48 protein-coding genes (1 of these 48 only partly in view) are annotated in these 57,671 nt (G+C 50.4%); 30 read left to right on the top strand and 18 right to left on the bottom strand.

The genetic code is table 11. The features are described from left to right. From C7B82_RS18715 to C7B82_RS18705, 3 genes are all read left to right on the top strand, one after another. Positions 1-204, top strand: partial view of an acyltransferase family protein gene (locus C7B82_RS18715; protein WP_106257781.1) — the final stretch only. It extends 1,224 nt beyond the left edge of the window; only the last 204 of its 1,428 coding nucleotides appear in the window; its start codon lies beyond the left edge, outside the window; it ends in the stop codon at positions 202-204. Positions 205-257: 53 nt separating this feature from the next. Continuing rightward, positions 258-1,745, top strand: a complete 1,488-nt coding sequence (locus tag C7B82_RS18710) for a glycosyltransferase family 2 protein (protein WP_245939985.1) — start codon at positions 258-260, stop codon at positions 1,743-1,745. A gap of 223 nt (positions 1,746-1,968) precedes the next feature. Continuing rightward, entirely contained in the window at positions 1,969-3,042 is a 1,074-nt protein-coding gene (locus tag C7B82_RS18705) for a beta-galactosidase (RefSeq protein ID WP_245939984.1), read from the top strand. A gap of 194 nt (positions 3,043-3,236) precedes the next feature. On the opposite strand, the gene C7B82_RS33245 is transcribed toward C7B82_RS18705, so the two are convergent. Beyond that, entirely contained in the window at positions 3,237-4,628 is a 1,392-nt protein-coding gene (locus C7B82_RS33245; protein WP_219904577.1) for a FecR domain-containing protein, read from the bottom strand. Between the two features lie 501 nt (positions 4,629-5,129). On the opposite strand from C7B82_RS33245, the gene C7B82_RS18690 reads away from it, so the two are divergent. Together C7B82_RS18690 and C7B82_RS18685 are read left to right on the top strand one after the other, a co-directional pair. Next, entirely contained in the window at positions 5,130-6,449 is a 1,320-nt protein-coding gene (locus C7B82_RS18690) for an outer membrane beta-barrel protein (RefSeq protein WP_146141192.1), read from the top strand. A gap of 431 nt (positions 6,450-6,880) precedes the next feature. Then, complete coding sequence (locus C7B82_RS18685; protein WP_106257779.1) at positions 6,881-7,762, top strand: FecR family protein; 882 nt, start codon at positions 6,881-6,883, stop codon at positions 7,760-7,762. A gap of 58 nt (positions 7,763-7,820) precedes the next feature. Here the strand turns inward: C7B82_RS18685 and C7B82_RS18680 are convergent, their stop codons facing one another. Continuing rightward, a complete protein-coding gene (locus C7B82_RS18680) occupies positions 7,821-8,342 on the bottom strand; it encodes a transposase (RefSeq protein ID WP_245939983.1) in 522 nt (173 codons plus the stop codon). On the opposite strand from C7B82_RS18680, the gene C7B82_RS18675 reads away from it, so the two are divergent. The 7 genes from C7B82_RS18675 (at position 8,342) to C7B82_RS18645 (ending at position 16,549) form a co-directional block, all read left to right on the top strand. Then, positions 8,342-9,073: a Uma2 family endonuclease gene (locus C7B82_RS18675; protein WP_106257778.1), complete on the top strand. Its 732-nt coding sequence runs from the start codon at positions 8,342-8,344 to the stop codon at positions 9,071-9,073. The two genes, C7B82_RS18680 and C7B82_RS18675, sit on opposite strands and share 1 nt — an antisense overlap. Positions 9,074-9,085: 12 nt before the next feature. Beyond that, a complete protein-coding gene (locus C7B82_RS18670; protein WP_106257777.1) occupies positions 9,086-9,913 on the top strand; it encodes a thiazole synthase in 828 nt (275 codons plus the stop codon). A 118-nt stretch (positions 9,914-10,031) separates the two neighbouring features. Further along, positions 10,032-10,202 (top strand): photosystem II assembly protein Psb34, encoded by a 171-nt coding sequence (gene psb34, locus C7B82_RS18665; RefSeq protein WP_106257776.1) that lies wholly within the window; start codon positions 10,032-10,034, stop codon positions 10,200-10,202. Positions 10,203-10,545: 343 nt separating this feature from the next. Beyond that, entirely contained in the window at positions 10,546-13,215 is a 2,670-nt protein-coding gene (locus C7B82_RS18660; RefSeq protein ID WP_146141191.1) for a tetratricopeptide repeat protein, read from the top strand. 120 nt (positions 13,216-13,335) lie between these two features. Then, positions 13,336-13,827 (top strand): DinB family protein, encoded by a 492-nt coding sequence (locus C7B82_RS18655; protein ID WP_106257774.1) that lies wholly within the window; start codon positions 13,336-13,338, stop codon positions 13,825-13,827. A 194-nt stretch (positions 13,828-14,021) separates the two neighbouring features. Beyond that, positions 14,022-14,513 (top strand): hypothetical protein, encoded by a 492-nt coding sequence (locus C7B82_RS18650; RefSeq protein ID WP_106257773.1) that lies wholly within the window; start codon positions 14,022-14,024, stop codon positions 14,511-14,513. Between the two features lie 245 nt (positions 14,514-14,758). Further along, positions 14,759-16,549: an asparagine synthetase B family protein gene (locus tag C7B82_RS18645; protein WP_181357558.1), complete on the top strand. Its 1,791-nt coding sequence runs from the start codon at positions 14,759-14,761 to the stop codon at positions 16,547-16,549. Positions 16,550-16,699: 150 nt separating this feature from the next. Here the strand turns inward: C7B82_RS18645 and C7B82_RS18640 are convergent, their stop codons facing one another. The 3 genes from C7B82_RS18640 to C7B82_RS18630 form a co-directional block, all read right to left on the bottom strand. Beyond that, complete coding sequence (locus tag C7B82_RS18640; protein WP_106257772.1) at positions 16,700-17,161, bottom strand: BON domain-containing protein; 462 nt, start codon at positions 17,159-17,161, stop codon at positions 16,700-16,702. 97 nt (positions 17,162-17,258) lie between these two features. Further along, a complete protein-coding gene (locus C7B82_RS18635; RefSeq protein ID WP_181357557.1) occupies positions 17,259-17,927 on the bottom strand; it encodes a general stress protein in 669 nt (222 codons plus the stop codon). A gap of 295 nt (positions 17,928-18,222) precedes the next feature. After that, the gene (locus C7B82_RS18630) at positions 18,223-18,804 is read right to left on the bottom strand and encodes an LOG family protein (RefSeq protein ID WP_106257811.1); all 582 of its coding nucleotides are present in this window, start codon (positions 18,802-18,804) and stop codon (positions 18,223-18,225) included. A 39-nt stretch (positions 18,805-18,843) separates the two neighbouring features. Between C7B82_RS18630 and C7B82_RS18625 the strand changes: the two genes are divergently transcribed. Beyond that, positions 18,844-19,116, top strand: a complete 273-nt coding sequence (locus C7B82_RS18625; protein WP_106257771.1) for a transporter suffix domain-containing protein — start codon at positions 18,844-18,846, stop codon at positions 19,114-19,116. On the opposite strand, the gene C7B82_RS18620 is transcribed toward C7B82_RS18625, so the two are convergent. Continuing rightward, on the bottom strand, positions 19,113-20,171 hold the full coding sequence (locus C7B82_RS18620) for a hypothetical protein (protein WP_219904576.1): 1,059 nt from the start codon (positions 20,169-20,171) through the stop codon (positions 19,113-19,115). The genes C7B82_RS18625 and C7B82_RS18620 overlap by 4 nt on opposite strands. A 481-nt stretch (positions 20,172-20,652) precedes the next feature. Here C7B82_RS18620 and C7B82_RS18615 point away from each other — a divergent pair, with 481 nt between their 5' ends. From C7B82_RS18615 to C7B82_RS18605, 3 genes are all read left to right on the top strand, one after another. Next, entirely contained in the window at positions 20,653-22,146 is a 1,494-nt protein-coding gene (locus C7B82_RS18615; protein WP_106257770.1) for a hypothetical protein, read from the top strand. A gap of 83 nt (positions 22,147-22,229) precedes the next feature. Beyond that, the gene (locus C7B82_RS18610) at positions 22,230-22,412 is read left to right on the top strand and encodes a hypothetical protein (RefSeq protein ID WP_219904575.1); all 183 of its coding nucleotides are present in this window, start codon (positions 22,230-22,232) and stop codon (positions 22,410-22,412) included. Next, positions 22,409-22,660 carry an ACP S-malonyltransferase gene (locus C7B82_RS18605; protein ID WP_106257769.1) on the top strand — a complete coding sequence of 84 codons (252 nt, stop codon included), beginning with the start codon at positions 22,409-22,411 and terminating at the stop codon, positions 22,658-22,660. The genes C7B82_RS18610 and C7B82_RS18605 overlap by 4 nt, the downstream gene beginning before the upstream one ends. Positions 22,661-22,774: 114 nt before the next feature. On the opposite strand, the gene C7B82_RS18600 is transcribed toward C7B82_RS18605, so the two are convergent. The 7 genes from C7B82_RS18600 to C7B82_RS18560 all read right to left on the bottom strand — a co-directional run bounded on the left by C7B82_RS18600 (position 22,775) and on the right by C7B82_RS18560 (position 33,297). Then, positions 22,775-25,108 (bottom strand): Tex family protein, encoded by a 2,334-nt coding sequence (locus tag C7B82_RS18600; protein WP_106257768.1) that lies wholly within the window; start codon positions 25,106-25,108, stop codon positions 22,775-22,777. A 203-nt stretch (positions 25,109-25,311) separates the two neighbouring features. Then, positions 25,312-25,548: a type II toxin-antitoxin system Phd/YefM family antitoxin gene (locus C7B82_RS18590; protein ID WP_106257767.1), complete on the bottom strand. Its 237-nt coding sequence runs from the start codon at positions 25,546-25,548 to the stop codon at positions 25,312-25,314. 74 nt (positions 25,549-25,622) lie between these two features. After that, positions 25,623-27,395, bottom strand: a complete 1,773-nt coding sequence (locus C7B82_RS18585) for an AIPR family protein (RefSeq protein ID WP_106257766.1) — start codon at positions 27,393-27,395, stop codon at positions 25,623-25,625. 176 nt (positions 27,396-27,571) lie between these two features. After that, the gene (locus C7B82_RS18575; protein ID WP_106257765.1) at positions 27,572-27,778 is read right to left on the bottom strand and encodes a hypothetical protein; all 207 of its coding nucleotides are present in this window, start codon (positions 27,776-27,778) and stop codon (positions 27,572-27,574) included. A 176-nt stretch (positions 27,779-27,954) separates the two neighbouring features. Continuing rightward, entirely contained in the window at positions 27,955-28,206 is a 252-nt protein-coding gene (locus C7B82_RS18570) for a BrnA antitoxin family protein (RefSeq protein ID WP_219904574.1), read from the bottom strand. Then, positions 28,169-28,462, bottom strand: a complete 294-nt coding sequence (locus C7B82_RS18565; protein WP_106257763.1) for a BrnT family toxin — start codon at positions 28,460-28,462, stop codon at positions 28,169-28,171. The genes C7B82_RS18570 and C7B82_RS18565 overlap by 38 nt, the downstream gene beginning before the upstream one ends. Before the next feature lie 173 nt (positions 28,463-28,635). Next, positions 28,636-33,297 (bottom strand): glutamate synthase-related protein, encoded by a 4,662-nt coding sequence (locus C7B82_RS18560; protein WP_106257762.1) that lies wholly within the window; start codon positions 33,295-33,297, stop codon positions 28,636-28,638. A 1,156-nt stretch (positions 33,298-34,453) separates the two neighbouring features. Between C7B82_RS18560 and C7B82_RS18555 the strand changes: the two genes are divergently transcribed. The 13 genes from C7B82_RS18555 to C7B82_RS18495 all read left to right on the top strand — a co-directional run bounded on the left by C7B82_RS18555 (position 34,454) and on the right by C7B82_RS18495 (position 50,701). After that, complete coding sequence (locus C7B82_RS18555) at positions 34,454-36,340, top strand: phosphodiester glycosidase family protein (RefSeq protein ID WP_106257761.1); 1,887 nt, start codon at positions 34,454-34,456, stop codon at positions 36,338-36,340. A 320-nt stretch (positions 36,341-36,660) separates the two neighbouring features. Further along, positions 36,661-37,077: a phosphomannose isomerase type II C-terminal cupin domain gene (locus C7B82_RS18550; protein ID WP_106257760.1), complete on the top strand. Its 417-nt coding sequence runs from the start codon at positions 36,661-36,663 to the stop codon at positions 37,075-37,077. Positions 37,078-37,215: 138 nt separating this feature from the next. Beyond that, positions 37,216-37,569: a HesB/IscA family protein gene (locus tag C7B82_RS18545; protein WP_106257759.1), complete on the top strand. Its 354-nt coding sequence runs from the start codon at positions 37,216-37,218 to the stop codon at positions 37,567-37,569. A 180-nt stretch (positions 37,570-37,749) separates the two neighbouring features. Further along, the gene (gene rpsL, locus C7B82_RS18540) at positions 37,750-38,127 is read left to right on the top strand and encodes a 30S ribosomal protein S12 (RefSeq protein ID WP_106257758.1); all 378 of its coding nucleotides are present in this window, start codon (positions 37,750-37,752) and stop codon (positions 38,125-38,127) included. A gap of 220 nt (positions 38,128-38,347) precedes the next feature. Then, positions 38,348-38,818, top strand: coding sequence for a 30S ribosomal protein S7 (gene rpsG, locus C7B82_RS18535; RefSeq protein WP_106257757.1), 471 nt, complete (start codon positions 38,348-38,350; stop codon positions 38,816-38,818). A 104-nt stretch (positions 38,819-38,922) separates the two neighbouring features. Next, on the top strand, positions 38,923-40,998 hold the full coding sequence (fusA, locus tag C7B82_RS18530) for an elongation factor G (RefSeq protein WP_106257756.1): 2,076 nt from the start codon (positions 38,923-38,925) through the stop codon (positions 40,996-40,998). A 23-nt stretch (positions 40,999-41,021) separates the two neighbouring features. Beyond that, positions 41,022-42,251: an elongation factor Tu gene (gene tuf / locus C7B82_RS18525; protein ID WP_106257755.1), complete on the top strand. Its 1,230-nt coding sequence runs from the start codon at positions 41,022-41,024 to the stop codon at positions 42,249-42,251. A gap of 180 nt (positions 42,252-42,431) precedes the next feature. Then, a complete protein-coding gene (gene rpsJ, locus C7B82_RS18520) occupies positions 42,432-42,749 on the top strand; it encodes a 30S ribosomal protein S10 (RefSeq protein ID WP_008179644.1) in 318 nt (105 codons plus the stop codon). A gap of 277 nt (positions 42,750-43,026) precedes the next feature. Further along, on the top strand, positions 43,027-43,668 hold the full coding sequence (locus tag C7B82_RS18515) for an LON peptidase substrate-binding domain-containing protein (RefSeq protein ID WP_106257754.1): 642 nt from the start codon (positions 43,027-43,029) through the stop codon (positions 43,666-43,668). A gap of 278 nt (positions 43,669-43,946) precedes the next feature. Further along, the gene (locus C7B82_RS18510) at positions 43,947-44,282 is read left to right on the top strand and encodes an STAS domain-containing protein (protein ID WP_106257753.1); all 336 of its coding nucleotides are present in this window, start codon (positions 43,947-43,949) and stop codon (positions 44,280-44,282) included. A gap of 197 nt (positions 44,283-44,479) precedes the next feature. Continuing rightward, positions 44,480-47,173 carry a TIGR03960 family B12-binding radical SAM protein gene (locus tag C7B82_RS18505; protein WP_106257752.1) on the top strand — a complete coding sequence of 898 codons (2,694 nt, stop codon included), beginning with the start codon at positions 44,480-44,482 and terminating at the stop codon, positions 47,171-47,173. A 602-nt stretch (positions 47,174-47,775) separates the two neighbouring features. Then, a complete protein-coding gene (gene rne, locus C7B82_RS18500) occupies positions 47,776-50,025 on the top strand; it encodes a ribonuclease E (RefSeq protein WP_106257751.1) in 2,250 nt (749 codons plus the stop codon). Continuing rightward, the gene (locus C7B82_RS18495) at positions 49,970-50,701 is read left to right on the top strand and encodes a ribonuclease HII (protein WP_339375261.1); all 732 of its coding nucleotides are present in this window, start codon (positions 49,970-49,972) and stop codon (positions 50,699-50,701) included. The genes rne and C7B82_RS18495 overlap by 56 nt, the downstream gene beginning before the upstream one ends. A gap of 45 nt (positions 50,702-50,746) precedes the next feature. Here the strand turns inward: C7B82_RS18495 and C7B82_RS18490 are convergent, their stop codons facing one another. Next, entirely contained in the window at positions 50,747-51,331 is a 585-nt protein-coding gene (locus C7B82_RS18490; RefSeq protein ID WP_106257750.1) for a DUF1997 domain-containing protein, read from the bottom strand. A 238-nt stretch (positions 51,332-51,569) separates the two neighbouring features. On the opposite strand from C7B82_RS18490, the gene pheA reads away from it, so the two are divergent. Continuing rightward, positions 51,570-52,418 carry a prephenate dehydratase gene (gene pheA / locus C7B82_RS18485; RefSeq protein ID WP_106257749.1) on the top strand — a complete coding sequence of 283 codons (849 nt, stop codon included), beginning with the start codon at positions 51,570-51,572 and terminating at the stop codon, positions 52,416-52,418. Positions 52,419-52,645: 227 nt separating this feature from the next. On the opposite strand, the gene C7B82_RS18480 is transcribed toward pheA, so the two are convergent. The 4 genes from C7B82_RS18480 to tig form a co-directional block, all read right to left on the bottom strand. After that, positions 52,646-53,554, bottom strand: coding sequence for an alpha/beta fold hydrolase (locus C7B82_RS18480; protein ID WP_106257748.1), 909 nt, complete (start codon positions 53,552-53,554; stop codon positions 52,646-52,648). Between the two features lie 100 nt (positions 53,555-53,654). Continuing rightward, positions 53,655-54,998, bottom strand: a complete 1,344-nt coding sequence (gene clpX, locus C7B82_RS18475; protein WP_106257747.1) for an ATP-dependent protease ATP-binding subunit ClpX — start codon at positions 54,996-54,998, stop codon at positions 53,655-53,657. A 9-nt stretch (positions 54,999-55,007) separates the two neighbouring features. Beyond that, a complete protein-coding gene (gene clpP, locus C7B82_RS18470; RefSeq protein ID WP_219904573.1) occupies positions 55,008-55,637 on the bottom strand; it encodes an ATP-dependent Clp endopeptidase proteolytic subunit ClpP in 630 nt (209 codons plus the stop codon). 271 nt (positions 55,638-55,908) lie between these two features. Continuing rightward, the gene (gene tig, locus C7B82_RS18465) at positions 55,909-57,510 is read right to left on the bottom strand and encodes a trigger factor (RefSeq protein WP_106257745.1); all 1,602 of its coding nucleotides are present in this window, start codon (positions 57,508-57,510) and stop codon (positions 55,909-55,911) included. Positions 57,511-57,671 lie beyond the last annotated feature (161 nt).

Raw genomic sequence — 57,671 nt, 5'->3', positions numbered from 1 at the left:
CCACGCATGGGAGATCCAGTGCTTTACAAAGGTAACGTGGGCTGGACCGTTCTAAAAGTTGAAAAATTACTCGACGAGCGAGCGTTTTTTCTGTGTCAAATCAGCGATGGGCAGCGATCGTTGTGGGTTAATGAAGATGATTTGGAGCCTGCCGTAACGCTGTCCCATGCAGGGGAAGTCAGTAAAAACTCTGCCTTTTTCTGAGTGCGACTACCACTGCTGAAACATTTGACACGTTGAACCCTAATGATTGGAGGATGGCTAAAGTGAGGAACTGGACGGGCGATATACCAAAGCTGATTTATACGCATGTCTTGCTGATCGGTGTGCCAACGATTTTCTACTACTGTTTGCGGGTCGGTGGGATGCCGTTGATCAGAATACATGTGGCGATCGCCGCTTTTTTTCTCTTAAGCTCCCTGATTATCTTTTTAGAAGCCACAAACGCGCTGTTTCGGCGTTTTGCCGTGAAGAACAAACGCACTGCTGGTAGCCAAATCGCACAATTCAAGCAATCAGCGAAGTCGGCGCTGGGCGTTAGCGGCAGCAACCTGCCTCCGGCGACGAATCCATTACCCCGTTGTTCCTTTTTAGTCGCGGCTTACCTGCCCAACGAGCAAGACATTATTCTCGACACGCTCAACCACATTCTTTATACCGTGCAGCGATCGGCAGCAGGCCTGGAGGTCATTCTTGCGTACAATACGCCCATCGATTTGCCCGTTGAAGACGATCTGCGACGGCTGGCACAACTGCATCCAGAGTTGCGCTTGCTGCGGGTCGATGGCAGCCGCTCTAAGGCCGAGAACTTGAATGCTGCCTTGCATATTGTGACGGGTGAAATCACCTGTATTTTGGATGCCGATCATCTCCCCGCAGCAGATTGCTTTGTACGGGCGTGGCGATGGCTAGAGCATGACTACGATGTGGTGCAGGGGCGCAACATTATCCGCAACCACCGTCATAGTTTGCTCACGCTAAATATCGCGATCGAGTTTGAAACACTGTATGGCGTCAGCCATGCGGCGAAGTCGTTCTTGACCGATTCCAGTATCTTTGGCGGTTCCAATGGTTACTGGCGTACAGCCGTCTTGCAGCAGATCCGCTTCAATCCAGCCATGCTGACAGAAGATATTGATGCTTCTATGAGGACTCTGTTAAGCGGCTATCGTATCCTGCACGATCGCAGTATTATTACAACCGAGCTTGCTCCCGCTGACTTCAATTCTTTTTGGTTTCAGCGCAAGCGTTGGGCGCAAGGTTGGCTTGAGGTCAGTTTTAAGTACCAGCGTCGAGTTTGGAAGTCCAACAACTTTACCCTCTGGCAAAAAGTTTACTGGACGTACTTACTTTACTTCTGTGTCCTCTATTCTTTGATTGCACTCCAGATCTTGCCGCTCATTTTAAGCCTGTTACTGTACCAGGGCGATTTGCCTCCATCAGATAATCCCTTCCTTTGGTTCAGCACTGTGATCACGTTTTCTAGCGGTGTTTATCAAACGCTAGTCACGATGAAAGTGGCAGCAGTTCGCTATCCAGTGATCTACTTCTTACAACATGCAGTCATTATTTTCTTGTACACCATTTTGAAGAACATGATCGCGGTTGTAGGGCTGTATGACCACTTGAATGGTCATAACAAATGGGTGGTTACACCTCGTGGGATCAAGCAAAAGCGCCCGATGCAACCACGCAAGCCTCCGATCTTAGCGCCGACCGCTGCGGGGCTTGGGTCTGCGAAATAGGTTTGGGATCTCACCCAAGCTGTATGGTTAGCTGCTACGACTGATGAGTTACATCGATCGCTTAGAGCCATAGGTGGGCTCATTTGATGCTGGTCAACCAGCGATGGTGTCGCACGTTTACACGAGTCGGGCACTCTAGGCTAGAACGAAGAGCGATGCGGCTGAAATGAAGAAACCACAAAGGATTGTTCCATTGACACGCAGACGGTTTACTCACCTTATGATGTCAGCGACTGCTTTCTTGATGGCCTTGAGCGCCGATCGCGCACAAGCCACCCTCCCTCGCTCTGAGAAGACAATGCAGACAACTGGGTTACGGCGGCCATCGAACCTAGGAACGACGTTTAGTCAACTCCAATGCCATTACATGGGCCTGGATTACCAGGAGACGTTCCGCCAGATCTGCTCACTAGGCTTTAACCGTATTCGGTTATGTAGCTACTGGCATGAAATTGAGCCAGCTGAAAACAAGTTCGATTTCACTGCTTTAGACTGGCTGCTAGAGGAAAGCCATCGGCACGGCATTGATGTGGCGCTCACAGTGGGTATGAAAGCACCCCGCTGGCCCGAATTTCACTTTCCTGATTGGCTCCACGCGCGCCAAGATACCGCCACAAACCGAGCAGCGGTGGATCTCAATCCTGAGATTGCCGATCGCGCCTTGAACTTTACCCAAACTGTCGTTCGGCATGTGCGGGAGGCACCCAGTCTCAAATATTGGCAGGTTGAAAACGAGCCCTTTACGCGTCTGGATATCACGGCTGGTCGCTATCTCAGCTATGACTTCGTGCGGCGGGAAACGGAATTAGTCCGTTCTTTAGCCACGTCCAACCAGAAGCTCTTGATGACAACAGCCATTAGTTTACCGGCTGCCGATTTAGCCGAAGACGATCGCGCTTTTCAGGAAAGCCTCAACATGGCTGATGCAATCGGTATCAATGTTTATACCAAAGTCCCTGCTGGTAACTCACTCTTTTACCTACAGCCACTGCCGCCTTACTGGGAAAAACTGAAAGCCTGGCAGGCCAGCCTGGCAGACAGCAACAAAGAAGACTGGATTGCCGAAGCGCAAGCAGAACCGTGGGAGCCGAATCAATTAGTAGCGATGGCGAAAGCAGAATATCCCAGTTGCACACCTAAGCGTACTAGTAACCTGGTCAACTCACTGACTGATTTGGGTTACAGCACCGTGATGCTATGGGGGTGTGAATATTGGTACTGGCAAAAGAAGAACGATCGCAACCTCTGGTGGTGGACAATGCAACAGATCATTCAAGCCTCAACCGTTGAAGCTTGAATCAAGTGAAGCGTTAATAACGCATCGCTAGGAGTTAGCTTTAGCACTACTCAGCAGCTTGGCAACGCCTTGAATGCCGTTCCGTGGTCGTGTTACCATTCATGCCCACGATTAATCCAGTTGTGACTGGATACTCATAGGATTATTCTAGACAGCCCTTAGAGAACAGATGTGTTGCTTGCTGCTAGTTGAGTTTATGGTGTTGCTTGCGCTGATGAGTTAGGGGCTGGCGTAACAATCGTTGGGGCGGGTCGAGGCGCGGCCGACGTAACCGCAGGAACCGCTGAGGTCGGCGTGGGCGTTACAACAGTGGGTGTGGGCGTTACAACAGTGGGTGTGGGCGTCACGACAGTGGGTGTGGGCGTCACGACAGTGGGTGTGGGCGTCACGACAGTCGGCGTGGGTGCTGGTACCGTCACAGGTAGCGTTGGGGTAGGCGTTGTGATAGTGGGCGTGGGTGCTGGTACCGTCACAGGTACCGTTGGGGTAGGCGTTGTGACAGTGGACGTGGGTGCTGGTACCGTCACAGGTACCGTTGGGGTAGGCGTTGTGACACTGGGCGCAGGACGAGGAGGTGCTGGTGTCGCAGTCCCTGGCTGACCTGGGATACCAGGTCTAGAGGTTGAATTCCCGGTTGGAGCCGCCGCAGGGTCGGGAAGCGTTAGACCGCCCGGTGCAACTGGACTTGAGGCAGGCGGTGACGCCGAGGGCGGTGACGCGGTCTGTGAAGCTGAAGGCAGAGTGGTCTGCGGAGCAGTACTCAACTCCAAGCCAGACGGAATCGGTGTTGTGCCGAAGAGACTCGGCGTCACTGTGGTTTGGACGTTGGGTAGTGGAGTGAGGCTAACAAAAGCAGGGTTTTCAGAAACCCGCCCGCTGAGGGGTGTTTGCTCCCTTGCTGCCTGAGAGGTTTCTGCCTGCACCGCAGCAATGCCCGGATCAGCGCTTGGGGTAGCGTTGCTGAGCGGCAAGTCTAAATCTTTGACCAATTCACTGGTCTGGTAAAACGTATTTAGATCAAAGTTGTAGACTTGGACAATTTGATTCTGGATGATGACCGCCATCTGGCCCGCTTCCAGCGTTTGAGCCTGTGAAGTTTCGCCATTCGACACTTCAATACGGCTGTTGGTCAGTGCTCCCACGATCGTGGTGTTAGTGTCTTCGTTGTAGCGGACGAAAAGAGCTGAACCACGTATCCCAGCAGCAGCATTGGGCGTGCGTACGTTTGTTCGTCCCTGCCCGGGCGGAATCAGCAGCAGAGCTGTACCGTTACCGAGGTAGAAGTTGCGAGTATTGGGAACAAATTGAAACAGTGTCCGCTCACCAATCCGGGCTAGCGATCGGTCGTTGAAGCGGAGCTCCGCAAACGATTTACGGGCTGTTGCTAGAGAGTCTCCGGGCGTTATAGTGTCTGCATTTTTGGCAGCACGGGTGACCCGATTCTTGAAGATGAGCTGGACTTGATTGCGAAGTGCCTGCACCGTGGCTCTAGTGAGCGGAGTGTCCGCCTTGACTGCTTGTGGCAAGCCTAGAGTGCCAACGCTAAACAGACTTAATGTGACGATCAGGAATAATTTGCGAGACATAATGGCTCCAAGCGTTTAGGACCACTCAGCGATCGCACCCTTGCTACGCTATGACGCTGCTTTAAGCACCCGCTTTGCCGTTTTCAGATTTGCTGTGCAAGCAGTGCCACAACCCACGTCATAGTGCCTTTTGGGTGCCGGGTTAAGCTGAAACGCTTGCGCTAAGCGTTTCAGTTTTTGGGGGTAGACTCAAAGCAACTATTTTCAGCATTTAATCGGCATTTAAATAAAGTTACGTGTTTCCTCTTAAGTATATGAGCACAGCTTTAATTAAAGCAGATATAAAGCCTTACAGTCATAAGCTTACTTTCATCAAATCTAAATGTCACTGATGATCCTTAACAATCCCTACTTCGGGCGATGGCAATGAGTTTGTTTCGACTGCCTAATGGCATAGGCTAGTAAGCGGAATATCATAGCCTCAGTAAGGTTCTCGTATTAACCGAAGGATTCCCTGTTGTTAACAGTATCAAATGATTCAGTAGTTCCACGGTTCCTGATTTGCAGATACGTCACTCACCTCCCAATCTCAGGCTTTATCTACCCCTCCGATTAGAGATCTGGCAGCAGATTGTGATTTGGAGCAGTTTATTGTTTAGTAGTCCCGCCTGGTCTACGCCCAAGACAACCACATTGACTCGTGCTGCTCTGCTGCCCCGACCGATCGCTGCACATGCTTCGATCGCCGATACGCCTTCTACCTCTCGCCAACAAGGACTACCATCGACAACCGGACGATCGCGACGCTACCGTGCCGCCTCACTCCTTCCCCTGCGATCGCTGCAGGCAACGAGTGGGGTAGACAGTGGCGCGCTTTCATCACCCCCATTCTCTGATTCAACCACTCCAACCATTGCTCAGGAGAATATCCCTGTCCTGGCAGACAGTGACAATAGTGCACCGCCTCCTGCCGAAAGAGATCCAGAGTTGGGCGTGCTGCGGCTACAGGCTCCGCGATCGCCCTCTACAACACCCACAGGTGACCCGCCTGGGCAAATCCGGCCTGGGCTAAAACCTTGTGCGTCTGGCGCTCAGCCAGATCCAGAGCTGGGTTGCCTCCCATTGCAAGCGTTACCGCCACCGCCACCGCCACGTCAGCCGGTTGTCTATCTCATCGCTCGTGTAGATTACTTCCGCAGTAGCAACGTCTTCTCGGCAACCGATCCCGTTAATGATGGTCTTGTCAGACCTGGTCTAACTCTGTTTACAGCACCCGCCTTAGGCCCTAACACCTACTTCGTTGCCTCCGTTGATAGCAACCTGATTCGGTACAACACTCAGTCTCAAATTGACTATAACGAGCTGCGGTTTAGAGCTGGTATTTTTCAACGCCTGTCACCAACGATGTTTGGCGAGATTGGCTGGAGCAATCAGCAACTTTTTATTGCCGGAAGTAAAATTCCAGGGCTGCCAGTGGGGACTCGATTCTTAAATGATCATGGTATCCGCTTCGAATTGAGTCGTCGTGACCAGCTAAGTAAACGCCTGTCTTTGAATACGTTCTATCAACTACGGCTGAGCTTTGCTGACCCTGACATTCGATCGCGGGTGCTCAATTCATTTATCGCCTCGTTCAACTATGACTATCAGACAAATCTCCAGCTTGGGCTTGACTATCAGTTTGCGCTAGCCAATTTTACGGCGATCCAACGCGATGACCGATACCACCAGGTGGCGGCACGCCTCACTTACACAGCGTTTCGCAATACTCAGATGAACGTGTTTGTCGGCTACAGCTTTGGTGGCTCCTCTGATCCTACAGTCGGGTTCAACGGTCTGATTTTGGGAGTGAGCCTAACAGTCAATTTAGGTCTCTTTTGAGAGATCGGTTTTGAAGACAGTCGATCGCGCTACGCCATCGATCGGGCGCTAGTTCAGTTTCGATCGGTGCCATGAGCGGTCGTTGTGGTCTGGCAGACAAACGGTCTGTCATGCGGTCTTGTGCTGAGCTTCTGATTGAAACCCATCCCGAACCGAGCAAGACAATGAATCATGGTCAATCGTTGAGATCGTTATAAGTTCTCTTAAAACTCTCTGGAATTGCTGCACATGACTGAGTAGAGAGAGGCAGAAGCAAGGTTAGTTTAAACATCTACTGAAACATCTACATGTGCAGCGGCGATCGACACTTGCCTTTCATGCATGCATGCTGGCGGTTCAGGCTGCACGTTGCCTGTGTCACAGGTTCAGCCAACAGGGTCATCTACCGTTGTCTATGCATTCATTACAGGTAGTGCTCTGGAGTCGCTTCTATGTTAATCCGGTCTAAATGGCTATCCGCCAACAGCACGTTGAGTCGTCTGCTGTTGATCTTCGTGTGCGCACTCTGTGTTGTGCTGCTGTCACGATCGCCGATCTCAGCCCAAGTCCCGACGATCAATCAAGCCAAAATCACGCAGGTTCTCGATAGCTCTCAAATATTCATTCAAAACAGGCAAGCAAAGTTGAACGACTCTGCTAGCAAAGGTCAGCGCGTCCGCACTGGCAAAGCAAGGGCACAGCTAACGTTTAATACGGGCGCGATCGGACGTCTAGCGCACAACTCAGTACTCACAGTGGGTCAATGTGCCCGCTTGCAACAGGGCACGCTACTGGTGAATGGCGCGATGAATGGCTGCACGGCTTCGGTTGTAGCAGGTGTCCGTGGGACGACCTACGTCATTGAAGCCACTGAAACGGGTGAAACAGGCATCAAAGTTTTGGAAGGAGAGGTCACCGTGACTCGCCAACAGGAGGAGGAATGCGAGACTGAACCAGCCTCTGGCAGCAAGCAATTCTCTCTACCCTCCATTATTCCGAGCCTGCCGACACCAGAACCAGAGCCAGCACAGAGTCCCACGCCAGAACCACCGGCGGCGACTGAGAGGCCCCCTGCAAACGTTGACGAGGTTGTGCTCAAAGCCGGTGAGAAAGTCAGCATTAGCCCGACAGAGGGCGTCGGGCTAGTTGAGAAGCTGACCCAGAGTGACTTCACCAACCTTCTTCAGGGCAATCTCTTTAATGGGTTTACGCTCTCGCTGCCAGGGATGGCAAAAATTCAGGCAAGCTTCCAGCAGCTGTTTCCAGGCGTTACCTTCCCAATTCGGTTACCGAGTGTGTCGATTCCTGGGCTTCCAATTCGGTTGCCTTTTTAACCCTCTTTGGTCACTTTAACGAGAAGAATTTAGGATAGAATAAAATCCGTTTGAGATCTCAGGAAGGGGCAGCAGGCCGCTTCAGCATGGGCCTGACAAAGCAGACCTTGAGCTTGGTCATGGCAGGAGCGTGCGTGCGCTCGAAGTTCTTCACGCGACTTTTACAGCGCTCCCTCCGCGCATGCGAGCGTTCAATCACACAGCGCACCGCCGCCGGGACCAAAACCGCTTGGCCTGGCGCTGCCTTCTCTTGTTTCGAGGGTTTGGTCGAAAGTTGTAGCAGGATGGTCGTTTTGGGCAGAGCAACGGGTTTGGCTTGGCAATAAGCGATGTTGAGTGTCAACGGCTCAATTAAACCGACATCATCGGCAACATTTGCTGATGTCCAGTGAGTGAAGCAGGGAAACCCCAGTGGGTACACGGCGAGATGCCGTTTAATCCCGTTGGTGGCTTTGTAAAAACAGAAACCCTTGATGTTAAGTCGTTGGCAGGTGCGGGGAAGAGGGACGATTGCTACAAAAGCCGTAACAGTCGTAACACTGTGATCTACGCTGGAGGAAGCAGCAGAAAGGAACGCCAATGGTAACGACCTCATCGCCCATCATCTACCCGGAATCAGACGGCCTGCCAATGGCAGAGAATACAGTCCAGTTTGAGTGGATTGTTTACATTAAAAAAGGGCTGGATTGGCTGTTTGTTGACGATCCAGACGTTTTCGTAGCGGGCGATTTGCTCTGGTATCCCGTCGAAGGCGACAACAAGCTGCGACAGGCACCCGATGCGATGGTTGTGTTTGACCGTCCCAAGGGCGATCGCGCCAGCTACCAGCAATGGCTCGAAGCAGATACCCCACCCCATGTGGTTTTCGAGGTCATTGCGCCCGGTCACACCATTCCCGAAATGACCCGCAAATTTCAGTTTTACGAGCGCTATGGCGTCGAGGAATACTATATCTATGACCCCGATCGCGCCAGCCTCGGTGGTTTTTTGCGTCAAGACGGGAGCTTAGAAGCCATTGAATCGATGGAAGCCTGGGTGAGCCCCCGGTTGAACGTCTGCTTTGGCTTAACGCCAGAAGGCGATCTTGTGTTGATTCGCCCCAACGGGCAACCCTTTGAAACCTACGAACAAATTGCTGAACGAGCCGAACAAGAGCGATCGCGGGCAGACCACGAGCGCCAACGGGCAGACCACGAGCGCCAACGAGCGGATGCTGCCGAACGTCGCGCTCAACAGGCAGAAGAGGAAATCAAGCAGCTCAAAGCGCAGCTACACGCGCTTGGACACACCCCTGATGATGCGAAAAGTTGAGGACTTATCACCATGCAAATGTTAGATCGACCGTTAGACCGCGCTGCTGACGACCAGTTGACGATCGCCGGACGCACCTTCAAATCACGCCTGATGACGGGCACCGGCAAGTATCGCAACTTTGATGAGATGCGCCAAAGCATTGCCGCCAGCGAATGTGAGATCGTCACCGTTGCCGTGCGGCGCGTCCAAACCAATGCACCGGGACATGAAGGACTGGCAGACGCGCTGGATTGGACAAAAATCTGGATGCTGCCCAACACCGCTGGCTGCCAGACCGCAGATGAAGCCGTCCGCGTGGCTCGACTGGGTCGCGAAATGGCAAAGCTGCTAGGGCAAGAAGACAATAACTTCGTCAAGCTCGAAGTTATTCCCGACTCCAAGTATCTGTTGCCTGACCCGATCGGCACGCTTGAGGCAGCCGAAAAACTGGTTAAAGAAGGCTTTGCTGTGTTGCCTTACATCAACGCCGATCCCATGCTGGCAAAGCGGCTAGAAGAGGTGGGCTGCGTGACAGTCATGCCACTTGGTTCGCCGATCGGCTCTGGGCAAGGGCTCAACAATGCTTCCAATATCCGCATCATCATTGAAAACGCCACCGTTCCAGTCGTGGTGGATGCTGGCATTGGCGTACCCAGTGAAGCAGCACAGGCAATGGAATTGGGAGCCGATGCGTTACTGATTAACACCGCGATCGCGCAGGCACAAAATCCAGCGGCGATGGCACGCGCTATGCATCTAGCAGCAGTAGCAGGACGGCTCGCGTATCAAGCGGGGCGCATTCCCATCAAAACCTATGCTAGCCCAAGCTCCCCTACCAGCGGAATGATCACATGTTAAGTATCGTTACCAAACTCTGCCTTACGACACTGTCTGGGGTAACGTAAAGCCTTCTTTAGGTTGGAGCGTGTTTTACTCCGAGGTTTTGTTATAATACTCAAAATTTAGAGGATAATATATGCGCTACACCGTAGAAGAAGGCGGTCGTTTGAACAATTACGCGATCGAACCCAAAATGTATGAGGCTGAGCCTCCCAGCCAGAATCAGAAGCGCAACTACATTATCTTGGGCGTTGGTGCGGCAGCTTTAATCGGCGGACTTCTGGTTGTAGCAGTTTCTGTGTCATAGTGCCTGCTTTGATTTAGATCAATCATCGATCCCACCTCCCTAGACACCGTTTGCTTTCAAACGCTTTCAACTGACCGGGTTACTTATGCTAAGTAAGAGCCCGGTTTTGTAGTTAAAGCCTCATCAGTCGTTACAGGCCAAGTAGGCCAACGTTCAATAAAATCCTCTAGTCAAACGACCGTTCATTCAGGTGCGTCTACCAATCGCTTAATCGTTGCCAGGGTTAATCGGTTTGTCCAAGCAATGTCAGCCTTTCGTCCTGAAGTGAGTGCCACTCCTCTGAAAAGAGTTGTATCAGCTTCAATCACAAAGCTGCTTCGCGCGACATGGCGCACTACTTGCAATGCAACTCGCTGACCGTACTTCCACGACTACTCCGACTCACGATCGCGCTCAGGTCTTTTCAGGGCAGAATCAAAAAGCGTATTTGCGCCTGAAGCTAGCGTTCAGCCTGAACCTGCGCCGACAAATCTTTTTGGCAGTCTGCGACGATCTGGCCTTGCGTAACCGTCTTGCTGCTCGCTTATATGCAGAACTGGCCTATTCGTCACCCAAGCCGTTGGCTGGTGAGGCAACAGCGCCCGCCGTTCTGCTCAACGTCTCTAATGCGCCTTCTACACACAACGAGCGGTTTTCTGTGCTAGCTGACGATCGCGATTCACAATCGCCGCTCTCAAGTAGCTTACTGCCCTCGCGTCTTCTCTATCCCCGGTTGGTGAGTCTCAATTTGAACCTGAGTGATCCCAATCCGATGGTGCAAATTGCTGAGTGGCTGGCGCAGTATCCACCACCGAAAGACACCAATCAACGCGTGCGATCGCCCGGCTTCCAGATTTTGGGTACCGAGCGTTTGACTCGCCAACCGGCTCAGATGCAAAAGCGCTTTTTAAGTTCGCTACAGCAGGTTGAGCATTATCTATCCTGTTTAGAAGCCCCGCTGTTGCTCTGGTTGCCTCGTCCGTGGCTGAATGCAGTCCAACAATCGGCTCCCAATTTTTGGAATTGGCATACGGCTCTGTTTGAATTTGAGGGCGACCCCACACCAGTACGCTCTGCTATCGTTCGTCTCGATGCCAAGTCTATCGTCTCTGCCCCGCTGCCGAAGCAGAGCGCTGTCAGTGGGGCAAAGCAGCTTCAGGGCCTGATCGACGCACCAGATTCATTCCAGTCCTTTCAGTCGCTAACGCCTGCAAGTCAGGATGCGGGTGCGACAGAGGCTAGTGTCGTGGCGCTCCCAGTGCATCACGCGATCGCCCAGGCAATCAATGCGTCTAGCCTTAGCATTGCACCAGCGTCACAAGGCACTGCGCCTCAGAAGGAGAATCTCTGGGATATTCTGAGCCATGATTTGGCGCTGCTAGATGACTCTCAGCAAGCCCCATCGCTCCCTCCACAGCCAGAGCCTGATCAGTCAGGCAGCGCCACCGAAGTGACGCCACCGCCGATCTCGCCTGCTCCCAATGTCGCCGCAGTCACTCTTTTCTCAAGTGACCACTCACAGGCTCAGCAGGATAGTCCAAACGGCAAAGCGACGAACCTTGTGTCAGAGAGTCCAGTGCTGGACAGCCCAGAGGTCTCCGCGATCGTCGAGCCGATTGACGTGCCGACACAGACCCCAACCGCAGATGCCGCCGCTTCCAATCAAAGTCAGGCGGCACTGGAATTGGCAGATTTAATCCTCGCAGTAGTCGCAGAAGAAGGAGAAGACGCTTCCAGCCAAAATTCCAGGATCATTCAGGCGTTGCAGCAGATTGAGCCATTGCATCTGCAACAGGCTCCCAAAGCAACGCTTCTGGCAGCCTATCAAAATCTGGGTAACCTCTGTCGCGATCGCGTTGAGCAGGGCAATGCATCCTCGCAGCACTTGCTGTTAGCCATCTGCGTGTATGAGCAAACGCTGCAATGGCTGGAGGACGACTCGCTACAGTGGTCTGATGTCTTGAATGATATTGGCAATTTGTACTGGATGCTGTCACGGCAAGAGCCTGATATGGAAGCCAGCTTGACCTATCTGGATCAGGCGATCGCAGCGTATCAGCAAGCATTGGTCAAAACCAATCCCGAAACGCGCCCGCACAACTACGCCATGATTCAGAACAACCTCGGTTCTGCGTATGGTGACATGGCACGGTTTCGCACGCCGACAGAAAGCTTGGAACAGTCGGTTGCAGCGTATGAGGCGGCTCTGCGCTATCGTCAACTGCACGATGATCCAGCGCGTTATGCGGCAACGCAGAATAATCTGGGTACGGCCTACTGGAACCTGGCGCAGCACCAACAGACCGTGCGGCGACTGAAGCAGTCGATCGCGGCTTATTTTGAGGCGTTGCGCTACTACAGTCCCGACTGTGAGCCCATGCACTACGCCATGATTCAAAACAATCTGGGTACGGCGTATTGGAATCTAGCACAGCAACCCCAGGCAAACCTTGGTGTGGGAACCGCCAAGGGTAAGGATCTATCGGCGGCAGATCTCTTGCAGCGAGCGATCGGTGCCTACCGAGCGGCGCTACGCTATCGCACACTCGATGTCGCACCTGCTGCCTATGCTGCCACGCAGAACAACCTCGGCACCGCTTACTGGCAATTGGCTAACTTGCTAGACAACAATCATGAGCAGCGTTGCGAGCGCTTCCAACAGGCAATTGTGGCCTACAAAGCGGCGATCGCTGCTGTAGAGTATCTGTCAGACAGCACCGCTCACACGCCTGCCCTCTCCTTCGATCCCGCTGCAACTCACAATAATCTGGGGCTTGCTTACTATCAGCTCGCCACAGACAAACACAGTCGAGAAAGCAGCTCCCAGCGCTCTGCAAACCTGGAAGCAGCCCTACATCATCACCTTCAGGCACTCCACGCTTGGCAGCCTCAAACAGAGCTTTACCAAACGGTGTTTAGCTATGTCATTCAGACTATGCGTGCCTTCCATACCGAATTCGGGTCAAAAGGCCAAACCCTGGCACTGTCTAAAATTCCAGCCAACCTCCTACCCGAAGTGCTGAAGCAGCTTTAGGAGTGGAGAGTGGGGGTAGGGAGAGGTAGGACGGGAGGAGCAGAGGCAGTAATTTAAAACTCAAAACTCAAAACTCTTACCCCTCACTCCTCTCCTAAAACTCAAACATTCTCTACCAACATGCTCGTCCAACATTTCCAAACGCTGGCGCGTTACAACACGTTGGCAAATCGCAAACTCTATGATGCCTGCGCTCAGCTCTCAGATGCAGAACGCACTCGCATTCGTCCGGCATTCTTCAAAAGCATTCATGGCACGCTCAATCACATTATGGTTGGCGATCGCATTTGGCTGACCCGCTTTGAAGGTGGCACTATCCCCTCAACGGAGCTCAACGCCATTCTCTACGAAGACTTTGAGGCTTTAAAAGCTGCTCGCGTTGCAGAAGATGATCACATTGAAGCCTTTGCGGCTGGCTTAACCCATGAGTTTCTTGCACAATCCATCCAGTACGTCAACAATCAGGGGCGACATCTGGACGATCCTGCCGATCTACTCGTGGCTCATTTTTTCAATCATCAAACGCACCATCGCGGTCAAATCCACGACATGCTGACGCAGACCGATGTTGCACCGCCATCGCTAGATATGCATCGTGTGATTCGACCCTAAGATTAGCCGTCAGTAGCCAGTAGCCAGTAGCCAGTAGCCAGACAGTAGTAAAAGCCTTTCCCCTTTTCCCAATATCCTCGCCGACCGCTGATCGCTACTGATCCCTCCAAATCCTTTTCCCAAAAGCATTGCGGGGATCGATTATAAATACTTATAATACTTTACATAACGTTACAGTACTAGGAAGCGCCATCATGGTTGGATTCATTAAAGGCATCTTTGGAGCCAAGCAAACGGCGAAAACAGAATCGACTCAACCGCCGGAAGCCGCGCCCAAGCCTCAAGCCCCAAAACCTCAGACCCCAAAACCTCAAGCCTTTTATCTCGATTCTAGTGATGCTAAGACTTTAGGCGACATCGACTACATGCAGGCTGCGCGAGAAATTAAACGATCGTTTCCTAAAACATTAGGCGGGGAGGTACTGCGGACAACCTCGATCGTTTCCTCAGTGCAGCGATCACAGGCACAAAAAGAGCAGCAAGCGATCGCGCTACAGCGATCGCAGGCAACTGTCAAACCAACCGCCACCTTTGCAGCGCAGCCGGTCAGCGGTTGGACAACCCCCAAGGCTGATAACGCACCTAAGATCAAAGATCCCAAAGAGCGTCGCAGCCAGGATTCTAGCCTGGATCCATTCCGAGCAATGGCGCGTGACATTCAGAAAGCCAACATTCGCAAGTATTAACGCTTGAAAGTGCTAGCAGTAAAGCCTACTGGTGACCGTGCTGTCTTAAACATGGCTAAAAGCGATCCACTCTCAGCGGTCAGCTTTTAGTCATATGCAATCTAAAGCAACCTGTTTTGCTCAATTGCTGATTAACCAATAACGACCAACTGAAAGCTGACCGCTGAAAGCTGATGGCTGACCGCTAATAGCTGTTTTTGCTCCAAACTCCCTTAAGATCGCTCTATGGCACATGATGAAAAGCGGTGAAGCGTTTAGAGCATTGGTGGCGCGGTTTTCCTAAAGTCCGATCGACATCGGAATCAGCTATTGCCACATGGCGTTTGGCGTTTGGCGCGGTTGATGGGATAACAGAGTCGGTCATTTGGCGGGATGATCAGCTTGCAATCATCTACAACGATCGCAAAGCAGATTGCAACCAGTCTCCCTTCACGATCAGCCCCAGTCAGCGCTTTGTGCTGATTGGCGATGTGTGGTTGCCCGATCGCTCATCACTGATGCAGCAGATGGATATCGACTGGTCTGCTTCGGAGACTCAGGAGACAGCGCTATTTGATCGCTATCTGGTCGCGCAACTGTGGGAGCGAGACGGTATCGCTACCTGCGCAAAACTGTCAGGCGCCTTTGCGCTTGCAGTATGGGATCGGGAGCAGCGGCGACTCTGGTTAGGACGCGATCGCTCTGGCATCCGTACTCTTTACTACACGACAGACGGTATCACGCGTTGGGTAGCTCCACAACTAAGGGCGATTGAACCCTACAGTGCAACAGAGTTGGATCTGGTCGCCCTGCGTGACTATCTCTGCTGTGCGTTTGTGCCTGGAGAGCGCACGCTTTGGCAACAAGTGCGAGAAGTGCGTCCTGGCAACTCTGTAGAACTGCCAGACGGGATACCGCAACCGTATTGGCACTTGCAAGAACACATTACTCACCCTGATCAGCCGTTGGAGTGGCATGGCGATCGTCTCCGCTCGTTGCTTGAACAGGTTGTGCAGGAGTACTTACCGTCAGGAGCACCCGTCGGGGCTTTTCTATCGGGTGGTTTGGATTCAAGCTGCATTACGGCATTGGCAGCAAAACACCACGATGCGCCGCTACATACCTATTCCATCCACTTTGGTGCCGACTGTCCCAACGAACTGGAGTTTTCCAGTCTGGTAGCTCAGCACTGCCAAACGGAACATCACATTCTAGAAATCACTTTCAAGGAAATGTGGGAGCATCTGCCGGAAACGATGGCAGCACTAGATGATCCGATCGGCGATCCTTTGACGGTGCCGAATCTGCTGCTGGGGCGCTTGGCAGCAGATTCTGTACAGACAGTGCTCAATGGAGAAGGCGGAGACCCCTGCTTTGGTGGCCCCAAAAATCAGCCGATGCTGATTAATGCCCTTTATGGCAATGCCCTTGATCGAGATCGGAACAGCAGTGTCGCTCAACAGCATTCGCTACAGGCCTACCTAACGTCATTTCAAAAATGTGCGGCGGATTTACCCCAACTACTAAAACCCGAAATCTGGGCAGCGTTACAGTCTAAACCATCGGTCTTTGCGCCTGTTCTACAGTCGAACGATCGCTACTTGAATCGGCTGATGGCACTCAACATCACTTTTAAGGGTGCAGATCAGATTTTAACGAAGGTGCATAATCTGACTCGTGCAGCGGGTATTGACGGACGATCGCCGCTGTTCGATCCACGGGTCGTTGAGCTGAGCATGACAATCCCACCGGACTACAAACTTTCAGGCGTGCAGGAAAAAGCAGTACTGAAGCAAGCGGTTGCCGACCTCTTGCCAGAAACCATCATTCACCGTCCCAAAAGCGGCATGATGGTGCCAGTGCAGCTTGGGTTTCGGGAGCATTGGAATCGGCAAGCGCGATCATTGTTACTGAGTCGTGATGCCGCGATCGCCCCTTACTTGAATCAAACGCTCATTCGCAACTGGCTAAATTACAACGGCGATACCTGGGGACGTTACGGTGTCAAGCTTTGGTTGCTGGTCAGTCTGGAGTACTGGCTACAAGCGCGGCAGTAGGAAAGGTCGCGAGAAAGCGCCTGTATGAAACACGGCTGTCAGTCAAAAGCCTTCTCTCAAGATTGAAAGAAGGCTTTTAAAGTTCTTACCGCTGCTCACAAGTTTGGAGCAGCGGTGAAAGATCAGTGGAAGCGAACTAAATCGCTCCAGTTACTTTTTCTCTGCTGGGGCAGCAACCGTTGCTTTGACAGCAACATTTTTGACACCCTTAATTTGCTTCGAAAGCGGTTCAATTTTAGCAAGCTGTGCTTGAACGGGCACCGTTCCTGCCACAGTCACGTCGCCATTTTTAGCATTGACTGTAAGCTTGCCGTTAGGGATATTCGCTTCTAGCTTGGTACGCACTTCGCTTTCCAAATCACCGTCGGCTCGTTTCATTTGGTCGCCACCCGCATCATTGCGCTGTTCACGCGCACGGATGTCGGATTCCATTTGCTTCTTGCGAACGTCACTTGTCGCATCATTTTGAGCCGTTTTAGCGTCTTGAGCTTTGGGAACCTGACCGTTAGTGTCGGTGGAATTCGGAGCGTCTGACGTCGTTTTAGCGTTATTACAAGCGGCTGTACTCACCAACAAAAAGCCGCCTAAGAGTAGGGGGATAATCTTTTTCATCGTTTTTATCCTTCAACTGAGAATTTATTGATCAAAGCAGCCTTGTAGAGATGGACTGAAACCCATCTCTACAAAGCATTCAAAGCGCCGTTAGTGACTACAGCAAGGGGTCACGTCGCGTTGTCGTTTCGCCCGTCGTATAAGCTGTGCCAGATCCTGTAGGATACGCGGCTCGATCGGCATCCGTTGTGGTTGCGTCGTAAACACCCCATTCCTGAATACCGCGATGGCTGAGGATTGATTCTGCGCGTTGAATTTCCTCTTGGGAACCATCCACAATTACCAGATAATCGCCTCTAGAGACGCGATCGTTATAAACTCTCGCACGGTCTTCAGGGATACCCAAACCAACCAGACCGCCCACTAAACCGCCTGCTGCCGCACCGATCGCACCACCAGAGATCGTGGTTGCAAGGGCGGTTGCAAGCGCGCCACCGAGCATGACTGGGCCAATGCCAGGAATAGCGAGCGCACCTAGACCAACCAAGAGACCTGTCAGTCCACCTAACGCGCCACCTGCGGCTGCACCTTTCTTCGCACCTTCGTCTACTTGCGTATCGTGGGCTACTTGCTTACCCTTTTCACCCAAATTATCGGCACCCAAATTGCCTGCGTCTGCAATATCAGCCGCACGCTCACTATCGCGACCCACAACCGACACACGAGACATGCCGAAGCCACTGTCTTTTAACTCACGTACTGCAGTCTCTGCATCTTGATAGCTAGAAAAGGTACCAACCGCACGTTTATGATGTCCTAAAGCCATTTTTCCTCCTTCCAGCTTGCAGGCATTAGACTTGACAAGCGTGGAATTAAATTTGTAATCTACGCTACTAATTTTGCGTGATGTGATCGAGATTCTCCTCAGTCTGAAGAGATGACTTAGACTCAGCCGGAAGATGGGGAAGAGGAAAAGGGGGAAAGGGGAGTAAGGCGTTGTGAGTTGATTGTTATCTACCGAGGCAAACTGACCGCCATAGCTTGCTTCCATTGTGATGTGCTGACTGCTCGATCAACTCAAAACTCGAAACTTAAAACTCTTATCCTTTATCCTTCAACCACTAGAGTTCCTTGCGATCAATCCACTTTTGAACGGTAATCGGTTCATAAGACGCCAGTTTGTCCAGGAGTTGATCGGGGTCTTGTGCTTCCAAAACGAGCGATCGATGGGGAGGGAGCACAAACTGTTCTGCGGTCGCGTGATCGAACATGGCGATCAAAGGACTGTAATACTCATCAATATTGAGCAAGCCACAGGGCTTTTGGTGAAACCCTAGCTGTGCCCAAGTGAGCACTTCACAAAATTCTTCAAAAGTGCCAAAGCCACCCGGAAGGGCAATAAAACCATCGGATAGGTCTGCCATTAAAGCTTTGCGTTCATGCATGGAGCTGACGATGTGTAGTTGAGTAAGACTTTTATGAGCAAGCTCTTTATCCACCAACGCTTGGGGAATGACACCGATCGCAGTGCCTCCAACGGCTAGAACGGAGTCTGCGATCGTGCCCATCAGACCCACATTGCCCCCGCCATAGACTAAGCCCAACCCACGTTTGACCAGCGCTTGCCCCAGTGCTTGGGCAGCTGCCTTATAACTCAGTTTGGCTCCTTGATTAGAGCCGCAGAAAACGCAGATGTGTTTCATCATAGGAAGGGAACGATTCAGAGTGACGCACTGTTTAGCATGAAGCAGTTTGGTTTCTTTCTTCTTGTCCTTTCTTGCCTGGTTTGGCTGGCGATTGTTGCCGTGCCGGTAACGCCCTTCACCCTCGGTCAGAAAGCTGCGCTTGTACCGGGATTACTCATTCTCGGCGAGATGCTTTTCTGGACTGGGGCGTTGCTGGTAGGCAAAAAAATTGCACAACAGTATCGGCATTGGCTTAATCCGCGCTATCTGTGGGCAAGATGCAAGCAAGCGCTAGGTAGTAGTGTGCTAGACGTGTGGCTGGCTGCTTAGGATATATCCACGTCTGCATTCGATAGCACCTGTAACCGAATGGTGCGATCGCCCCCACCTGTTAGAGAGGTTTCAATGATGTCGCCAGAGAGGGGCGCAAGACAGCTAAGCAGCGTGCGTAAATGGGGAGAACTCGCACCGCTATCAAGATAGAGCCGCTCGGACAGAGCATTGAGACGCTTCCAGGTGAGATAAAGCTTCGTCACCGTTTGTTCAAGCTGGGCAGCATGGTTGACCAGATCGGCAGCGGAACTGAGGCATCCGAGACGGAGCGCTTCTTCCAGCGCCAGTTCTAGATCAAGCGACTCATTATTCAGTGCCTGTACATTCGTAGCGGCTTCCAGATAGCGCCACAGGTAACGGGCTTCAGAGGTGGCTTGCTTCAACGTATCGACATCGGGTGTTTCCGCAACGGCATCCCGAATCGAGACTTGGTGACTCTCTGGCAGCTTCTGCATTTCTTTGACCAGTGGAGCAAGGTATTTTGCCGGAATCGTATGATCAGCGGCTTTTTGCTTCACTTCGGTTGGCAATAAATCTGATGTCATCGCAGTCCAGTCGTCAGAGAGCTGACGAACTTCGCGACGGGTAATGCGATCGCCCCGATGAGCCGCCTCACTCACCATTTGCTGCACTTCTGGAGCGGCGTGTGCCGTTTCGACAAACGCCCGTTTGCTAAACTGGTTGACATCTTCGGGTTCCAGATAGCCGCCATCCAGCAGCGTATCGGCGCTGTTCGCCAGCTCAATCATGGCGTAGGCTTGGCTTTTGCTAATCTCCCGATCTTTTAGCCAGTTGAGGAAGCCTGTACCACGTCCATCGCCGTGTCGCTTTTCGCGATCGCGCACTGCCCGTAAGATCCGTCCCCGCCAGATATCGGTTTGCAGGTCGAAGCGATCGCACACCTGCCACGCCTGCTCCACCTGCTCCTGAAACTCCAGCTCTGGGATCTGCTCATCCTCTGGATTAGGTAACCGAAAGTGCAGATCGACACTCGGCTCAAAAGCTCTTTCAACGCTATGGATAGCGTCTAAACGTGGGGGTGCTTGTACCATTAGCGTGCTCGGACAACAGTCGCATCATTATGGCACGGCTTGAGCGAGCCTGGAAAGAGGGAACAATAGCGAACCTATGATTTAGTGAAGTACATCGATCGCCGTTGCATGGGCTTGCTACCGTGAAAAGTGGAACGCCCAAATGATCTGGAAACTAGATAGATGAAAGCGAATCACTAGTTAGCTACTTTTGGGGGCACTTCATGAAACTGCTTAACGATATCTGACAACGACCCAATTGCTTGCTTTTTTTTCACCAAGCTTCATTTAACAACTACCACCTTTGCGCTGGTGGCAATGGTTTTTTAGAAGTTTGAAAAATAGCTAGCGGTTAAAACCGCGACTACATAAACAAAGTCCGCGGCAGCGGACTACCGAAAAGCGAGGCTTTGCAACCGGTGGAGACAGGCTTTGTCTGTGTAGCAGTGACTTCAGTCGCCAAAGCTACAGGAGTTTGGAATTTTAAAACATCCTCTTAGATATGAAAAACCTTACTGATTTGTTAAGCAACTTTTTGATTGATCGGAATCGGTGGAATAAGCGCATCTGTGTTCTATCTCTTATTCTGCTCGGAATCGCTTTGCCTTTTTTACTTGTGACGTATATCGATTACTATAGCTGGGGAGATGTGGAGACATTTCGTAGCTGGTCAGATTGCTGGGGGCAGCAAATCTATGCAGCATATTGTAGCAAATTGCCTCCTAACTATCCAGTTGTCGGTCTAACAGTAAGTGCAGGCTTAATCAATACTATAAGTTCTATTTTTGGTATTACTGAACGGAATACTTCAATTTTAATTTTTCGCTATTGTCTAGCATTCATTGATGCTTTAAATTTTCTTCTCTTTGTTTTGTTAGCCAGCCTGATGCGGTTTCGGCATCCCATTCACATAGGACTTATCCTACTAATGATGCCATCCACCTGGGTGGGAAGTGCAGTCTGGGGGCAAATTGACGGGATTTTGTTATTCTTTTGCTTACTGTCTGTCATTGGCTTCTTCAAAGCTTGGCTGGCAAGTGGTGTTGAAGCTGGAAGTCAAAAAGCCTGGAAAAGTGGGATTTATTTGCTCTTAGGAATCCTGAGCTTTTGTCTTTACCTTTTAACCAAGCAGCTTGCTCTCTTCTCGCTACCGTTCTTTTTTATCCTTTTTCTAATAACCGTGTGGAAGTTTTGGAAAAGCTTTAGATATAGAAGTCTTTTTTGGCTTTCTTTAGCGTTGATTGTTTTTATTTTATGCTTCCGTTATATAGATAGCTTTTTTGAAGTACCTGAGCAATTCCATCATTCGAGCTATTGGTTTGTTTTGAAAGGGGCAGGTAGCGAATATGGAAACAAAATTTCTGTGAATGGATTTAACCTTTGGATGTTTCTTGGACTTGACATGTCTTCTTCTTCTCACGTTCCTTTTTTCACTCTAGAACTTGGAAGTTGGATGGATCCGATTAGTCCCTACAAAGCGGGAATTATTTCATATTCGATATTCATTGCCTTTCTTTTACTTACCGCTTTTAAAGGTGCTTCAACAATTCTCAAGAAGAATGTTTGGATTGAGCAAAAAGATAAGTTAGAAAGTCACCTAATGGCGCTGTTATGTTTTTTTCATGGCTTTTGTCATCTTGGTTTTAATGTTTTGCTTTGTGGAACACACGAACGCTATCTTTATTTAGGCTATCCATTTCTACTCATTTCAGTTGCCTGGTTTTATACCAACCAACTCGTATTTTCCAGGCAGCCAGCTATATGTTGTTTTCTCGCCGCAGCGGCCTATGGATGCTTTGTCTTTAGCTTTATCAAAGGCCTTCCACCATTACTTTTTCCTCTGCGACGACACGAGTTTTTAGCTTCGATCCATCTTTTTCTCTTAGTCTTCCTTTTGGATCAATGGATGCTCATCTGTCAGTTGAATCCGAAGAATAGCTCGGCAAGCCTCCAAGTGGATAGACACATAGCTCTACCGAACAAAGCGCTTGATTAACAGCCAAAAGATAGCGGAAACAATCCTTCCAAACCCTATAAATCAGGTAGTCCAAGCTGTTGGCTTAGTTCTTGGCGTAGGCGATGGACGAGTATCACCTTGTGCTGAAGGAAACTGAAGAACTGCGACAGTATTATGAAGAGCAAAATCGTGCTCTCCTTGATCAACTGGCGAAAAAGCCACCCAGACCTGGTATGGAGGCTGCTTGGGAGAAGTTGCAAGCACAAAAAGCAAAACATCAAGCACAACTTAAGTCCCACACATGATCTTTCTGGTTGATCACAATCTTGAGGGACATGCTCTGCTTTTGTCAGGCAATATTGCTAGTTTGGGTTGGTTGGATCTGTTACCAATTCGCTTTGTCACGTTTGAAGCGATTGAATTAGCGATTACTAGCGATGACAGAGTAGTTTGGCAGTTTGCACAGGAAAATCAAATGGTCTTGCTCACAGCGAATCGAAGTATGAAAGGGAAGAAGTCTCTGGAGCAGGTGATGCGTGAAGAACTGGTATGAGAACAACAACAGCTTTATCACTGCGGGTGATCGTGCTCGAACTAGGGCGAAATCAAAGCACTTGTCGCGAGCATGGGCATGCAACCAGAGCAATCGATCGCGAAATCGCCTCTCCTAACGCTTCTTACCAAACTTCGCTTTTAGATCATCCAGGGTTGCTGGTTTTGATTCTGCAGTTGCTTTGGGCTGAGAGAGATTGTTTTTAGGCTGTGATGGATTCAATTTAGGCTGTGATGGATTCGTTTTAAGGGCTGATGGGGGTGCTTTCGGTTGGCTGCGCTCTTGTCCTTCAGCGGTTTCGGCACGCATAGAAAGACTGATGCGCTTGAGTTTTTCGTTCACTTCCAACACTCGTACGTTGACTACCTGACCCACTTTTACAATCTGCTTGGGGTCACTGACAAAACGATCGTCCAGTTGCGATACATGCACCAACCCATCTTGATGGACACCGATATCTACAAACGCTCCAAAGTTAGCGACGTTGGTGACAATGCCTTCCAGTTGCATCCCTACGGTGAGATCAGACATTTCTTTCACGCCCTCTTTGAAGGTGGCGTATTTGAACTCAGCACGCGGGTCACGTCCTGGTTTTTCCAGTTCGGCGATGATATCGCGTAAGGTGGGTTCACCGATCGCGTCGGTCGCATATTTTTTCAGGTCTGTCTTTTGCAGCCGTTCCGCCACCTGCGTAATTTGGGTTAGGGGCACGCTCAGATCAGTGGCGATCGTTTCCACAACCTTATAGCTTTCGGGGTGGACAGCCGTGTTGTCTAAGGGATTTTTGCCATTGCGAATCCGCAGAAAGCCCGCTGCTTGCTCGAAGGCTTTGGGGCCAAGCTTGGGGACTTTGAGCAACTGACGACGATCGCCAAACGCGCCGTTTTCATTACGATACGCCACGACGTTATTGGCGATCGTCGGCGTAATGCCCGAAACGAATGTCAGAAGCTCTTTCGACGCCATGTTGAGGTCTACACCCACGTAGTTCACGCAGCTTTCAACGGTTTCATCTAGCTTTTTCTTGAGCAATTTCTGATCCACATCGTGCTGATACTGACCTACGCCGATGGATTTTGGGTCGATTTTCACCAGTTCTGCTAGTGGATCTTGCAGGCGACGACCAATGCTGATGGCACCGCGCACCGTGATGTCCTGATCGGGAAATTCGGCGATCGCGACGGGGCTGGCAGAATAAATCGATGCGCCTGATTCGTTGACCATCACTTTGACGGGCTTGCGTTCCAGCGCTTGCAAGACTTCGGTGGCAAATTCATCGGTTTCGCGTCCGGCAGTGCCGTTGCCGATCGCAATCAATTCCACCTGGTAGCGCTCAATCAACGTGGCAAGTGTGCGTCCTGCCTGCACCCGCTGTCCAGCTGCCTGGTGGGGAAAGATGGTCTGGTATTCCAGGAACTTGCCCGTTTGGTCGAGCACCGCCACTTTGCAACCGGTGCGGAAACCAGGGTCGATCGCCATTGTGGGTTTCATCCCAGCCGGGGCAGACAGCAGCAGTTCCCGCAAATTGGCTTCAAAGGTGCTGATGGATTCGACATCGGCTTCCACTTTTTTTGCCGCTCGCACTTCCGTGATCAGCGAGTTTTTCATCAACCGATGGAAGGCATCTTTCAGCATGTCGCGATAAAACGCGCGAACTTCACGCTGTTTTGCCCGTAGCTCCTGCGACTCTAAATAGGCGAGCACAGAGTCTTCATCAAAGGTCAAAGCCACATCCAGCACGCCTTCGGTTTCGCCCCGGTACAGTGCCAGCAGGTTGTGGGATGCGATCGCCTTCACCGTCGCCTGATAGCTGCGATACATCTCAAACTTTGTTGAGCCTTCGGGATGGTCGCCTTTTACTTTGGAGGTCAAAACACCCGCTGTCATGAAGTATTCGCGCAGATATGCCCGGAGATTCGCCTTTTCCGCTACTTCCTCAGCCAAAATATCAGACGCACCTTTCAATGCATCCTCAGCCGTTGCGACTCCTTTCTCCTCAGACACATATTTCACCGCTTCGGCTGTCAGATCAGCGGGTGCGGCTGTTGGCGTATTGAGCGCTTTGATGAACGCTGCCAGTGGCTCTAGTCCTTTTTCGCGGGCGATCGTGGCGCGAGTGCGACGCTTCGGACGGTAGGGCAAATACAGATCTTCGAGTTCGTTCTTTTGCAGACACGCGGTAAGGTTTGCCTCCAGTTCGGGAGTCAGTTTGCCCTGTTGGGCGATCGCCTCCAGAATGGCCTCCTTCCGCTCTTCCAGTTCGGTCAGATACGTGTAGCGATCGAACAAATCCCGCAGCTGGGTTTCATCCATTTCACCCGTGCGCTCTTTGCGGTAGCGAGCAATAAACGGCACGGTTGACCCTTCGGCAAAGAGTTCGAGCGCGTGACTCACCTGAAACGGTTTGAGGTCAAGCTCGTCTGCCAGCAGTTGAGAAATGTTCAGCATTGCAGTTCGTTACATCAGCTTTTCTAGGATAGTCTGACTTTGAGTCGCGGATGTGGGATACGCTTTGAGTCGATCGCACTTTGCTCAAGCGATCGCACGTTTGAAACCATCAATCTATGGCGAAGGGCGCTACGTTCGTAAATTACTAGAGGCCAGCTTTTTGGCATCTTTCTGTGCCTGTTTGGTATAGACCAGATTCCAACTCACCACTCTAGTGCCCGATCACACTCCTCGATCGGTGTTGCCAACCCCTCTCGAATCGATTCCCGCATCCCTGGCACTGAGAGAAGATACAACGTTTCCTGTACCGAAGCCCAATCAGCTTCAGATAATAGAACAGCGTTGCTATTGTGTCCTTCAATCACAACGGGTTGATGCGACTCGCTCACTGCATCGATCAAAGCCTGTAGCTGCTGTTGAGCTTCATTGACTGAAATCATAAGCCTCCATCTATCTGAGTAGTGGATTAGGAATCAGAAATTCAGCCTTCTAAAAAACAAAGTCAACAACATATTTAGACACTCATGTCACTTAAACTTAGAAGCTTGAGTAGCTCTACTTCTTCCAAGTCTTCAAAATATTTTTTACTTTTGTTTGATCTGAAAAACGTTGAGTGATTATACTTTTGACCTACTTCACTTCGTTCTTTGGCAATAGTTGCTTCGATCACACTCACTGAGTCAGAGTAAAGGCTCCAAATTTCCTGAAAGTTAGAATATTTTAATTCGATTTTATTTCGTCTAGCAAGCTCTCCTATCACATAAAGTATGTAGTAAGAAGCATGAAGAATGTACGACTTATTTCTAAATAATAACTGATCACCTACGATTTCTAATTTAATCTTATTTTTTTCCGATTCTATTTTCTCAAAAAGATTATATGCAAGCCAAACTTTATCAGCATTGACCTCTTCATTGAAAACCTCCTCGTACTTGTCGCCAAAAATTAATCCTTTTCTGTTCTTGGCTTCGTAGGGAGAGCGGTTAAAGAAAGCCATAAGAACCTGTCCAGCTTTTTCCGCATCTATCCTTTGATTCAAAGGCTTTTCAGCATACTGATTTTTCTTTCGCTCGTAAAATTTTTCGTTTACGAGAAATTCTTTCTCCAAACTTAGCTGTATAAAGTCTACAGATCTTATATCTCGGCTCTTTACAGGATTTTGACTGTTTGTATACTCTGCGATTCTCGTACTTAAAGCGGGATCTCTGACTTCACATATACGACAAAGAATCTCAATATCACGAAATTTACTTGAATCTTCCAAAAAGGCTTCGTACAAAGAATGTATTGTTTGACTTCCATTTACGACTTGCACATTTTTTAACTCTATAACTGGGGCGCGCCTGTCAGAATAGGAAAAGGAATCACATGTCAAAGTGACGCCATTATTGTAATAAAAGAATTTGCTGTTTTCGTCTGATAATGCTGTAGATTTTATGTTTTTATTGATTGATGATTTCTTCTGATAAATTCTCACATTGTCATTAAACGCATCTTCCAGAAGAGTTGATTTTTTTATCACCTCATATTCATCATTTGTCATATCCGCTTTGCTTCTTACCTCTTCGTTGTCAATAACGATCCTTATTAAATCCCTTGCATCTACATTTACAATAAGGGCGCGAATATTCCCGTCAGATTTCTCAAAAAAACCTGTATTAATAGCCTTGATTCTTCCATCTACTATTTGCTTATCTTTAGAAACTATAGATTCAAATAAATCTGGCATCAAATGATATTTGATTTCTACATTTCTGCCAACACTTCTTTCAAGCCTACCTCTTTCGGCTTTTTCAAAACCTTTATAGTAGTTTGCACAGAAATGAAGGATAAACTTAGGATCGCCGTTTTCAAATAGCCTCCAAATATCTTGAACCTTCGAGGATAATACTGCATTAACTTCTTGAGGTAAGGCTGCATCTTTCTGGTTCAGTGCATTTATAAAGCCTAATATTTTATCGATTTCTCCCGAAGGAAGGTTATTGCTCTTTGCTTTGTCAAAGTTTTCTGCATATTTAAAGTTGAACATATGAACTGTTGAGGGTGCAGAAATCTCATCAATGTAAAGAGCATCTATCCCTCTATCGTGACCAGATGGTTGATTAGAAATTTTCAAAAAGTTACTATCTGTTATAGAGTCTCGTATTTCATCTTCTTGCAATCCAAGAATTAGATCTATAACAACGAAGTAGAAAGCGGATGTAAGATCAGGAAAAGCATAATCTTGCCGTTTTCTGTCTGTTTTAGTTCTAATTAAGGAGAATTCTTGAAGTGTTGGTGGATTCATATTGTCTAAGAAAATATTTTGCCATCTCAAAATAGAAAATGTTTGCTCTAGCTTCAGCAGGTGGATCTACGGTGAACTGTTCCAGTTTTTGCTAAAATCTTGCCTCTCGATCGGTATTGCCTAGAATGCGCTTTTTGAAAACACGTTTGAAGGTCGAACTGAAACTGACTTCCACGTTACTCCTCTAGCAGTTGCCTCAGTTCCTTGAGATTGGAGGAAAACGTCAGTTCACCGTTTTGCTGCTCGCTTTGCGCCAGCTTAAAGTTGCTATAGATCTCATCACGGCGTTCCTCACGCAGGTATTGGCTCAACAATAGTTGAATTTCACGCTTCTCATCTGTAGAAAGATTCTTGATTACCTCGACTACATCATTAAAGCTCATAGACTGCAAGACCTCATTTTGTGCGTATGCAAGCAATTTACCATTCTGCTTGTTTCCTCAAAATGTATAGCTTCTTTACTCTAGAACCTCCAGCGCCATGTGGAAATGCTTAAGGTTTACTGTCAAAGCCAGGATCTTTATCCTTCCGACGTAATCGGCGATCGTACTGGGTTTGACTATAGTTTGTGAGCTTCTGCATAGATCCGTAATGCCGCAGCCATTTTCTTTTCGTAATCCTTACCTTGAGCTTGAAACCAAGCGAGTGTGCTGGGATCGACTTGCACAAGGACATTCAATGGCGCTGCAGGTTTCCACCACCGCGACTTGCTGAAAAATTCCTCAGTTAATGGCGGAATATCAGAGGTATCAATTTCCTCGTCCGTGAGGAAGTCAACCTTCTCCCAATTCGTTTTTGAGGAACTGTTCATAGCGTTTTCGTTCATAAGGCAGAGCTTTGCGAAGTGAAAGAATACGGATAATTTGCTCGTCTGGTTCTGTGAAAACGATCACCATAACCCGTCCGTCAAGTATGCCGATGCCAATCCATCGCTCCTCCCCATAGTCTTGCCGTTCATCAAGGGAAACACGGAGCGGTAGTCTGAAAATTTTGGGTGCATCTGCAAAGTCAAGCCCATGTTTTACGATGTTTGCCTGGTTCTTTTGCTGATCCCACTCAAATTTCATGCCTTGATCTTAGCGAATTTTATCCTTTGCCCCAAGAACTGCTTCATTAGACTCAGAGCATCATCCTATTGCCAGTACAAATAATGTCATAAAGAAAAAGCACCGAAGGCGAGCTTGCTGGGACATGACTCACCTTACTGGCGCTTTTTCATTTCACTCAAGCCTTGACTGACTTACTGCGCTGGAGTCAGCACTTTTTCAGTTACCGCTTCGGGGTTTGCTTCGGGTGAGTCCTTTTCAGAGGGTGGTACAAGCTGCCAGAACTTAGGTAGGTACTCAGCCCAGTTCGCCAGGATGGTTTTGGCTTTTTGGCTACCCGTGCGATCGGCATGTGCTTCAATCAACTCCTTTAACTGCTGCTCTCCGGCAGGTGCAATCACCCGTTGGACTTTCACAATTTCTGGGTTCACTTTAGTAGGGAAACTGCCGTCTTCATCCAGGAAGTAGGCTAAACCGCCTGTCATCCCTGCGCCCACGTTACGTCCTGTGTGACCCAGTACGACAACCACGCCACCTGTCATGTATTCGCAGCAGTGATCCCCAGCACCTTCAACGACTGCCTGTGCGTTGGAATTGCGGACGGCGAAGCGTTCACCGGCTTGACCATAGGCAAACAGTGTACCGCCCGTTGCCCCATAGAGACAGGTGTTGCCGATGATGACGTTGTCCGATGGACTGTAAGTCGCAGCCGCCGGTGGCACGATGACGATCGTGCCGCCGTGTAAGCCTTTGCCGACATAGTCGTTGGCTTCACCTTCTAAGTTGAGCGTCATACCGGGGAGGTTGAACGCTCCGAAGCTTTGACCCACGCTACCTTTGACGTTGAGTGTGATGTGCCCACCAAAGCCGCTGTTGCCGTACTGACGAGCGATCGCCCCTGCGATTCGTGCGCCGATCGTCCGATCCGTATTCACCACATCAATCGCTTTAGTAACGTTGGACTGGTTCGCGATCGATGCCTGAATATCTGGATCGCTCAAAAGCTCGTCGTCCAGGACGTAGCCGTTGCTGTGTACGGTTTCATGCACCAACCAGGCGCGATCGTCCCGTGTGTCGGGCAACTGCGTCAGGCAGTTGAGGTTCAAGCTTTGGGTTTTGGGCAGCGTCACGTCCTCCCGCACTTTCAGCAGATCAGCTCGACCAAGGATGTCGTTCATCGAACGGTAGCCGAGTTTTGCCAGCAGCGATCGGGCTTCTTCGGCAATGAAGAAGAAGAAATTGACCACCTGTTCGGGCATGCCAGGGAACCGCTTGCGGAGTTCTTCACGTTGACTCGTCACCCCCACTGGGCAATTGTTCGTATGACAGATCCGCGCCATGATGCAACCTTCTGCAATCATCGCAATGGAGCCGAAGCCAAATTCTTCGCCACCCATGAGAGCCGCCATCACTATATCCCAACCCGTTTTGATGCCACCATCCACGCGCAGCAAGACGCGATCGCGCAATTCGTTTTGCATCAGCGCCCGATGCACTTCCGTTAGCCCCAGTTCCCACGGGCTACCTGCGTGCTTGATCGAACTCAACGGTGATGCACCCGTCCCGCCATCGTGACCCGAGATCTGGATGATATCGGCGTTTGCTTTGGCAACACCCGCCGCGATCGTGCCGATCCCCACTTCTGCTACCAGCTTGACCGACACCTGCGCTTCGGGATTGATTTGATGCAGATCAAAGATGAGTTGGGCTAAGTCCTCGATCGAGTAAATATCATGGTGCGGCGGCGGCGAAATCAGCGTTACACCGGGTTTCGATCGACGCAACAGCGCAATATAGGGACTTACTTTAGGGCCAGGAAGTTGTCCCCCTTCACCAGGCTTTGCACCCTGAGCCATCTTGATTTCAAGCTGCTTGGCACTCATCAGGTACTCTGGAGTGACCCCAAAGCGACCCGAAGCAACCTGCTTGATGGCAGAATTGGCGGTATCACCATTCCGCAACCCTTTTAGATGCGGAAATAGTGGCGAAAGCCCCTTCTCATCCACGTCGTTGAACGCCAAGAAGCGCGAGGGATCTTCTCCACCCTCGCCAGAGTTAGACTTGCCGCCGATGCGGTTCATGGCGATCGCCAGCGTTTCGTGTGCCTCCCGCGATAACGCTCCCAGCGACATGCCACCGGTGCAGAAGCGCTGAACAATTGCGCTAGCGGGTTCTACTTCGTCTAAGGGAATAGAGGGACGATCGCTCTTCACATCTAGCAAATCTCGCAGCGCAGTCAGGGGGCGCTCTTCCAGGTACTTCTGATACAGTGCGTAGTGGTCGTAGCTTTTGTCTGCGACTGCCTTGTGCAGGTACTTCGACATTTCCGGGCTGTTCATGTGGTATTCACCACCCGGACGGTAGTTGACGAAGCCGTAGTTTTCGAGTTTTTTAATGTGCAGTTCGGGAAACGCTCGCTGGTGGAAGGAGACCACTTCCTGCGCCAAGTCAGCGACACTTAAGCCACCCAACCGTGAGGCAGTGCCCGCAAAGCCAAGGTGTAACAAGTCGCCGCCAATGCCGATCGCCTCAAAAATCTGGGCGCCGTGGTAGCTCGTCAGCAGCGAAATGCCCATTTTAGACAGAATTTTGAGCAGTCCATCTTCGATCGCCTTGCGATAGTTACCCTGTGCTGCTGATAACGTGATCGCCTTAAGCTTGCCCCGCTCCATGAAGCTCTGAGTTTTTGGCTCAGTCCACCACTGACGCACCGTTTCTAGTGCCAGATAGGGACAAACGCCACTGGCTCCATACCCAATCAGACAGGCAAAGTGGTGGGTGCTCCAGCACTGGGCGGTATCGGCGATGAGCGAGGCTTTCATCCGCAAGCCCTGACGGATTAGATGATGATGCACGGCACCGATCGCCAACAGCGGAGGGATATAGGTATAGTCCTCACTGAGACTGATGGTTCCAGCCTGCCCCGCGCGATCGCTCAAGATCAGGATTTTCTTACCGGCACGAACGGCTTCGGCGGCTTTCTGGCACAGTGCGGTCACCGCACGCTGCAAGCCATCCGGCCCTTGCGAGAGCTCAAACAACGTTGAAAGATCGGCAGTCTCAAAGCCAGATTGGCGAATCTGATCAAGTTCTGGATCACTCAGCACTGGTGACTCCAACTTCAGCAAATGCGCATTTTTGGCGCCCGCTTCAAGCAGATTGCCGCGTTCGCCAAGCTGAATCGTCAGTGACATAACGAGCTTTTCACGCAACGGGTCGATCGGCGGATTCGTCACCTGCGCAAACCGCTGTTTGAAGTAGTCGTATAGTAGATGTGGTTTGGTAGACAATACTGCCAGCGGTACATCGTCGCCCATGCAGAAGGTGGGTTCCTTGCCCTGTGCGCCCATCTCCTGGATGACCATCTCCACATCTTCGGCTGTGTAGCCAAAGGCAGTTTGATAACGGAGCAGATTCCCGGTGGGAATGTAGGGGACGTTTTCAGCAAACGGTTTGTGCTTGAGGTCGTAGCGGTTTTGCTTGAGCCACTCGCCGTAGGGCTTGGCGCTGGCAACCCGCTGCTTGATTTCCCAGTTTTTTTGAATCTCGTGGTTTTCCAGATCCACAGCAATCATCTGACCGGGACCCAGTCGACCTTTCTCAATAATGTCTGCTTCAGGTAGATCCACTACCCCAGCTTCAGAGGCAACCACAATGTAGCCATCGCGCGTAATGCTATAGCGGGCGGGACGCAGACCGTTGCGATCGAGCGTGGCACCCACCACCTTACCGTCACTAAACACCAGCAGCGCGGGACCATCCCAGGGTTCCTGAATGCCGCTGTAGTATTCGTAAAAGTCTGTAATTTCAGGATGTTCTGCCAAATCAGGCTGATTCTGATACGCCTCTGGCACCATGATCATCAGCGCCTCTTGAGGACTGCGACCCGATCGCACCAGCAGTTCAAAGACGTTATCGAGGTTAGCAGAGTCACTGTTGTCGAGGTTGACGGTGGGTTTCAGATCCGTGAGGCGATCGCCCCAGCAGGAGTGCTCCAGATCGGCTTCCCGCGCCATCATCCAGTTGACGTTGCCTAAAAGCGTATTGATTTCGCCATTATGACCGAGCAATCGCATGGGCTGTGCTAACGGCCATTTGGGCAGTGTGTTCGTGCTAAAGCGACGGTGGTAAACCGCAAACGTACTTTTGTATGCTGGCTGTCTGAGATCGAGGTAGAACTCGCCTAGGACGGCCGATCGCACCATGCCTTTGTAGATGATCGTGCGGTTCGAAAAGGAGCAGATGTAGAAATCAGTGAACTCACTTTGTAGAGCAGAGCCTTGAACTTCGACTGGAGCTGCAGCATGTGTGCGCTTACGGGTGATGTAGAGCTGTCGTTCCAGCGCTTCGCCCTGCTGCGGCGACTGCACTAACACCTGCTCAATCTGGGGCAGATTTTCGCGGGCTTGTCTGCCCAAAAGGCTTGGTAGTGTCGGTACAACCCGCCAACCTAGAACCGTTAGCCCTTCCTCAGCGGCAATCTGTTCAACGACTTGACGTGCGATGATTGCTGCTTCTACATTGGCTGGTAGAAAGACCATGCCGACCCCAAGGTGACTTGTGGTAGGTACCTGAATGCTTTCATTAGCCATCCATTGCGACATGAGCTCCCAGGGAATGGCTGTCATTAAGCCAGCCCCGTCTCCTGAGTCTTGATCAGCGCTGCAGCCACCCCGATGCTCCAGGCAAGTCAATGCAGAGAGCGCCTTTGCGATTAGATCATGACTACTGCGACCTTGCTGATCGGCAATGAACCCAACCCCACAGGCATCACGCTCTTCTACTAACCAACGCTGACCAGCGTACCCATCTGCTGTTCCCTGATTCTGATATTGATTCACAGTTGCTCTATCCATGAGATGGTTCAGTTCGTTTGTTTGTCATTAAAAGGTGTGATCCTGTCTAACTGCGCTGGTTTCACCTGCTGTAGACGTTGATGGCAAAGATGGCTCAAAAAGGCTCAGAAAAAACTCAATAGAAGGATAGAAAGCCCCAATACCAGCGAGAGAGGGCGATCGCTCCAAGGACGTAAAAACGTAGGTATTATTACTCCGATTCTACATAGAATCTGCGCTTCAGAAAGACCAACCAACCGTCTATGAAGACCCTCAATACGCTTACTCGCTACTTACCGCATAAGCCCTACCTAACTGAGCTACCAACCCTACCGGCGCCTAAGCGTCTGTTCAGCATTCTTCCCACAGAACACTTGCCACAAAACAAAGTAGTCGCAGGACTTTAAAGGGCGTCACTCTACGGGTGCCTCTGTCGAGTCATGAGCCTGATCGTTAAAGGAAACCAACCAGACTTTTCAACATGAAGCAGCCGTCTCTAAAGGCTTATCGCACTTAGCCTGTTGCCGATAGCGATCGCCGCCGTCTACGTCGTTGATCAGCCAATCCAAAGAGGGAATAAGCATCTTATAAAAAATGCCTTGATCTGGCAATCCCCGACCAAGTGCGTCTCCCTGAAGCATTAAGAGCAGGCTCTAGCGATGCCAAAGAATTGACACACAGGTTGTCAAGCGCTCACTGAAGCTTCGACGCGCGTTCCCAGACCGTCAAGGCAGTCTTTGAGTTGCTAGCTGAAGGCGATCGTTGACCCTCCTCACGGGCTGTCAGAAAATGAGGGACTGCAAGAAAGTGGCTTCTTGGTGTTGGCTTCTACATCTTTCTAGTATCAATCAGGCAAAATTAATACTGTTAAGCAAGTCACAATTTCCTCACACAGCCCTGGTAAGCCTCTTTGCATTGCGAGAAGCATCCTCTTTAACAGGTTTCCAGCAATCAGCGGTTAGCCGTCAGCTAAAGGTCGATTACTAAGGACTTGTTAAAAAATAACTGCATACGTTTGGATTAGCTATCAGCTATCAGCTTTTCTCTGACCGCTGACCGCTACAGTCCATGACATTATTTCTTTACAGTCTCTAACCAATGACTAATAGTTAATTGAGTCTTGCTCAGAAGTAATTTAGGGCTGCTGTCTAGAACTTCTTCTCCTATCCATATCTTAATGAATTACACCCCACACCCTACATCTCACATCCTGCCGCATCGCTTTAGTTGTCTTGGGTGCTGTCGATCGCACCGATCGCGCAGGGCTCAATGGTTGCCTTTAGTCGCGGGTGTACTCTGCTTGAGTTTCGCTCAGCAGGGTGATAGGGCGCTCGCGGCACCTGAGCATAGTCCACTCTCAGCAAGCGATCGTGTCAGTCAGGTACTGCCATCGACAGCACCGGTGTCACAGGGCAATCAAATCCTACTGAACGGTCGTCTGTTGCCTGCAGCCTGGACACAATGGTCATCTGGTGGACAACGGATTGGCATTAGTGACGCTGGGCTTGCCCAAACGATTGGAGTAGAGCTACTCAATACAGCTGACTCTACAAAACAGCCTGTGCAGTGGTTTTCTGATCCAACAGCGGCACCGTTAAATCTAGCGACATGGCTGACCGGAACACTACGTTATTTGGATATTACTGACCTGGCGCAGCGATCGGGTTGGCAGCTACAAGTCAATGGTGCCACCCTGCAAATTGCTTCACCACCAGCGACGGTTCTCGCCATACGCCAGAGCAAGCAACCCTGGGGCGATCGACTCGTGCTAGATCTCGATCGCTCAGCACCCTGGCAAATCGACCCACAAAACCAAGCAGCAGTCTTGACTGTAAACGCCCAAGTTCCAGCTGCCCTTTTGCAAAGCTATCAAGCTAAACCTGGTAATCGGCTCACTGCGCTAAGCGTCGAGCCCGGCACCAACCAGACTAGGCTGAGACTGAGTTTCAACAGCCAGTTACGCCCTCGTGTGTGGAGCCTACCGAACCCCAATCGTTTGATTGTGGATATTCGCCCTGATTCTGCGATCGATCGAGATATTCTCTGGGCACCAGGACTTCGCTGGCGGTCTCAAACGATCAATATAGGAGCAGCCCGGTTTCCAGTTGTCTGGTTAGCAGTTGATCCCCGTCAGCCGGGAGTGATCCTGAAACCCATTCTGCCGAATCCTAATAGTTTGATTGGTACAGCTCCTCTCGTTCGCACAGCGCAACAAGCTCAAGTAGCAGCTGCCATTAACGGTGGTTTTTTTAATCGCAATAACCAACTGCCGTTGGGTGCTATCCGCCTGGCAGGTCGCTGGCTGTCGGGTCCCATTTTAGGACGGGGCGCGATCGCCTGGAATGCGAACGGAGAAACCCGGTTCGATCGCCTCACGCTACAGGAGGCGCTAATTATGCCGAATGGACAACGGCTATCGCTCACTCACCTCAACAGCGCGTATGTCCAGGCTGGTATTGCTCGTTATACAAACGATTGGGGCACAAGCTATAGCCCTCTCAGTGACAATGAAATCCTGGTTGTCGTGCAGAACGATCGGGTGCTTAGTCAGCAGACGATTGGCGCGGCAGCAAGCAGCGCGGTGCCCATTCCTAACAACGGGTATCTCTTGGTGTTGCGATCGAACCGTAATGCCGCTACATCGCTTCCTGTTGGCCTCACGCTACGCCTGGAAACGATCGTCACGCCGACTGATTTTGGTCGCTTTCAGCACATTATTGGTGGTGGCCCACTCCTTGTTCAGAATCGCCAGATTGTACTGAATGCCAAAGCTGAACAATTTAGTAACGCGTTTGCGATCGAGCAAGCCAGTCGGAGTGCGATCGGGCAGACCGCTGATGGTAATTTACTGATTGCTGCTGTCCATACTAATCTTGATGGTGCTGGTGCGACACTGACCGATATGGCTCAAATCATGCAGCAGCTTGGAGCTGTCAATGCGCTCAATTTGGATGGTGGTAGTTCAACGACACTGTACCTGGGCGGGCAACTGCTCGATCGTCTACCTAGCACCGCTGCCCGCGTACATGACGGTATCGGCATACTGGTGCAGCCAAACCGCTAAGCCTCCACATCGTTAAAGCTAAGCTGGATTAAATAATTCCTGTATGAAGCTTTTATGTGAATTGGGGTATGCGAGCTCGCATCGGCAGAACTGTTTCTAAGAATTTGCTAGGGTGGCTGTCGGCAGTATGTGTTTTGTCTACGATGACTGTTTTCGGACACATTTCGGACACGTCACTTGTCTAAATTAAACATCAGCGATGAACCTGAGTTGGCTCGCCAGCCATTGTGCATCATTGCATGTGCGTCACTGAACATCTCCCTAGTCCTAGCAGAACACTCTCCAAGCAAACATCTGAGAAACCTCCCAAAACAATAGTTATGCTTCAACCACAAGAAAACCACCAAACTACTTCTCTGGCCTTGCCTCTTGCCAACACACAAAAAACACTGGCAGCTACAGAATTACGCCCCTGGGGTTCTTTTACCATTCTGGAAGAAGGGCGAGGCTATAAGATCAAGCGCATTGAGGTTAAGTCTGGTCATCGTCTGAGCCTGCAGATGCACCACCATCGCAGCGAACATTGGATTGTCGTATCTGGAACAGCAAAAGTCGTTTGCGGCGATCAAGAACATGTTCTTAGCAGTAATCAATCTACCTATGTGCCACAGTGCACGGCTCACCGGTTAGAAAATCCTGGCGTGATTCCACTTGTCTTGATCGAAGTGCAAAATGGAGAATACCTGGGAGAAGACGATATTGTTCGCTTCCAGGATGACTACGCACGCGCCAAGTAGTTTCAGCTTGCTGTATTTCCCTGTCACTAAACAAGGGTTTGCGTTTTTAGAAAGCTAGTCTGAGCGATTCGTTCCAGTTACGTCATCGCTTCATTTTCCTGTAAGGTAAGCTCAGACTAGCTATTCTGACACTTTGAGATGATACACCTTAGCCATGCTGCTAGCAGCGAAGTCTCACGCTTAAAAGCAAAGCGGAACGATCCCGGACTCCTCTTTCGGCTCAGTGCCCAGCCAAGCGGTTGTTTAGAGCTGTACTATGTCATGACTTTTGACGCAACTGTGCGTTTAGACGATCGCCTGTTCGACTGCAACGGTATTCAAGTTATCATCGATGCCCAAAGCCTCCCAGCGATTGATGGACTCACCTTAGACTATTCTGAAGACTTGATGGGTGGAGGCTTTCGGTTCCATAATCCCAATGCGACCCAAAGCTGTGGTTGCGGCAATTCATTTTCTCTCCATGACGCAACGCCTTCTGGTCAAGCTTACTAGCAGAGAGCGTTCGATTGACAGAACAAAGCGTTAGACTAGCAGGGCGTAAGGTAGACTACACGTCACGCTACAGCCGCTGGCAATTTTAATCTAAAGATTTTATTGACATAGCTTAGGTATTGTCGGTACCATTAGAGTTTGTAAAAAGTTAGTTCAACGGAACCGCACACGTCTTATACCATGCCCACTATCCAGCAACTCATTCGCACTGAGCGCCAGAAGACGCAGAAGAAGACCAAATCACCCGCTTTGAAGAGTTGCCCTCAGCGTCGTGGTGTCTGCACGCGTGTCTACACAACAACACCTAAGAAGCCTAACTCAGCACTCCGTAAGGTGGCTAGGGTTCGGCTAACCTCCGGTTATGAGGTGACCGCCTATATTCCAGGTATCGGGCATAACCTGCAGGAACATTCTGTTGTGATGATTCGGGGCGGTCGTGTGAAAGATCTGCCGGGTGTGCGTTATCACATTATTCGTGGCACTTTGGATACCGCTGGAGTCAAAGACCGCAAGCAAGGTCGATCCAAGTACGGTGCCAAGCGTCCTAAGAAAGCCTGAGTCAATGCTTCAACTACTGGGTCTTAGCTGTTGACTCTTGAGCTTCTAGTCTTTCGGCGGCGCGTCTGTCTCACAGCCTGGTTTCGTCTTCTGTTTGACGGCGTCGCCATTGGTCACTTGTCTGCTCTAAATCTGATAGACTAGCTTGCTGGTCTACGCAACTCGTTGTTACTGACCCAATCAGCGCCAAATCCCCACATTCTATTTTTCAAGGTCTACTATGTCTCGTCGCACCGCTATTCAAAAACGCTCTGTTCCGCCCGATCCCGTCCATAATTCCCGGTTAGTCAGCATGATGGTTCGACGCATCATGCATCACGGGAAGAAGTCAGTTGCTTCTCATATCATTTATGACGCTTTTGAGGCGATTGCACAACGTACTGGCTCTGACCCGATCGAGGTGTTTGAAAGAGCAGTGAAAAACGCGACCCCTTTAGTCGAAGTAAAGGCTCGTCGTGTTGGCGGTGCAACGTATCAAGTGCCGATGGAGGTTCGCTCCGATCGTGGTACGGCGCTGGCACTGCGCTGGTTGATTCAGTATTCGCGTCAGCGTCCTGGTCGCACGATGGCAAGTAAGCTTGCCAACGAATTAATGGATGCTGCGAACGAGACGGGGAGTGCGATCCGTAAGCGTGAAGAAACGCATCGGATGGCTGAAGCAAACAAGGCATTCGCTCATTACCGCTATTAATGTTGTGGTGTGGGAATCACCCCCCTCAATCACATCTAGAAAGTATAAAATCTTAATAGACGCAGTATGCAGTAACGACTGCGGCAAAGACTAAGGAGGTAGTTGTGCCACGTACCGTCCCGATTGAACGAGTCCGAAATATTGGGATCGCCGCTCATATTGATGCTGGCAAAACCACAACGACCGAACGCATCTTGTTCTATTCTGGTGTGGTTCATAAGATTGGTGAGGTTCACGAAGGAACTGCTACTACCGATTGGATGGCACAAGAGCGGGAACGTGGTATTACGATTACGGCAGCGGCAATTAGCACGAACTGGAAAGACCATCAAATCAATATTATCGATACGCCTGGACATGTAGACTTCACGATCGAAGTTGAACGTTCTATGCGTGTTTTGGATGGTGTGATTGCCGTTTTTTGTTCCGTTGGTGGCGTCCAACCACAGTCAGAAACTGTTTGGAGGCAGGCCGATCGCTACAAAGTGCCTCGGATTGTCTTTGTCAATAAGATGGATCGCACCGGAGCGAACTTTTACAAAGTTTACGGGCAGATTCGCGATCGCCTGCGTGCCAACGCGGTGCCGATTCAGTTGCCGCTCGGTAGTGAGGATACCCTGCGAGGCATTGTTGATCTGGTAAGGATGCGCGCCTTCATTTACAACAATGATTTGGGAACCGATATTGCGGAAGTCGACATTCCTGAAGAGGTTCAAGCTCTGGCAGCAGAGTATCGGCTTAAGCTGATTGAGTCGGTTGCCGAAACCAACGATGTTTTAACCGAGAAGTATCTGGAAGGCGAAGAGCTGACTGAAGCCGAAATTAGAGCAGCACTGCGAAAGGGCACAATTGAAGGTACGATCGTGCCAATGCTTTGCGGCTCCGCCTTCAAAAACAAAGGCGTGCAGCTAATGTTAGATGCGGTCATTGATTATTTGCCAGCTCCGATTGATGTTCCACCCATTCAAGGTCACTTGGTTGATGGCACAGTGGCTGAACGTCACGCTGACGATAACGAGCCGATGTCTGCTCTCGCCTTTAAAATAATGGCTGATCCTTACGGTCGCCTAACGTTTATTCGCGTCTATTCCGGGGTCTTGAAAAAAGGTAGTTACGTTCTGAACTCCACTAAGGATAAGAAGGAGAGGGTTTCTCGCCTGATTATTCTGAAGGCAGACGATCGGATTGAAGTAGACGAAATGCGTGCAGGTGATCTGGGTGCGGTTCTGGGTCTCAAAGATACATTTACGGGAGATACCATTTGCGACGATGTCGCACCTGTGATCCTGGAGTCTCTCTTTATTCCAGAGCCGGTCATTTCAGTTGCGGTAGAGCCAAGGACAAAGCAGGACATGGAAAAGCTGTCGAAAGCGCTCCAATCCTTGTCTGAAGAAGACCCTACGTTTCGAGTCAATGTTGATCCAGAGACTAACCAAACGGTTATTGCTGGCATGGGTGAGCTTCACCTGGAAATTCTGGTTGACCGAATGTTAAGGGAATTCAAAGTTGAAGCAAACGTTGGTGCACCTCAGGTTGCGTACCGCGAAACCGTGCGCAAGGCTGTTCAGGCTGAAGGCAAGTTCGTTCGTCAGAGTGGTGGTAAGGGTCAGTACGGTCACGTTGTGATTGAACTGGAGCCTACTGAACCAGGTAGTGGCTTTGAATTTGTCTCGAAAATTGTTGGCGGCTCTGTGCCTAGAGAGTACATTGGGCCAGCAGAACAAGGGATGAAGGAAGCTTGCGAATCAGGTATTTTGGCTGGATACCCTGTCATTGACCTTAAAGCAACTCTAGTTGATGGTTCTTACCATGATGTCGATTCTTCTGAAATGGCGTTCAAAATTGCTGGTTCAATGGCAATTAAGAGCGCTGTGATGAAGGCTTCACCTGTCTTGCTAGAGCCTATGATGAAGGTTGAAGTCGAAGTTCCTGAAGACTTCCTTGGTCCTGTTATGGGTAATTTGATTTCGCGTAGAGGTCAAATTGAAGCACAAGGAGTTGAACAGGGGCTTGCCAAAGTAACCACCAAGGTTCCGTTGGCAGAAATGTTTGGATATGCTACAGATATACGGTCAATGACTCAAGGTCGGGGCATATTCACAATGGAGTTCAGTCGCTATGAGGAGGTGCCTCGAAGTGTGGCTGAAACGATCATTGCTAAAAGTAAAGGGAACGCATAATCAGGAAGAGGAATAAGTAACTCATGGCACGTGCAAAGTTTGAACGGAATAAACCCCACGTCAACATTGGTACTATTGGTCACGTTGACCATGGTAAGACGACGCTAACCGCTGCAATCACGATGACTCTGTCGGCCCTGGGGCAAGCGACAGCGAAAAAGTATGATGAAATCGATGCTGCACCGGAGGAAAAAGCACGGGGCATCACGATCAACACTGCTCACGTTGAGTATGAAACGGCTGATCGCCACTATGCGCACGTTGATTGTCCTGGGCACGCTGACTACGTGAAGAATATGATCACGGGGGCTGCGCAGATGGATGGCGGTATCCTGGTGGTCTCTGCGGCAGATGGTCCCATGCCCCAGACACGTGAACATATTCTTCTAGCGAGACAGGTGGGTGTACCCAGACTGGTCGTCTTCCTGAACAAGAAAGATATGGTGGACGATGACGAACTCTTAGAGTTGGTTGAACTGGAAGTGCGTGAACTTTTAAGCTCCTATGATTTCCCTGGTGACGATATCCCGATCGTCGCTGGCTCAGCGCTTCAAGCACTGGAGGCGATGACCGCTAACCCCAAGACAAAGCGCGGCGAAAACGAGTGGGTTGACAAGATCTATGAGTTGATGGACAACGTAGACTCTTACATCCCCACTCCTGAGCGCGATATCGACAAACCTTTCTTGATGGCCGTGGAAGATGTTTTCTCGATTACTGGTCGGGGAACGGTAGCTACTGGTCGGATTGAGCGGGGTGAAGTTAAGGTTGGCGACACGGTTGAACTGGTAGGCATCCGTGACACTCGTTCTACTACAGTAACGGGTATCGAAATGTTCAAGAAGAGCCTTGAGAAGGGTATGGCTGGCGACAACGCGGGTGTACTGCTGAGAGGACTTCAAAAAGATGACATTGAGCGCGGTATGGTCATTGCCAAACCCAAATCGATTACACCTCACACAAAATTTGAGTCTGAAGTATACATTCTTAAGAAGGAAGAAGGTGGTCGTCATACACCATTCTTTCCTGGCTATCGCCCTCAGTTCTATGTGCGAACAACAGATGTGACTGGTACGATTAGCGACTTCACGACTGATGAAGGTGGCGAGGCGGAGATGGTGATGCCTGGCGATCGCATCAAAATGACGGTTGAACTCATTAACCCAATTGCTATTGAGCAGGGCATGCGCTTCGCTATCCGTGAAGGCGGTCGCACGGTTGGTGCCGGTGTCGTTGCAAAGATCCTTAAGTAGACTCTCAACAGTCAGCTATCAGCAGTTAGCCTTAAACTTTTCTGCTGGTAGCTTTGACTAATGAGTTTCTAGATAAAGGGATTGTGACGTACCTGTTTTGAATATGTACAACTGATAGCTGACGGCTAACTGCTGGCTGCTATCGGTTAACTAGAACCTTGACAACTTAGAATTACTCCAATGGCAACTATCCAGCAGCAAAAGATTCGTATTCGGCTTAAAGCGTTTGATCGTCGTCTACTTGATACATCCTGTGAAAAGATTGTGGATACGGCAAATCGCACGAATGCCACAGCAATTGGTCCGATTCCGCTTCCCACAAGACGTCGGATTTATTGTGTACTTCGTTCACCTCACGTAGACAAAGACTCTCGTGAGCATTTTGAAACACGTACACACCAACGCATTATTGACATTTATCAACCCTCTTCAAAGACGATCGATGCCTTGATGAAGTTGGATTTGCCAGCTGGTGTAGATATCGAGGTCAAGCTCTAAGAGTATGAAAAGGTGGGTCTTACCCACCTTTTTTGGTTATGCATCCTGTTGCTGCTATGTATGGTATCGTTCTCCATGCAAAATCGAGAACTGACCGCTTCAGGCTACTTTTCTCTTTGCTGTATAAAAGGTGACCGTTACAGGTACTGATACAAGCGGCTTTTTGTACTGATATTTTTTATACTTTATCCATGCCTGTTAGAATTGCCCTGCTGCCATCCTTCAGTGTAGATGCGGTACAGTAGGTGAAGAAGTACTGTCTCTGACTTGATACCTAATGGCACCTTCTTCATCGATTGCGGTTCGAGAACTCCCTCTTTTTCCTTTGCCTGAAGTCGTTCTATTTCCAGGACGACCACTGCCACTCCATATTTTTGAGTTTCGCTATCGGATCATGATGAATACGATCCTGGAAGGCGATCGACGCTTTGGCGTTGTGATGTGGGATCAGCTACAGGGGAAGCCAGCTGCGATCGGCTGCTGTGCTGAGATTATTGAGTTTCAGCGGCTGCCTGATGACCGCATGAAAGTTCTAACGCTGGGTCAACAGCGCTTCAGAGTTTTGGAATACGTCCGCGAGAAGCCTTACCGCGTTGGTTTGGTTGAATGGATTGAAGACAACCCGACTGAAAGCGATTTAGATGCTTTAGCGAGCAACGTATCTCAACTGCTACAGGATGTTGTTCGTCTTTCGGCAAAGCTAACTGGTCAAGAGATTGAGTTACCCGATACGATGCCAGACCTTCCAGTTGAACTGTCTTACTGGATCGCCAGCAATTTGTACGGTGTCGCAGATGAGCAGCAAGCACTCCTGGAAATGCAGGAGACGGCTGCCCGACTGGAGCGTGAGGCGGAAATTTTAACCTCAACTCGGAATCACCTTGCCGCCCGAACCGTCCTGAAAGATACGTTGAAATAGGAGCACTGTTGCAAAAGAATTATCTTACACTTCCGTAAGCTGTTGGCTGTAGAAGTGCTTGATGATACTTAAAGCTTCTGCAAGAATGCGCTCTAAGTTTAGTGTTCTTGTATACTCTTAAGTGAAATTACTTAATGAGAACTTTAATTACTTAAGGCCAGTGCATAAAGTTTCCACTAACTAGGGGGGCAGCGTTAGCTAGAACTGGGAATCCACAGTTATGGTTGGGTGCATGAGCTGAAATTTGCTTGGCTCCTATTCCCAGTTAAGGTTTTCTTATGCAGAATGTACTTGTTCGTCCTCAAGCTGCGGTGATTCAACCCCTCGGTTCTCTTCATTCTGGGAACATAACGACCTTTCAGTATCAATTAAATGCAGCGGTCTTGTCTGAAAAGCATTCGAGCTTATTGGTTGATATGGCTCAGGTTGAGTCGATCGATAGTGATGGCTTGATGGCTCTGGTTGCTGCGTTAAGCCTGTCGCAGCGCTTAAACAAACGCTTTAGCCTCTGCTCTATTTCACATTCTGTGCGAATCATCCTTGAATTGACACAGCTTGATCGCGTCTTTGAGATTTTGGAAGGACGCTATGTTTTGGGTGAAGTGGCTGCTTGAGCAGCGCCTAATTTTAAGCACTCACTTTTACCTTTTTACATGGTAGCAAAGCTAGCAGAAATGAGCACATTTGGTTGAGTCTGCTGGCTTCTTGGGTTAAGTGCTTTACTCTTTACAAGCGTTAGTCTGAGCAACATTGGTATACTGAGCCATGCTAGAGACTGACTAAAGCAGTTGACGTAAAAGGGTAATTCGCTGTGACGCTTGCTGTTGAAGCATTGCTAACCCCAGAAATTCTGAAACCTGCTCGCTATTTGGGCAATGAGTTGGGTTCGATTCACAAGCCATGGGATGCCGCAGCAGTCCGTTGGGTTCTTACGTACCCAGAGGTTTATGAGGTGGGTGCTTCTAACCTGGGGCACATCATCCTTTACAACATTTTGAATGCTCAGCCTCGGCAGCTGTGCGATCGGGCTTACCTACCAGCGCCTGATTTAGCAACGAAACTGCGCTCAACCCAAACGCCCCTGTTTGCAGTGGAATCGCGTCGGGCTCTTATCGACTTTGACGTTCTGGGCTTCAGCCTCAGCTATGAGTTGGGTGCAACCAACATTCTTGAAATGCTGACGTTGGCTGGCATTCCTCTGACTTGGAGCGCACGGCAGCAAGCAGTTAATGGGGCTTATCCATTAATTTTTGCAGGTGGGCAAACAGCGACGTCTAACCCAGAGCCTTACGCTGATTTTTTTGATTTCATTGCTTTGGGAGATGGTGAGGAACTGCTGCCAGAAATTGGACTCATTCTGGAAGAGGGCAAGACCGCTAACTTAAGTCGGGAAGCCTTCTTGCTGGATTTGGCTCAAGTGCCGGGCGTCTATGTCCCTCAGTTTTATACCGCTGCTCCTGATGGGTCGGTGCTGCCCAATCGTTCTGATGTACCGGCTCGTCTTTTGCGACGAGTCGCCGATCCAATGCCAGCCTACTCTGTCGGACTAGTGCCGTACGTAGAAACTGTGCACGATCGCCTGACGGTGGAAATTCGTCGAGGCTGTACGCGAGGCTGTCGCTTCTGCCAACCAGGCATGTTGACCCGCCCAGCGCGAGATGTCGAGCCAGCAGCGGTAGTAGAGGCGATCGAGCAAGGCATGCGAGCGACGGGTTATAACGAATTCTCGTTACTGTCGCTTAGTTGCTCAGATTACTTGGCGCTGCCTGCTGTGGGTATGGAGATTAAGAATCGACTGAAGGATGAAAATATTTCGCTTTTGTTGCCCAGCCAACGAGTTGATCGCTTTGACGAAAACATTGCCAACATTTTGGGTGGTACTCGCCAGTCTGGACTAACCTTCGCACCCGAAGCCGGTACTCAGCGCCTACGGGACATCATCAATAAAGGTTTAACGAACGAAGAACTCTTGCGAGGGGTCAAAACTGCTTGGGAGCAAGGTTGGGAAAAGGTTAAACTTTATTTCATGATTGGTCTTCCAGGTGAGACAGATGTCGATGTAGTGGGTATTGCCGAAACGGTGAGCTGGCTCCAGCGGTCATGTAGCGCCAAAGATCGGAAGCGGCTCCAATTTAACATCACCATTTCTAATTTTACGCCGAAGCCTCACACGCCGTTTCAATGGCATTCTGTCTCGACTGCAGAATTTGCACGGAAGCAGCGGCTATTGAAAGAGGAATTTCGTCGCATCCGGGGTCTCAAGGTTAACTTTACGGATGTTCGAATCTCAGCGATGGAAGATTTTGTTGGCAGGGGCGATCGCCGTCTTGCGCCTGTCATTCAGCGTGCCTGGGAACTGGGTGCTGGGATGGATGCCTGGTGGGAAAGTTTGGATCGTGCCTATGCTGCCTGGACCCAGGCGATCGCAGAATCAGGACTAGATTGGAAATATCGCCAGGTAGAGAACGGTGAATGGAACGTCTTCGGACATGAGCACATTGGGGAGAGGAGCGGTGAAGCTAATCGGTTGCCCTCAGCCCACTCCAACATAGAAGCAAGCGATCGCCCTCAGCCGTCTCTAGAAGCGCCGCTTCCCTGGGATCATCTCGATACAGGGATTGATAAGCAATGGCTGCAAGAAGACCTGCAGCGAGCGCTACAAGCGGCTACCGTGCCAGACTGTTCCTTTGAAGGTTGCTCTTATTGTGGAGTGTGCGGTACTGACTTTGGGCACAACGTGGTAGTAACGCCACCGACCATACCCGCGTTTGCCGGACACTTTGTACCCAATCAGCAGCGCGTTCAACGACTACGGGTGTGGTTGGGGAAGCAGGGCGACATGGCCTTGATTAGTCATCTTGACTTAATTCGCCTGTTTGATCGCGTTGTGCGTCGGGCAGCCTTGCCGATCGCCTTCACGGGTGGTTTTCATCCTGGACCGCGCATCATTCCTGCTAGTGCGCTTCCGCTCGGTGTCACCAGTGCTGGCGAAATTGTTGATTTTGAACTGACTGAAACCATGGAGACCGCAACCTTTTGGTCAAAGCTAGAAGCGCAGCTTCCCGCTGACATCCCAATCTATCGAGTAGAAGCGGTTGCTGTTAATGCACCTGCGGCTACTCAGTTGCTAGAGCAAGCAGAGTATGTGATTACGGTTGGCGTTGCCGATGCTGAGGCAGAACCAGCACTGCCGTTGCCCACTCTATACGAGTGGCAGCAGTGGGTAACGGCTGTTCAAGCTAGCGAGTCGATCTGGTTTGAGCACACCACTAAGGCAGGCAAACTGCAGACTGTGAACTTGCGCGATCGTCTGGCTGCTTTGACGATAGACTCACTAGCGAATGACGGCACGAGCGCCCTTCGCTACGTTGGTAGTTGCCGTAACGATGGGACCTTGCTGCGCCCTGATCATGTCGTTTATATGCTGGAACAGCTTGCCAATCGTGAATTACAGCTGTTACAGGTGCATCGCGATCGTCTTATTTTGGCAACGCCTGAGACTTGAAATTTTGAGTTTTCACATAGTGCCGCAGTCAATTGAAGTTAATAGCTGTGGGCATGGTCGTGGTCGTCTTAGTGATCGGCTTTGAGAAACAAGGTTTGAGCAACATTAAAGAACAGGCTGACTTAATTTTTAGAACTCCAGCCTTTTCCCTTCCTGCCTTTACAATGCCGCACTGGTTCTCCTTGCCGCTCCAGTTATCGATTCTTGAATTTTAGTGGCAGAGAAATCTGTACACGCTATAATGCAACTCAACAGAGGCTGCTGCGGGTTGAAGACTCTTAGGGGTACCGCTAAGTGAACCAGTACTTGGTGCTGGATGCAGCTTTCTTTGCCAGACTTCCAGTCCATTTTTACAGAATTCTCTACCGTCTCTTGTAGATCGGTAGCGAGCTAGTCTAATTGATTGCTATTTTCAGTGGTCTTTGCCATCTTTAACCGTTCTGAGGCTGCTAGAGACTGCTTCGCCTCAGGATTTGAACAGCTTCACCTCTACTGCGTAGCCCCAGAGTTTACACGCTACGTAGTGGCATACATGCACGAGCAAACGCGAGAGGATTACCCGCTGACACTCTCCCGCTGCCGTCAATTCTTGAGGAAATTGAATGTCCAAGCAAATTGTTATCGCGGAGCAGCACCGTATTGCTGCAGTTTTTTCGGAAGATCAGATTCAAGAGCTGATTGTCGCCACGGGTAGCCATCAAGTTAGTGATGTTTATCTCGGCATTGTTGAAAACGTTTTGCCCGGTATCGATGCCGCGTTTGTCAATATTGGTGATAGCGAACGCAATGGCTTTATTCATGTGACTGATTTGGGTCCGTTGAAGCTGCGTCGGATGGCTGGTTCTATTACTGAACTGTTGGCACCGCAGCAAAAAGTGCTGGTGCAAATCATGAAAGAGCCAACGGGTAATAAGGGCCCGCGTTTGACGGGTAACATTTCGTTGCCAGGGCGTTATTTAGTGTTGATGCCCTACGGGAAAGGGGTGAATCTTTCTCGTCGCATTCGCAATGAGAATGAGCGAAATCGCTTACGAGCGTTGGCCATCTTAGTGAAGCCTGCAGGCATGGGCATTGTTGTTCGCACTGAAGCGGAAAATATGCCTGAAGATGCCATTATTGAAGATTTGGAAGCACTGCAAAAGCAATGGGAGCAGGTTTTACAAGAAGCGACCACTACTCGTGCTCCTGCTTTGCTGAATCGGGATGATGACTTTATTCAACGTGTACTGCGGGATGTCTACAGCGCCGATGTGAATCGTATTGTGGTGGATTCTCACACGGGACTGAAGCGAGTCAGGCAGCAGTTGACGAACTGGGGCGGCGGGGATTTGCCGCGAGGGGTGCTGATTGACCACCACCGCGATCGCGCTCCCATCATGGAGTACTTCCGCATCAACGCCGCTATCCGAGAAGCACTGAAGCCACGAACCGATTTGCCCTCTGGCGGCTACGTCATCATCGAGCGTACGGAAGCTTTGACCGTGATTGACGTCAACTCTGGTTCCTTCACCCGCTCTGCGACTGCGCGCGAAACCGTGCTTTGGACGAACTGTGAAGCAGCGACTGAGATTGCTCGTCAGCTCCGACTTCGCAACATTGCTGGCATTATCGTAGTTGATTTCATCGATATGGATCAGCGCCGCGACCAGCTACAAGTGTTGGAACATTTTAACAAAGCACTGAGAGCTGACAAATCACGGCCTCAGATTGCTCAACTGACTGAACTCGGGTTGGTCGAGCTAACGCGCAAACGGCAGGGTAAAAATATTTACGAGATTTTTGGTCGTGCTTGCCCGACCTGTGGCGGGTTGGGTCATTTGGTGCATTTGCCAGGCGATGGCGACACGGCAGAGGGCGAAATTGTGGAGCGTCCGGCAGCCGTATCGCTACGAGAATCGCGCACGGCCGATCGCAGTATCAGTGGCCGTGGACGTGGGCGCGATTTGGTGCTGCCTAACGTATCCAGTGCGTCGGAGCCCACATGGGAAGACCGCAGCGGCGATGACTTGGATGATACGGATGACGTCCAAGACCTGGGTCTGAATCATCCCAGCTATCAAGAACTGGGTGGTAACAATCGTCGCCGTCGCCGTCGCCGCCCAGGTGATGACGGACGACCCAGCCCGACCTATCCCAGCGCTCCAACATTAAAGCTTGACCCAAGCAGCGACGGCGATCCATCCGCAACCTCAGATTTACCGTTTGTTGGCCGTTCGGATCGCCCGGAACGTCCGGCGCGTGGTCGTGGTCGTGGTCGTGGTGGGCGTGAGAGTGTCCCGTCAGAATTGCTGCCTGTGCGGGAGGGTGCGCCTGCCAAAGAATTGGTCACTGCACTAGACGCTACTGATGTGCAGGAAGGTATACCGGAGGTTGGCTACCCTGAAGAACGGCGTGGGCGATCGAGGCGTGAGTCATCGCGATCGCCGCAAGAACCACCAGAAATTATTGCTGTTGAAATGACACCAGAAGAGCAGGATATTTACGCCTGGATGGGGATTTCGCCGCTGGTACTGTCTAACCAGGAAGTGAAGAATCCTAAAGCAGCAGTAATTTCTGTTGTCTTACCAGGAGAAGCGCCTGCGATTACTCCTGAACTCGCGGAACCAGAACAAATGACGCTGGCATCACAGTTAGAGCCGGTAGGGATCTCGTTAAAGCCAAAGCAACGAGTTGTTGAAACCAATCCTATAGAACCAGATCCAGAACCCGAAAGCTTCATCCAGCCTGAGATCGAAGTGAGTCCGAGTGCAGAGTTGAGCGCAGACGCATCGGATTTAGATCAAGTTGATGCGGATGGTGCACCGATTACTCGCCGTCGCCGTCGTCGTTCTTCAGCAGTTGTATCAGATTAATGGCATTCAACGTCGGATGCTGACTACCACACCTGAAGAAAAGCCTCAAGCGCATCAACTAGACTTGCCTGGTGGTCTTCAAGCGTATCCGCCAACCACTCTTGTTGCTGGTGTAGACGAAGTTGGTCGCGGTGCTCTATTTGGCCCTGTTGTGGCAGCAGCTGTGATTTTAGCTGCCGATGCAGTGCCGACGCTTGCTGCTGCAGGTGTCACTGACAGTAAGCTTCTGTCGGCAGAACGACGACTCATGTTGGCAGAGCAGATTCGTGCTGGTGCTCTAGCCTATCAGGTCTGTTATGCATCGGTTTGGGAAATCGATCGCCTGAACATTTTGCAAGCCTCTCTACTGGCAATGAAGCGTGCTGTAGTGAAGCTGTCGCTGACACCAGACTTGTGTTTGGTTGATGGCAACCAGCGTATTCCAGGTCTGGTACTGCCTCAGCAAACATTGGTGAAAGGAGACCAGCGATCGCTGGCGATCGCGTCTGCCAGCATCCTGGCAAAAGTGTGGCGTGATGCCTTGATCACACGCTTAGCGGTCAAATATCCTCAGTACAATTTGGCAGCGAACAAGGGTTATGGTACGCCATTCCACCGAACTGCCTTACAAGTTCATGGACCATCGCGTTGGCATCGGCGATCGTTCAGCCCCTGTCGTCGCACGTTAGAGCGTTAACTGAGTCTGTTTGTGCTGTCAGAGAATCAAAGCTGGGCGTGAGTGTCAGGCGGTTGGGCTCTGAGGCAGAATTTGATCCGTCGCTACTGCAGCAACGATTGGCTTTGAAACGGCCCAGGCGCGATAATCTGCTAAAAGATGATGCATCAAACGCTGCTTTACAGTCAGCAGGACGCTTTTAAGTAAGCCATTTCCGGTCGCTTCAAGGAATGGTCTGGGCGTCAGTGCCAGTGGCATCGGCACATCAACCTGCACCTCCAAATCGGCCTTACCCGTTAGAACGGTTACTCCTCCAGATTGAATCGGCTGCAACGTACCTGTGAGGTTCAACTTAAACCGCTGATTAATATACTCAACGCCCCGAATCTCACAGCCTATAGACTGCACATGTACCGTGCCATCTGATTCTGCCCAGACTCTTAAATCCACGATCGGCTGCACAGTCAGCGCCATAAAGGTTAACGGGCGCATCTTTAAGCGAAAGCGTTCACTCTCTAACTGCTCAATCTGACTGGAGGCTGCTAACGCGCTAACCACACGCTGAGGTTGACGTAAATAATGCTGAATCGGCACAGGTTGCTCTGAAGCCACCATTTCGACCGCTTGAAAGGCAGTGAAGCGAGTATACATAGCTGAGAAGGGGTAGACAGTAAAGCAGTCTAGGTAGATGGAATTCTAAGTAGATGTATCTAATTCTAAACAAATGTAAAGGGAAGGTGCTGCACCATTTTCAGTAGATACACGCTTTACCCTATGAGAGACTATTCTTGCAGAATTCCTGAACCACCAACCCCTTTTGTCTGAGAAGTGTGAGAAGAATTGTTGCTATTGTGAGGTTTAGTGCAGGCTGATCTACGGAATAGACACTATGGCAGTATCGATCGCCCATTTGGGACCCACTGGTACTTATACTGAAGCCGCAGCTCTAGCCTATGCAAACTGGTTAGCGCAAGCAACCAAACAAGAAACGTGGCTGTGTCCTTACCCGAGCATCGCGCTGTCTTTACAAGCTGTCGCTGAGGGGACCGTAGCGATCGCGGTTGTCCCAGTCGAAAACTCGACTGAAGGTAGCGTCGCGATGACATTGGATAGCTTGTGGCAGTTGGGCACCTTACAAATTCAGTGGGCCTTAATCTTGCCGATTGCTCACGCACTGTTGTCTCATGCCGCGACAATCGAAACGATCCAGGCGGTTTACTCTCATCCGCAAGCGTTAGCACAATGCCAGCGATGGTTAGAAAAATTCCTGCCTGCGGCTAAGTTAATCCCCACGAACTCGAACACTGAAGCACTGCAATCTCTACAGACCGATCCAACGATTGCCGCGATCGCTTCTCAACGTGCGGCGCAACTTTACAATCTGCCCGTTCTGGCTACAGCAATCAACGATCAGCCTGATAACTGCACTCGCTTTTGGGTTCTCAGTAAACAACCCTCTTCTGGGGGGCGTCATACATCACTAGCTTTCACCGTGCACGATTTGCCGGGTTCTTTAGTCAAGCCCCTGCAAGTTTTTGCCAATCAAGGCATTAACCTTAGTCACATTGAGTCGCGTCCGACGAAGCGATCGCTGGGCGACTATTTGTTTTTCGTGGATCTAGAAGCCGATGCCCGCGAACCTGCCGTTCAAACAACCCTTGAAGAACTTGCCCGCCATACTGAGACGCTGAAGGTGTTCGGCAGTTACGATGTCTTGCCAGTCGAGGGAGGGCCATAAGTGAAGGAGAAGCGGATGAGGAGACAAGGGGGAAGACTGTGGAACTTACAGCAATTTTCGGTTGAGTCAGCCACATCAACTAAGTGTGAGTCTCTCGCTTACGCCTGTGAGCAAGATGTAAGTGCAAAGCACTCGCTTCGCGTTTCTTGTATGCCGCAAGGCTTTGCGTACTGTGATTGACCCCTTTGCAGACGCTGTAAAACTCTTTTCCTGCTTCCTCTGCCGTTCTACTCCCTACTCCCAGCTACCGATGGTTGAACAACGCCGACATCTAAAAACTCTCGGACACGCTCAAGATAGGTTGGCGCATCTTCTAGCATTGGGAAGTGCGCTGTATTGGGAATGACGACATACTGAATGTTGTTATTCAAAGCGGCGGCTTGACGCCCCATTTCGGCGGGAATAATGATGTCGCGATCGCCCGAAATGAGCAGCGTGGGCACGGTGATCTGCGCAAACTCTTGAGGCATCACTTCCGTCGCTTTCTTGCTCACACACGTAAAAATGGTTCCCAACGCTGCCTCGTAGTCCGCCATTAAGAAATCATTGAGAAACGAGCGGCTAATGGCTCCGGGCAAGGAACGATGGAGAAAGCGCTGCATAAACAGTCGATCGACAAACGGCAGCCCATATAGCCAACGGGGGCGAAACTTGACGACATAGCCACCAAATTTGTAAAACGCATTGAACGCTTTTTCGTCGTACTCAAAGATGCCGCTACAGGTGAGGATGGCGCGATCGACACGATCGGCATACAGATTTAGAAAAAAGACAGCAACGGAAGCACCCATTGAATGAGCGTTTAGACAAACGCGCTGCAACCCTAATACATCCAAAAGCCCGGCAAGATCGTCTGCGTAGGTTTCTAGCTCGTAGCTCAGTTCTACGACTGTTTCAGGTGGCTCTGCTAATGGGGACGTTTCGCTGGTGTTTGAGCGCGATCGCCCAAAGCCGCGCATGTCATAGAGAAGGCAATCGAAGCGATCGCATAAAGCTCTTGCTGTGCTCTCCCAGTAACGAGCAGAACCGCCCCAACCGTGGACAAAAACGAGCACTGGCTTGTCAGAGGGTTCGTTTCCAGACTCTGAAATCCACTCGTAGTAGTGATTAAAACCTCGGACAGTGATGTAAGGCATGCTTGAGAGTGATAAGTTTTGAGTGATGAGTTTTGAGTTAAATCCCACTCAACACTCTCTAGAGTAGCGGCGCAAAGCGCTACTCATCACTCAAAACTATTTAAGCAGATTCGGGCTTGGGCAGTGAAGACGGATGAATAATGAGTTCTGCCGTCGATCGCTTCTCGACCATCTCGCGAGTAATGCTACAGCGGGTCACATCTTTACGCGAAGGCAATTCGTACATCACGTCTAGCATCAGTTCTTCGACAATACTGCGGAGGGCACGAGCACCTGTCTTGCGACGGTAGGCTTCCTGGGCGATCGCGCGTATCGCCTCCTGCCGAAATTCCAGTGCAACGTTGTCCATCTTCAAGAGCTTTTGATACTGCTTCACTAGGGCGTTCCGAGGCTCCGTCAGAATGGCTGTCAGCGCATCCTCATCCAGCGGATTGACGATCGCCATCACAGGCACGCGCCCAATAAACTCCGGAATCATGCCAAATTTAACCAGGTCATCTGGCTCCATGTGGCGCAAGACGTCGGCTGTCCGCTTGTCCTTTGGCTGCGCATCTCCAGGTTGGATAAAGCCCATCGATTTTTTACCGATGCGTTGCTCTACCGCTTTGTCTAAGCCAACAAAAGCTCCACCGCAGATAAAGAGAATGTTGCTCGTGTCAATCTGAATGCAGTCCTGATAGGGGTGCTTGCGTCCACCCTGTGGCGGCACGTTAGCAACCGTACCTTCCAGCATTTTCAGCAGCGCTTGCTGAACCCCTTCACCAGAAACATCGCGGGTAATCGATGGGTTCTCGCTCTTGCGTGCAACTTTGTCGATCTCGTCAATGTAGATGATGCCACGCTGCGCTTCTTCTACGTCTAAGTCAGCGACCTGTAATAACCGCAAGAGAATGTTCTCAACATCTTCTCCTACGTAGCCTGCTTCCGTTAGTGTTGTTGCGTCAGCCACTGCAAAGGGCACATCCAAAATCTCTGCCAGGGTTTGAGCCAGCAGTGTCTTACCGCAGCCCGTAGGCCCGATCAAAAGGATGTTGGACTTTTGCAGTTCAACGGGATCTTCAGTCTGGGCTTTACCGTTGCTCTTTGACTGTGTAAAGCTAAGACGCTTGTAGTGGTTGTAGACCGCCACCGAGAGCACCTTTTTGGCATCGTCCTGACCAATGACATGCTCGTCAAGGTATTTTTTGATCTCTCTAGGCTTAGGAATCTGGCTGAGAGAAAGGCTTGCAGACCGCGCCTTGCGCTTCTCGGGCGATTGTTCCCGTCGTGGCACAGGCTGCGGTGCCGCAGCGCTAGAGTCAAACAGCTCTTCATCCAGAATTTCGTTGCACAGATCGACGCACTCGTCGCAAATGTAAACTCCCGGTCCAGCTATGAGTTTGCGAACCTGCTCCTGAGACTTACCACAAAAGGAACATTTGAGATGGGAGTCGTATTTAGACATACCTGCCTCTTAATTAACTGCAGCAACAGCCTCTCCCGCCTTAGGAAGATTTTGTCTGGAAATAACCTGATCAACTAACCCGTAGTCTTTGGCTTCGGCTGCGGACATGAAAAAGTCACGCTCAGTGTCCATCTCTACCCGTTCCAACGGTTGACCCGTGTGAAGCGCTAGCAGTTCGCTCAACTTGCGCTTGTGGTAAAGAATTTCTTTTGCCTGAATCTCGATATCAACGGCTTGTCCTTGCGCACCACCAAGGGGTTGGTGAATCATGATACGAGAATTGGGTAGAGACATCCGCTTACCCGGGGCACCGGCTGCCAGGAGAAACGCACCCATACTAGCGGCTAAACCAAAGCAAATGGTAACAACATCCGAACGCACTTGCTGCATGGTGTCATAAATTGCCATACCTGCAGTGACAGAGCCGCCAGGGGAATTGATATAAAGCTGAATATCTTTCTCTGGTTCTTCAGCTTCTAAAAAAAGCAGCTGAGCAACAATAGAGTCGGAAACAGTGTCATCGATCGGTGTCCCCAGGAAAACGATGCGCTCTCTGAGCAACCGGGAGTAGATGTCGAAGGCTCGATCGCCGCGACCAGATTGCTCAACCACCATCGGCACGACGTTGTGAGGCCCCATTGAGGTGACGTCCAGGGAGTTGAAGCTGTTAATGGAGTAGTTAGCGGAGCGGGATACAAACATAGTCGGTATTATCGCCTGAAATCACTGTAGACCGATTTTGTGGGTCAGCAGATGCGATTCGTAGTGGAATCGCATGTGTCTATCCAAACATTATGCCTCAACTAACCGGGGACTTGTGGGTACCTCAAGCGAAATGCTCTGCTATTGTAGCCTGGGTGTTTCAAGGCGCAACGCGTTCCCTTGCAGAATAAACAAAATAGACAAAGCGTTATTCGCTGTCGGTGGACTCTGCTTTTGCCTTGGACGGTTTACGCGTTTTTTTCGGCTTTTCAGCTTCAGCTGTTTCGACTGGTTCGGGTTCTCCTTCTGCATCCGCGATCGCGGGTGTGTCAGAAGCTGAGCCTTTCGACGCTTCAGCCTCTGTTGCGGCTTCGGCCTCTGCTGTTGGTTCGACGACCGATGCGGTGACATCCACCGTATTGGTGTCCGTGCCATCAGTCTCAACAGTCGCTGCGTCTAAAGTCTCCTCAGCTTCGTCAGGCTTCGCTAGCGTTCCTTCGGGCACAAGTTCGATCGTCGAGCGTTCAATCAGCCAGCCAACAATTTTCTCTTTGAGTAGATCTTCGGCAACGACGGCCTGGAGCCGTTCAGGATCAATCTCACGATCGCCCAGTTCTGCCAGCAACTCAGTCACCCTTGCACTAATTTCTTCGGGCTCGACTTTGACGGACTCGCGTTTAGCTACTTCACCCAATGCCAGCGTACGTTTGATGCGATCGATCGCCTCTGGGCGAGAGCGCTCTTTGAGCATCCCAATCGTATCTTGATTGAACAGACGTTTGACATCAATGCCCTGGTTCTGTAGCTGCATTGCTGTCTGGTTTAAGAGATAGCTCAGCTCCCGTTCAATCAGGGTTTCTGGCAAATCGACTGCAATATGCTTCAGCAGCTCATCTAGGATGGCCTGCTCTTTATTGGCCGTTGTTTTGGCTTCAGCTTCTTCGTTGTAGCGAGTTTCCAGGGACGATCGCAGTTCTGCCAGTGTTTCAAACTCACTGATTTCTTTGGCAAAGTCATCATCAAGGGCAGGCAGTTCCTTTTCCTTAATCTCTTTCAAAGTGATAGTGAAGCGGGCTGCTCGACCGGCTAACGTTTCTTGCGCATACTCGTCTGGGAAGGGCACGGAAATATCTTTTGTTTCGCTCGGCGTCATACCCACGATGCCGTCGATAAAGCCTTCAATAAACTTGCCTTCAGCCAGCTCGACTTGAAAGTCTTCAGCTTCACCGCCGGGGAATGGCTCTGGTTCGGCTTCAGGGTCATCGCTCAACAGGACGCCTTTATAGTCCACAACCGTGGTGTCACCCAGTTGTGCGGCACGGCCTTCAACGGGGATCAGGGTTGCGGTTTGCTCTTGATATTGCTGTAGCACTTTGTCTACTTGTTCAGCATCGGGCTTTACTTCTTCTGCCTGAAGCTGAAAGTCAGTGTAATGAGCGAGTGCGACGTCTGGCTGTACATCAACGGAGGCAGAGAAGGTGAGCGCTGACCCTGGTACAAACTGGCTGACCAAGTCATCAAACGACGATCGCAGTTGAAAGTTCCCCAAGGCGTCAATCTTTTCTTGCTCGATCGCCTGCTTCAGCGTCTCGTCGATGAGTTCTTCGAGCGCCGTTGCTTTGATCTGCACCGAGCCAAAGCGCTGGATGAGTACCTGTCGGGGCACTTTACCTTTGCGAAACCCAGGAATATTGGCAGAGCGGGTAAATTTTTGAATGACCTGCTCGTAAGCCTTTTGGGACATTTCCGGTGTAATTTCGATTTCCAAACCAATCTGACTGGCGGGAAGCTTTTCCTGGGTAACTTTCATCGGTATATTCGCTACAGACACTTACTTTTAGTGGGTTAACAGCTTAACGAGCCGCTCTATGGGCACAAAATCACTCGCTCAACGTTCTGAATTGACAGACAGTCAAAGGTAGCGATCGCATTCACTGCATCGCCGCAATAAGTAATCGTAACTGATCCTGC

The sequence above is a fragment of the Stenomitos frigidus ULC18 genome, assembly GCF_003003795.1.
Classification (GTDB): domain Bacteria; phylum Cyanobacteriota; class Cyanobacteriia; order Leptolyngbyales; family Leptolyngbyaceae; genus Stenomitos; species Stenomitos frigidus_A.
Note: the sequence above shows the minus strand (reverse complement) of the source record. Positions and strands in the feature narration are given on the sequence as shown.

Coding starts and splice junctions, on each gene's coding strand:
- rpsL (WP_106257758.1), top strand. CDS start 37,750: ATGCCCACTATCCAGCAACTCATTCGCACTGAGCGCCAGAAGACGCAG.
- C7B82_RS18515 (WP_106257754.1), top strand. CDS start 43,027: ATGGCACCTTCTTCATCGATTGCGGTTCGAGAACTCCCTCTTTTTCCT.
- rne (WP_106257751.1), top strand. CDS start 47,776: ATGTCCAAGCAAATTGTTATCGCGGAGCAGCACCGTATTGCTGCAGTT.
- C7B82_RS18590 (WP_106257767.1), bottom strand. CDS start 25,548: ATGATTTCAGTCAATGAAGCTCAACAGCAGCTACAGGCTTTGATCGAT.
- C7B82_RS18685 (WP_106257779.1), top strand. CDS start 6,881: ATGTTAATCCGGTCTAAATGGCTATCCGCCAACAGCACGTTGAGTCGT.
- C7B82_RS18630 (WP_106257811.1), bottom strand. CDS start 18,804: ATGAAACACATCTGCGTTTTCTGCGGCTCTAATCAAGGAGCCAAACTG.
- C7B82_RS18560 (WP_106257762.1), bottom strand. CDS start 33,297: ATGGATAGAGCAACTGTGAATCAATATCAGAATCAGGGAACAGCAGAT.
- C7B82_RS18585 (WP_106257766.1), bottom strand. CDS start 27,395: ATGAATCCACCAACACTTCAAGAATTCTCCTTAATTAGAACTAAAACA.
- C7B82_RS18575 (WP_106257765.1), bottom strand. CDS start 27,778: ATGAGCTTTAATGATGTAGTCGAGGTAATCAAGAATCTTTCTACAGAT.
- C7B82_RS18490 (WP_106257750.1), bottom strand. CDS start 51,331: ATGTATACTCGCTTCACTGCCTTTCAAGCGGTCGAAATGGTGGCTTCA.
- C7B82_RS18570 (WP_219904574.1), bottom strand. CDS start 28,206: ATGAACAGTTCCTCAAAAACGAATTGGGAGAAGGTTGACTTCCTCACG.
- C7B82_RS18510 (WP_106257753.1), top strand. CDS start 43,947: ATGCAGAATGTACTTGTTCGTCCTCAAGCTGCGGTGATTCAACCCCTC.
- C7B82_RS18480 (WP_106257748.1), bottom strand. CDS start 53,554: ATGCCTTACATCACTGTCCGAGGTTTTAATCACTACTACGAGTGGATT.
- C7B82_RS18625 (WP_106257771.1), top strand. CDS start 18,844: ATGAAGCAGTTTGGTTTCTTTCTTCTTGTCCTTTCTTGCCTGGTTTGG.
- rpsJ (WP_008179644.1), top strand. CDS start 42,432: ATGGCAACTATCCAGCAGCAAAAGATTCGTATTCGGCTTAAAGCGTTT.
- C7B82_RS18640 (WP_106257772.1), bottom strand. CDS start 17,161: ATGAAAAAGATTATCCCCCTACTCTTAGGCGGCTTTTTGTTGGTGAGT.
- C7B82_RS18650 (WP_106257773.1), top strand. CDS start 14,022: ATGGTTGGATTCATTAAAGGCATCTTTGGAGCCAAGCAAACGGCGAAA.
- C7B82_RS18705 (WP_245939984.1), top strand. CDS start 1,969: ATGTCAGCGACTGCTTTCTTGATGGCCTTGAGCGCCGATCGCGCACAA.
- C7B82_RS18600 (WP_106257768.1), bottom strand. CDS start 25,108: ATGCTGAACATTTCTCAACTGCTGGCAGACGAGCTTGACCTCAAACCG.
- C7B82_RS18610 (WP_219904575.1), top strand. CDS start 22,230: ATGGACGAGTATCACCTTGTGCTGAAGGAAACTGAAGAACTGCGACAG.
- C7B82_RS18615 (WP_106257770.1), top strand. CDS start 20,653: ATGAAAAACCTTACTGATTTGTTAAGCAACTTTTTGATTGATCGGAAT.
- psb34 (WP_106257776.1), top strand. CDS start 10,032: ATGCGCTACACCGTAGAAGAAGGCGGTCGTTTGAACAATTACGCGATC.
- C7B82_RS18635 (WP_181357557.1), bottom strand. CDS start 17,927: ATGGCTTTAGGACATCATAAACGTGCGGTTGGTACCTTTTCTAGCTAT.
- C7B82_RS18605 (WP_106257769.1), top strand. CDS start 22,409: ATGATCTTTCTGGTTGATCACAATCTTGAGGGACATGCTCTGCTTTTG.
- C7B82_RS18655 (WP_106257774.1), top strand. CDS start 13,336: ATGCTCGTCCAACATTTCCAAACGCTGGCGCGTTACAACACGTTGGCA.
- C7B82_RS18555 (WP_106257761.1), top strand. CDS start 34,454: ATGAATTACACCCCACACCCTACATCTCACATCCTGCCGCATCGCTTT.
- C7B82_RS18675 (WP_106257778.1), top strand. CDS start 8,342: ATGGTAACGACCTCATCGCCCATCATCTACCCGGAATCAGACGGCCTG.
- clpP (WP_219904573.1), bottom strand. CDS start 55,637: ATGGGGCCTCACAACGTCGTGCCGATGGTGGTTGAGCAATCTGGTCGC.
- C7B82_RS18565 (WP_106257763.1), bottom strand. CDS start 28,462: ATGAAATTTGAGTGGGATCAGCAAAAGAACCAGGCAAACATCGTAAAA.
- C7B82_RS18670 (WP_106257777.1), top strand. CDS start 9,086: ATGCAAATGTTAGATCGACCGTTAGACCGCGCTGCTGACGACCAGTTG.
- tig (WP_106257745.1), bottom strand. CDS start 57,510: ATGAAAGTTACCCAGGAAAAGCTTCCCGCCAGTCAGATTGGTTTGGAA.
- tuf (WP_106257755.1), top strand. CDS start 41,022: ATGGCACGTGCAAAGTTTGAACGGAATAAACCCCACGTCAACATTGGT.
- pheA (WP_106257749.1), top strand. CDS start 51,570: ATGGCAGTATCGATCGCCCATTTGGGACCCACTGGTACTTATACTGAA.
- C7B82_RS18660 (WP_146141191.1), top strand. CDS start 10,546: ATGCAACTCGCTGACCGTACTTCCACGACTACTCCGACTCACGATCGC.
- C7B82_RS33245 (WP_219904577.1), bottom strand. CDS start 4,628: ATGTCTCGCAAATTATTCCTGATCGTCACATTAAGTCTGTTTAGCGTT.
- C7B82_RS18620 (WP_219904576.1), bottom strand. CDS start 20,171: ATGGTACAAGCACCCCCACGTTTAGACGCTATCCATAGCGTTGAAAGA.
- rpsG (WP_106257757.1), top strand. CDS start 38,348: ATGTCTCGTCGCACCGCTATTCAAAAACGCTCTGTTCCGCCCGATCCC.
- C7B82_RS18545 (WP_106257759.1), top strand. CDS start 37,216: ATGATACACCTTAGCCATGCTGCTAGCAGCGAAGTCTCACGCTTAAAA.
- C7B82_RS18550 (WP_106257760.1), top strand. CDS start 36,661: ATGCTTCAACCACAAGAAAACCACCAAACTACTTCTCTGGCCTTGCCT.
- C7B82_RS18710 (WP_245939985.1), top strand. CDS start 258: ATGGCTAAAGTGAGGAACTGGACGGGCGATATACCAAAGCTGATTTAT.
- clpX (WP_106257747.1), bottom strand. CDS start 54,998: ATGTCTAAATACGACTCCCATCTCAAATGTTCCTTTTGTGGTAAGTCT.